This is a genomic window from Altererythrobacter sp. B11 (assembly GCF_003569745.1).
Taxonomy (GTDB): Bacteria; Pseudomonadota; Alphaproteobacteria; order Sphingomonadales; family Sphingomonadaceae; genus Croceibacterium_C.
Map to the genome: position 1 here is coordinate 2,172,252 of NZ_AP018498.1, position 57,671 is coordinate 2,229,922.

General features: G+C 68.4%; 48 protein-coding genes (2 of these 48 cut by a window edge). 30 read left to right on the plus strand and 18 right to left on the minus strand.

Features of this window, described 5'->3' with window-relative positions:
• Window positions 1-60, minus strand: partial view of a transcription-repair coupling factor gene (gene mfd, locus AEB_RS10410; protein WP_119083133.1) — the beginning only. The gene continues 3,423 nt to the left of window position 1, outside the view; the window shows 60 of its 3,483 coding nt (coding positions 1-60); the start codon lies at window positions 58-60; its stop codon lies beyond the left edge, outside the window.
• 125 nt (window positions 61-185) lie between these two features.
• Window positions 186-455 carry an FAD assembly factor SdhE gene (locus tag AEB_RS10415; RefSeq protein WP_119083134.1) on the minus strand — a complete coding sequence of 90 codons (270 nt, stop codon included), beginning with the start codon at window positions 453-455 and terminating at the stop codon, window positions 186-188.
• A 538-nt stretch (window positions 456-993) separates the two neighbouring features.
• Between AEB_RS10415 and recG the strand changes: the two genes are divergently transcribed.
• A complete protein-coding gene (gene recG / locus AEB_RS10420) occupies window positions 994-3,054 on the plus strand; it encodes an ATP-dependent DNA helicase RecG (protein ID WP_119083135.1) in 2,061 nt (686 codons plus the stop codon).
• 15 nt (window positions 3,055-3,069) lie between these two features.
• On the opposite strand, the gene AEB_RS10425 is transcribed toward recG, so the two are convergent.
• Window positions 3,070-4,932 carry an ABC-F family ATP-binding cassette domain-containing protein gene (locus tag AEB_RS10425; protein WP_119083136.1) on the minus strand — a complete coding sequence of 621 codons (1,863 nt, stop codon included), beginning with the start codon at window positions 4,930-4,932 and terminating at the stop codon, window positions 3,070-3,072.
• Window positions 4,933-5,081: 149 nt separating this feature from the next.
• Here AEB_RS10425 and AEB_RS10430 point away from each other — a divergent pair, with 149 nt between their 5' ends.
• From AEB_RS10430 to dnaE, 4 genes are all read left to right on the plus strand, one after another.
• Window positions 5,082-6,323 (plus strand): lipoprotein-releasing ABC transporter permease subunit, encoded by a 1,242-nt coding sequence (locus AEB_RS10430; RefSeq protein ID WP_119083137.1) that lies wholly within the window; start codon window positions 5,082-5,084, stop codon window positions 6,321-6,323.
• The gene (locus AEB_RS10435; protein WP_119083138.1) at window positions 6,316-6,990 is read left to right on the plus strand and encodes an ABC transporter ATP-binding protein; all 675 of its coding nucleotides are present in this window, start codon (window positions 6,316-6,318) and stop codon (window positions 6,988-6,990) included. The genes AEB_RS10430 and AEB_RS10435 overlap by 8 nt, the downstream gene beginning before the upstream one ends.
• Before the next feature lie 56 nt (window positions 6,991-7,046).
• Window positions 7,047-7,322, plus strand: a complete 276-nt coding sequence (locus tag AEB_RS10440; RefSeq protein WP_119083139.1) for a hypothetical protein — start codon at window positions 7,047-7,049, stop codon at window positions 7,320-7,322.
• A gap of 78 nt (window positions 7,323-7,400) precedes the next feature.
• Complete coding sequence (gene dnaE, locus AEB_RS10445) at window positions 7,401-10,871, plus strand: DNA polymerase III subunit alpha (RefSeq protein ID WP_119083140.1); 3,471 nt, start codon at window positions 7,401-7,403, stop codon at window positions 10,869-10,871.
• A gap of 162 nt (window positions 10,872-11,033) precedes the next feature.
• On the opposite strand, the gene AEB_RS10450 is transcribed toward dnaE, so the two are convergent.
• The 5 genes from AEB_RS10450 to AEB_RS10470 form a co-directional block, all read right to left on the minus strand.
• Window positions 11,034-12,155 (minus strand): OmpA family protein, encoded by a 1,122-nt coding sequence (locus AEB_RS10450; protein ID WP_119083141.1) that lies wholly within the window; start codon window positions 12,153-12,155, stop codon window positions 11,034-11,036.
• A gap of 138 nt (window positions 12,156-12,293) precedes the next feature.
• Window positions 12,294-13,379 carry a PA0069 family radical SAM protein gene (locus tag AEB_RS10455; protein WP_231958672.1) on the minus strand — a complete coding sequence of 362 codons (1,086 nt, stop codon included), beginning with the start codon at window positions 13,377-13,379 and terminating at the stop codon, window positions 12,294-12,296.
• Between the two features lie 48 nt (window positions 13,380-13,427).
• Window positions 13,428-13,955, minus strand: a complete 528-nt coding sequence (moaB, locus tag AEB_RS10460; RefSeq protein ID WP_119083143.1) for a molybdenum cofactor biosynthesis protein B — start codon at window positions 13,953-13,955, stop codon at window positions 13,428-13,430.
• The gene (locus AEB_RS10465; protein WP_231958673.1) at window positions 13,955-15,718 is read right to left on the minus strand and encodes a lytic transglycosylase domain-containing protein; all 1,764 of its coding nucleotides are present in this window, start codon (window positions 15,716-15,718) and stop codon (window positions 13,955-13,957) included. The genes moaB and AEB_RS10465 overlap by 1 nt, the downstream gene beginning before the upstream one ends.
• A complete protein-coding gene (locus tag AEB_RS10470) occupies window positions 15,715-16,473 on the minus strand; it encodes a hypothetical protein (RefSeq protein WP_119083145.1) in 759 nt (252 codons plus the stop codon). Before AEB_RS10470 ends, AEB_RS10465 begins: the two co-directional genes overlap by 4 nt.
• Window positions 16,474-16,559: 86 nt before the next feature.
• Here AEB_RS10470 and AEB_RS10475 point away from each other — a divergent pair, with 86 nt between their 5' ends.
• The 7 genes from AEB_RS10475 (at window position 16,560) to AEB_RS10505 (ending at window position 24,623) form a co-directional block, all read left to right on the plus strand.
• A complete protein-coding gene (locus AEB_RS10475) occupies window positions 16,560-18,203 on the plus strand; it encodes an electron transfer flavoprotein-ubiquinone oxidoreductase (RefSeq protein WP_119083146.1) in 1,644 nt (547 codons plus the stop codon).
• A gap of 7 nt (window positions 18,204-18,210) precedes the next feature.
• On the plus strand, window positions 18,211-19,023 hold the full coding sequence (locus AEB_RS10480; protein ID WP_119083147.1) for a 4-(cytidine 5'-diphospho)-2-C-methyl-D-erythritol kinase: 813 nt from the start codon (window positions 18,211-18,213) through the stop codon (window positions 19,021-19,023).
• Window positions 19,020-19,739 (plus strand): N-formylglutamate amidohydrolase, encoded by a 720-nt coding sequence (locus AEB_RS10485; RefSeq protein WP_231958674.1) that lies wholly within the window; start codon window positions 19,020-19,022, stop codon window positions 19,737-19,739. Before AEB_RS10480 ends, AEB_RS10485 begins: the two co-directional genes overlap by 4 nt.
• A gap of 88 nt (window positions 19,740-19,827) precedes the next feature.
• Window positions 19,828-21,687: a dihydroxy-acid dehydratase gene (gene ilvD, locus AEB_RS10490; protein WP_119083148.1), complete on the plus strand. Its 1,860-nt coding sequence runs from the start codon at window positions 19,828-19,830 to the stop codon at window positions 21,685-21,687.
• On the plus strand, window positions 21,687-22,055 hold the full coding sequence (locus AEB_RS10495; protein ID WP_119083149.1) for a hypothetical protein: 369 nt from the start codon (window positions 21,687-21,689) through the stop codon (window positions 22,053-22,055). Before ilvD ends, AEB_RS10495 begins: the two co-directional genes overlap by 1 nt.
• Complete coding sequence (locus tag AEB_RS10500; RefSeq protein WP_331851738.1) at window positions 22,039-23,430, plus strand: NAD(P)H-hydrate dehydratase; 1,392 nt, start codon at window positions 22,039-22,041, stop codon at window positions 23,428-23,430. The genes AEB_RS10495 and AEB_RS10500 overlap by 17 nt, the downstream gene beginning before the upstream one ends.
• Window positions 23,427-24,623 carry a class I SAM-dependent RNA methyltransferase gene (locus tag AEB_RS10505; RefSeq protein WP_119083150.1) on the plus strand — a complete coding sequence of 399 codons (1,197 nt, stop codon included), beginning with the start codon at window positions 23,427-23,429 and terminating at the stop codon, window positions 24,621-24,623. Before AEB_RS10500 ends, AEB_RS10505 begins: the two co-directional genes overlap by 4 nt.
• Here the strand turns inward: AEB_RS10505 and AEB_RS10510 are convergent.
• The 4 genes from AEB_RS10510 to AEB_RS10525 are packed head-to-tail and all read right to left on the minus strand — an operon-like array spanning window position 24,585 to window position 27,369.
• The gene (locus tag AEB_RS10510; RefSeq protein ID WP_119083151.1) at window positions 24,585-25,388 is read right to left on the minus strand and encodes a hydrolase 1, exosortase A system-associated; all 804 of its coding nucleotides are present in this window, start codon (window positions 25,386-25,388) and stop codon (window positions 24,585-24,587) included. The genes AEB_RS10505 and AEB_RS10510 overlap by 39 nt on opposite strands.
• Window positions 25,385-26,041 (minus strand): hypothetical protein, encoded by a 657-nt coding sequence (locus tag AEB_RS10515; RefSeq protein ID WP_119083152.1) that lies wholly within the window; start codon window positions 26,039-26,041, stop codon window positions 25,385-25,387. The genes AEB_RS10510 and AEB_RS10515 overlap by 4 nt, the downstream gene beginning before the upstream one ends.
• A gap of 9 nt (window positions 26,042-26,050) precedes the next feature.
• The gene (locus tag AEB_RS10520; RefSeq protein ID WP_119083153.1) at window positions 26,051-26,332 is read right to left on the minus strand and encodes an acyl carrier protein; all 282 of its coding nucleotides are present in this window, start codon (window positions 26,330-26,332) and stop codon (window positions 26,051-26,053) included.
• A gap of 47 nt (window positions 26,333-26,379) precedes the next feature.
• Window positions 26,380-27,369 (minus strand): GNAT family N-acetyltransferase, encoded by a 990-nt coding sequence (locus AEB_RS10525; RefSeq protein WP_231958675.1) that lies wholly within the window; start codon window positions 27,367-27,369, stop codon window positions 26,380-26,382.
• A 24-nt stretch (window positions 27,370-27,393) separates the two neighbouring features.
• Between AEB_RS10525 and AEB_RS10530 the strand changes: the two genes are divergently transcribed.
• The 12 genes from AEB_RS10530 (at window position 27,394) to AEB_RS10585 (ending at window position 43,058) form a co-directional block, all read left to right on the plus strand.
• Window positions 27,394-28,926, plus strand: coding sequence for an acyl-CoA ligase (AMP-forming), exosortase A system-associated (locus AEB_RS10530; RefSeq protein ID WP_119083155.1), 1,533 nt, complete (start codon window positions 27,394-27,396; stop codon window positions 28,924-28,926).
• Complete coding sequence (locus tag AEB_RS10535) at window positions 28,923-30,149, plus strand: pyridoxal-dependent decarboxylase, exosortase A system-associated (RefSeq protein WP_119083156.1); 1,227 nt, start codon at window positions 28,923-28,925, stop codon at window positions 30,147-30,149. The genes AEB_RS10530 and AEB_RS10535 overlap by 4 nt, the downstream gene beginning before the upstream one ends.
• Before the next feature lie 170 nt (window positions 30,150-30,319).
• Window positions 30,320-30,964, plus strand: coding sequence for an XrtA/PEP-CTERM system exopolysaccharide export protein (locus AEB_RS10540; protein ID WP_119083157.1), 645 nt, complete (start codon window positions 30,320-30,322; stop codon window positions 30,962-30,964).
• A gap of 13 nt (window positions 30,965-30,977) precedes the next feature.
• The gene (locus AEB_RS10545) at window positions 30,978-32,495 is read left to right on the plus strand and encodes an XrtA system polysaccharide chain length determinant (RefSeq protein ID WP_119083158.1); all 1,518 of its coding nucleotides are present in this window, start codon (window positions 30,978-30,980) and stop codon (window positions 32,493-32,495) included.
• Window positions 32,496-32,507: 12 nt separating this feature from the next.
• Window positions 32,508-33,557: an AAA family ATPase gene (locus AEB_RS10550; RefSeq protein WP_119083159.1), complete on the plus strand. Its 1,050-nt coding sequence runs from the start codon at window positions 32,508-32,510 to the stop codon at window positions 33,555-33,557.
• 4 nt (window positions 33,558-33,561) lie between these two features.
• Window positions 33,562-35,229, plus strand: coding sequence for a preprotein translocase subunit YajC (locus AEB_RS10555; protein ID WP_231958676.1), 1,668 nt, complete (start codon window positions 33,562-33,564; stop codon window positions 35,227-35,229).
• Window positions 35,230-35,251: 22 nt separating this feature from the next.
• Entirely contained in the window at window positions 35,252-36,421 is a 1,170-nt protein-coding gene (locus tag AEB_RS10560; protein ID WP_119083161.1) for an XrtA/PEP-CTERM system-associated ATPase, read from the plus strand.
• Window positions 36,422-36,437: 16 nt separating this feature from the next.
• Window positions 36,438-37,319: an XrtA system polysaccharide deacetylase gene (locus AEB_RS10565; RefSeq protein WP_119083162.1), complete on the plus strand. Its 882-nt coding sequence runs from the start codon at window positions 36,438-36,440 to the stop codon at window positions 37,317-37,319.
• A complete protein-coding gene (locus AEB_RS10570; RefSeq protein WP_119083163.1) occupies window positions 37,316-38,374 on the plus strand; it encodes a FemAB family XrtA/PEP-CTERM system-associated protein in 1,059 nt (352 codons plus the stop codon). The genes AEB_RS10565 and AEB_RS10570 overlap by 4 nt, the downstream gene beginning before the upstream one ends.
• The gene (locus AEB_RS10575; protein ID WP_119083164.1) at window positions 38,371-39,603 is read left to right on the plus strand and encodes a TIGR03087 family PEP-CTERM/XrtA system glycosyltransferase; all 1,233 of its coding nucleotides are present in this window, start codon (window positions 38,371-38,373) and stop codon (window positions 39,601-39,603) included. Before AEB_RS10570 ends, AEB_RS10575 begins: the two co-directional genes overlap by 4 nt.
• Window positions 39,593-41,149, plus strand: coding sequence for an exosortase A (xrtA, locus tag AEB_RS18545; protein ID WP_119084587.1), 1,557 nt, complete (start codon window positions 39,593-39,595; stop codon window positions 41,147-41,149). The genes AEB_RS10575 and xrtA overlap by 11 nt, the downstream gene beginning before the upstream one ends.
• Window positions 41,150-41,159: 10 nt before the next feature.
• Entirely contained in the window at window positions 41,160-43,058 is a 1,899-nt protein-coding gene (locus AEB_RS10585) for an XrtA/PEP-CTERM system amidotransferase (protein WP_119083165.1), read from the plus strand.
• Between the two features lie 23 nt (window positions 43,059-43,081).
• Here AEB_RS10585 and zapE read toward each other — a convergent pair whose 3' ends face one another.
• The 3 genes from zapE to AEB_RS10600 are packed head-to-tail and all read right to left on the minus strand — an operon-like array spanning window position 43,082 to window position 45,433.
• On the minus strand, window positions 43,082-44,191 hold the full coding sequence (gene zapE, locus AEB_RS10590) for a cell division protein ZapE (protein WP_119083166.1): 1,110 nt from the start codon (window positions 44,189-44,191) through the stop codon (window positions 43,082-43,084).
• Complete coding sequence (locus AEB_RS10595; protein ID WP_172593061.1) at window positions 44,191-44,622, minus strand: GFA family protein; 432 nt, start codon at window positions 44,620-44,622, stop codon at window positions 44,191-44,193. The genes zapE and AEB_RS10595 overlap by 1 nt, the downstream gene beginning before the upstream one ends.
• A gap of 28 nt (window positions 44,623-44,650) precedes the next feature.
• Window positions 44,651-45,433 (minus strand): succinate dehydrogenase iron-sulfur subunit, encoded by a 783-nt coding sequence (locus AEB_RS10600; protein WP_119083168.1) that lies wholly within the window; start codon window positions 45,431-45,433, stop codon window positions 44,651-44,653.
• A gap of 128 nt (window positions 45,434-45,561) precedes the next feature.
• Between AEB_RS10600 and AEB_RS10605 the strand changes: the two genes are divergently transcribed.
• Complete coding sequence (locus AEB_RS10605; RefSeq protein WP_119083169.1) at window positions 45,562-46,239, plus strand: HAD family hydrolase; 678 nt, start codon at window positions 45,562-45,564, stop codon at window positions 46,237-46,239.
• Here AEB_RS10605 and AEB_RS10610 read toward each other — a convergent pair.
• Both AEB_RS10610 and AEB_RS10615 read right to left on the minus strand, forming a co-directional pair.
• On the minus strand, window positions 46,227-47,366 hold the full coding sequence (locus AEB_RS10610) for a glycosyltransferase family 4 protein (protein ID WP_119083170.1): 1,140 nt from the start codon (window positions 47,364-47,366) through the stop codon (window positions 46,227-46,229). The genes AEB_RS10605 and AEB_RS10610 overlap by 13 nt on opposite strands.
• A gap of 8 nt (window positions 47,367-47,374) precedes the next feature.
• Window positions 47,375-48,526: a hypothetical protein gene (locus AEB_RS10615; protein WP_172593062.1), complete on the minus strand. Its 1,152-nt coding sequence runs from the start codon at window positions 48,524-48,526 to the stop codon at window positions 47,375-47,377.
• Between the two features lie 130 nt (window positions 48,527-48,656).
• Between AEB_RS10615 and AEB_RS10620 the strand changes: the two genes are divergently transcribed.
• Together AEB_RS10620 and AEB_RS10625 are read left to right on the plus strand one after the other, a co-directional pair.
• Entirely contained in the window at window positions 48,657-49,976 is a 1,320-nt protein-coding gene (locus tag AEB_RS10620) for a lipopolysaccharide biosynthesis protein (protein ID WP_119083172.1), read from the plus strand.
• Window positions 49,976-50,725, plus strand: a complete 750-nt coding sequence (locus tag AEB_RS10625; RefSeq protein ID WP_119083173.1) for a nucleotidyltransferase family protein — start codon at window positions 49,976-49,978, stop codon at window positions 50,723-50,725. Before AEB_RS10620 ends, AEB_RS10625 begins: the two co-directional genes overlap by 1 nt.
• Window positions 50,726-50,797: 72 nt before the next feature.
• On the opposite strand, the gene AEB_RS10630 is transcribed toward AEB_RS10625, so the two are convergent.
• Window positions 50,798-53,569, minus strand: a complete 2,772-nt coding sequence (locus tag AEB_RS10630) for an Rne/Rng family ribonuclease (RefSeq protein WP_119083174.1) — start codon at window positions 53,567-53,569, stop codon at window positions 50,798-50,800.
• Window positions 53,570-54,013: 444 nt separating this feature from the next.
• On the opposite strand from AEB_RS10630, the gene AEB_RS10635 reads away from it, so the two are divergent.
• The 3 genes from AEB_RS10635 to AEB_RS10645 form a co-directional block, all read left to right on the plus strand.
• The gene (locus AEB_RS10635; RefSeq protein WP_119083175.1) at window positions 54,014-54,883 is read left to right on the plus strand and encodes an N-acetylmuramoyl-L-alanine amidase family protein; all 870 of its coding nucleotides are present in this window, start codon (window positions 54,014-54,016) and stop codon (window positions 54,881-54,883) included.
• 102 nt (window positions 54,884-54,985) lie between these two features.
• Window positions 54,986-57,502: a penicillin-binding protein 1A gene (locus AEB_RS10640; protein ID WP_119083176.1), complete on the plus strand. Its 2,517-nt coding sequence runs from the start codon at window positions 54,986-54,988 to the stop codon at window positions 57,500-57,502.
• A gap of 73 nt (window positions 57,503-57,575) precedes the next feature.
• Window positions 57,576-57,671 carry the beginning of a peroxiredoxin gene (locus AEB_RS10645; protein WP_119084588.1) on the plus strand. 450 nt of this gene lie beyond the right edge of the window, so only the first 96 of its 546 coding nucleotides appear in the window; it begins with the start codon at window positions 57,576-57,578; the stop codon falls past the right edge of the window.

Consider the following 57,671-nt stretch of genomic DNA (forward strand, 5'->3'; position numbering starts at 1 on the left):
CGCCACCGATGAGAGAGTGAGCGGACGCTCGGCGGTCAGGATACGGGAGAGATCGGGCATGGTCCTCGAGCGTTTTCGCGGAAGCAACGCACGAAAAACCCGCCGGCGCGGATTTGAGGGGGTGCGCCGGCGAGCCTTTGTGCTTTCGCGGCACGCCCTAGGGGGGAGGGCGCGCGAAGCAAACCCTATATGGTAACGTAATCCAGCTTTTGGAGGGCTTCGAGCAGCGGCCCGTGATAGCGCTCGGGCGCAGGCGCGGCGCGCAGCGCCCAGGCCATCACGTCCACGTCATCCTCGTCCAGCAGGGCTTCGAACCAGGCGAGCGATTCTTCATCCCAAGCGGCGCGCGTGTCGAAGAAGCCGCCGATCATGTAATCCGCCTCGCGCGTGCCGCGGTGCCAGGCGCGGAACTTCGCCCGGGCAAGGCGTGTGGAAAGGGGCTGAGGGTCGGACATCGCCGCCCTTTAGCGCGGCCGCGCCGCCGCGTCATCCCGGCAGTTGGGCGGCGGGCGCTCACTCGGTTCGTCGCAGCTGGAGAACGCTTGGAACGCCGTGGAACAGGGTTCAAAGGAAAGAAACCTTCCCCCGCGCGAGCGGGTGCGCGTGCCGGAGAAATGGCGGTTTTCCGGGGGTTTTACGGTGCAAAGAGCGGGTGACGGGGTAGGGGTTTGGCGGGGTGTAGGAAATGGACGGGGTGTGGGGGATGGGTGTGGAGCGCGTCCTTCGACAGGCTCAGGACGAGCGGATCTTCCCTCATTCGTCATTCCCGCGAAGGCGGGAATCCAGCGGGAACTGTCGGAGCGGTGGTGCGCGTGGCCGGCGCCGCGCACTGGATTCCCGCCTACGCGGGAATGACGATGGGGTAGGGTTGCGTGTAAAACCCGCTCGTCCTGAGCCTGTCGAAGGACGCGCTCCCCGCTCCCAGCCCGAACCTTCCCCCATTCCGCTCGCGCGCTTTCGCCCGCCGTCCCGCTGGGTTAGAGCGGGCGCATAATGCGTCCCGAGCTTCTCAATCCGCTGTTCGCCGAAACCGAAACGCTCGATGGCGTCGGCCCCAAGCTGAAGAAGCCGCTCGAAAAGCTCGGGCTCACGCGGGTGCGCGACCTCGCCTATCACTTGCCCGACCGTTTCGTGCAGCGCCGCGTGGTGGCCAATCTGGACGAGGCGGGGGTGGGCGAGCAGATCGTGATCGCGCTCACCGTGATCGAGCATCGCGGCGGCGGCGCCTCCCGCGCGCCCTATCGCGTGCTGGCGCAGGATGCGGCGGGCAATGTGCTGGCGCTGACCTATTTCGGCCGCGCCTCCTACACCGCGAAGAAGCAGCTGCCGGTGGGGGAGACGCGCTGGGTGGCGGGGCGGCTCGATCGCTATGGCGACATGCTGCAGATCGTCCACCCCGATTCCGTGGAGGAGGAAAGCGCCGCCGCCATGGGCCGGCTGATCGAGCCGGTCTATCCGCTGGCCGAAGGGCTCACCCAGCCGCGCGTGGCGGCGCTGGTGCATCAGGCGCTCGATCGCTGCCCCGAACTTCCCGAGTGGATCGAGCCCGGCGTGCTGGAGCGGCACCAGTGGCCGGACTGGCGCGATGCGCTGCGGCTGGCGCATCGCGGCGAGCATCCGGCGGCGCGCGACCGGCTGGCCTATGACGAATTGCTGGCCAACGCGCTGGCGCTGATGCTGGTGCGGGCAGACAACCGCCGCAAGCGCGGGCAGAGCCTGGCGGGCGACGGCAGCCTGCGCGGGCGGCTGGCGCTGCCGTTCCCGCTCACCGGCGCGCAGCAGCGGTCCATCCGCGAGATCGAGGCGGACATGGCGCAGGAGGCGCCGATGCTGCGGCTGTTGCAGGGCGATGTGGGCGCGGGCAAGACGGTGGTGGCGCTGGAAGCGATGCTGCTGGCGGTGGAGGCGGGCGCGCAGGCGGCCATGCTGGCGCCGACCGAAATCCTCGCCCGCCAGCATTACGAAACGCTGCGCAAGCTGGCCGCGCCCACCGGCGTGAGCATCGCCCTGCTGACGGGGCGGGACAAGGGCCGCGCGCGCGAAAGCATCCTGATGGGCCTGCTGGATGGCAGCATCCAGATCGTCGTCGGCACGCACGCCATTTTCCAGGATGCGGTGGCCTATCGCAATCTCGGCCTCGTGGTGATCGACGAGCAGCACCGCTTCGGCGTGTCGCAGCGGCTGCTGCTGACGCAAAAGGGCAAGCGCACCCCGCACACGCTGGCGATGACGGCAACCCCGATCCCGCGCACACTAACCCTGGCGCAATATGGCGAGATGGACGTCAGCCGGCTGGACGAGATGCCGCCCGGCCGTCAGCCGATCGACACGCGGGTGATCGCCGCCGATCGCACCGCCGATGTCGCGTCCGCGATCGAGCGGCATCTGGCGACCGGCCAGCAGGCCTATTGGGTGTGCCCCATGGTGCGTGAGAACGAGGGCGAGGACCTGGCCGCCGCCGAAGCCCGCCATGCCGCGCTAAAGGAACGCTTCGGCGATGCCGTGGTGCTGGTGCATGGGCAGCTGAAGCCGGAGCTGAAGGACGCGGCGATGGAACGCTTCGCCAGCGGCGCGGCGAAGCTGCTGGTGGCGACGACGGTGATCGAAGTGGGCGTGGACGTGCCCAATGCCACGCTGATGGTGATCGAGCAGGCGGAACGCTTCGGCCTCGCCCAGCTGCACCAGCTGCGCGGGCGGGTGGGGCGCGGCTCCGAAAAGAGCACCTGCCTGCTGCTGCGCGGCGAAATGGTGAGCGAAACCGGCCGTCAGCGGCTGGCGCTGATGCGCGAGACGCAGGACGGCTTCCGTCTGGCGGAAGAGGATCTGGAGCTGCGCGGCGGCGGCGAATTGCTGGGCACGCGGCAATCGGGCGATACGCCCTTCCGCATCGCCGATCTCGAACAGATCCAGCGCCTGCTGCCGGTGGCGCATGATGATGCCCGTCTGCTGGTGGAGCGCGACGGCGGCCTCGCCAGCCCGCGCGGGGAAGCGGCGCGGGTGCTGCTCTATCTGTTCGAGCGGGACTGGGGCGTGCAGCTGCTGCGCGGCGGCTGAGGCCCCGGAGAGGCCTCAGTTCAGCGCGTCGAGGCTTTCCGAATGCTCGAGCCAGGCGGCTTCCGCGGCATCGAGCCTGTCCCCCAGCGCGGCGCGGCGGCGCGCCAGTTCGCCCATGTTGAGCCCGGCGAGATCGGGCGCAGCGCTGGCGGGATCGGCCATGGCACCATCCAGCGCGGCGCATTGCGCCTGCAGCCGGGCGATTTCCTTTTCCGCCTCGGTCACCTTGCTCTTCAGCAATCGCGCTTCCTCCCGCGCCTTGGCGGAGGATTTGCCCTTCTTCGTCGTTGCCGGTTTCCCCTCCGCCTTGGGCTGGTTCCGGCCGAGCACGAAGTCGATGTAATCCTCCATGCTGCCGGGGAAATCGCGCGCGGTGCCATCGTCCACCAGCACCAGCCGGTCCGCCGTCAGCTCCACCATGTGGCGATCGTGGCTGATGAGGATCACGGCCCCGCGGTATTCGTTCAGCGCCTGCACCAGCGCCTCGCGCACATCGACGTCGAGGTGGTTGGTCGGCTCGTCCAGGATCAATATATGCGGCGCGTCATAGGTGATCAGCGCCAGCGCCAGCCGCGCGCGTTCCCCGCCCGACAGCTTGCCGACATCGGTGACGGCCTTGTTGCCGGCAAAGCCGAAGCGGCCCAGATGCGCGCGCACGGCGGCGGGCGTCTTGCCCTCCATCGTGCGGGTCATGTGTTCCAGCGGCGTGTCGCCTTCGGCCAGTTCCTCCACCTGATACTGGGTGAAATAGCCGACCTTCATCTTGCCGGAGGAGAACATCTCCCCTTCCGAAGGGGTGAGCTGTGCCGCCAGCAGGCGGGCGAGCGTCGTCTTGCCGTTGCCGTTGCGGCCGAGCAGGGCGATCCGGTCATCCGGGTCGACCCGCAGGTTGAGCCGGCGCAGCACCGGCTTTTCCGGCGTATAGCCGACCGAGGCGAGATCCAGCGTGATCAGCGGCGGCCGCAACTCCGTGGGATCGGGGAAATCGAAGCTCATGCTCGGATCCTCGATCAGCGCGGTGATCGGCTGCATCTTCTCCAGCATCTTGGCGCGGGACTGGGCCTGCCGCGCGGTGGAGGCGCGGGCGCTGTTGCGCGCGACGTAATCCTGCAGCCGCGCGCGCTGCGCATCCTGCGCGGCCTTGGCGGCGGCGAGCTGGGTCGCCCGTTCCGCCCGCTGCCGCTCGAAACTGTCATAGCCGCCGGGATAGAGCGTCAGCTGCCCGCCCTGCAGATGCAGGATATGGTCCACCACATTGTTCAGCAGGTCGCGTTCGTGGCTGATGATGATGAGGGTGGCGGGATAGGATTTGAGGAAGTTCTCCAGCCACAGCGTCGCTTCCAGATCGAGGTGGTTGGAGGGTTCGTCCAGCAGCAGCACGTCGGGTTCGGAAAACAGCAGCGCGCCGAGGGCCACGCGCATCTTCCACCCGCCGGAGAAGCTGTCGAGCGGGCGCTGCTGCATCTCCTCGTCGAAGCCGAGCCCCACCAGGATGCGCGCGGCGCGGGCGGGGGCGCTCCAGGCGTCGATCGCCAGCAGCCGTTCGTGGACATCGCCCAGCCGGTCCATATCCTCGCAATTCTCGGCCTCCGCCATCAGCGCCATCCGTTCGGTATCGGCGGCGAGGACGGTATCGAGCGGGGTGGCAACCCCGCTGGGCGCTTCCTGCGCGATATAGCCGAGGCGCGCGCGGCGCGGCATGTCGATCTCGCCCTGATCGGGTTCGATCTCGCCGATGATCGTCTTCACCAGCGTGGACTTGCCCGATCCGTTGCGGCCGACGAGGCCCACACGCCCATTGGGCGGGATCGCCGCGCTCGCGCGATCGAGTATGGTGCGCCCGCCAAGCCGCACGGTGATTCCGTTGATCGTCAGCATGGCGCCCGCCTAGCAGCACGGAGCGCGGATTCCCAACCCCGGTAATGGCGCCGCGTGGCCGCGCGGGCCGGGCGCGCCGTTTTTCATTGCAGGGCAAGGTGCGCCTACCTACACCCGCGCCACTTCAACCAGAGCAAAGCACCCCCCCTTTGATCCTATCCCCCTTCGAATGGACGATCGCCAAGCGATACATGCTGCCCGGGCGCGGGGAGGCGGTGATCGCTCTCGTCGCCTCGATCAGCATCGGCGTGGTCATGCTTTCGGTCGCCATGCTGGTCATCGTGATGAGCGTGATGAACGGCTTCCGCGCCGAATTGCTGGACCGGATCGTGGGGCTGAACGGCCACGCGATCATCCAGGCCTATGGCGGCCGACTGGATGACTGGCAGCAGGTGCTGGAAGATGCCCGCAAGACGCCGGGCGTGGTGCGCGCATCGCCGCTGATCGAACAGCCGCTGCTCGCCACCTTCAACGGCCGGGCGGAAGCCGTGGTGCTGCGCGGCAATACGCCGGAGGATATCCAGCGGCTGGCCCCCGATGTGATGGTGGGCGATCTCTCCACGCTGCAGCCCGATTCCAACAATGTCGCCGTCGGTTCGCGCCTTGCCGCCAATCTGGGCGCACGGGTGGGCGACGTGATCACCATCATCAACCCGCAGGGGCGGGCGACCCCCTTCGGCACGGTGCCGCGGCAGGTGGGCTACACCATCTCCGCCATCTTCGAGATCGGGGTCTATGATTACGACAACAGCTTCGTGGTCATGCCCATTCCCGATGCGCAGACCCTGCTGCTGACCGGCGACACGATCGGGATGATCGAAGTGACCACCGACGATGCGGACAAGGTGGGCGAAATCCTCCGTCCCCTTACCGACCGGCTGGAAGGCCGCGCGGTGGTGACGGATTGGAAGACCATCAACCAGTCGCTGTTCGAAGCGCTGGAGGTGGAACGGGTGGCGATGTTCTTCGCCCTGTCCATCATCGTGCTGGTGGCGGCCTTCAACATCCTCTCCTCGCTCGTGATGCTGGTCCGCTCCAAGACGCGGGACATCGCGATCCTGCGCACCATGGGCGCGACGCGGAAGAGCCTGCTCAAGATCTTCGTCACCACCGGATCGGTGGTGGGGGCGATCGGCACGCTGGCGGGCCTCGCGCTCGGCTTCATCGTGCTGTTCTTCCGCCAGGGAATCATTCGCGGGCTGGAACTGGTGACCGGGCAGAACCTGTGGGATCCGCAGATCCGCTTCCTGACCGAACTCCCTTCGCGCACCGATCCCGTGGAGGTGCTGGCTATCTGCGGCGTCGCCATGGGCCTCAGTTTCCTCGCTACGCTCTATCCCGCCTATCGCGCGGCGAGCACGGACCCGGTTCAGGTGCTGCGTTATGAATGATCCCGTCGTCCGCCTTACCGGCCTGACTCGCAGCTTCGAACAGGGCGGCGTGCGCATCGATGTGCTGCGCGGCGTCGATCTCACCATCATGCCCGGCGAGATCGTGGCCCTGCTCGGCCCCTCGGGCTCGGGCAAGTCCACCATGCTCCAGGCCGTGGGCTTGCTGGAAGGCGGCTTCGGCGGCCGGATCGAGATCGCCGGCACCGATGCCAGCCATCTGCCCTCGGCCGATCGCACGCGGCTGCGGCGCGACCATCTGGGCTTCGTCTATCAGTTCCACCATCTGCTGCCCGATTTCTCCGCCGAGGAGAATGTGATCCTGCCGCAGCTGGTTTCCGGCAAGGAACGCCCGGCGGCCACCGAACGGGCGCGTGAGCTGCTCGACGCGCTCGGCCTGGCGCAACGGCGCGAACACCGCCCCAGCGCGCTGTCCGGTGGCGAGCAGCAGCGCGTGGCCGTGGCCCGTGCGCTCGCCAACCGGCCGCAGCTAGTGCTGGCCGACGAGCCCACCGGCAATCTGGATGAGGCGACGAGCGACAAGGTGTTGCTGCAGTTCCTCGATCTGGTGCGCGGGCAGGGCAGCGCCGCGCTGGTGGCGACCCATAACGAGCGGCTGGCCGCGCGGATGGATCGCGTGGTGCGCCTGCACGAGGGGGTGCTGGGCTGAGGGCACTTGCCCCCGCTTCATGCGTTGATCTTCCAGACCATTGCGGGAGATCATGAATGTCCGACCATCCATCCACCTTCAACGCCACCGACACGGTGCCCGACGCCGTGGAGTGGGACGATCACGCCACCATCCACCTCAAGGATGACGGGCAGGGCATCCTCGACGGGATGAAGGCGATCCACCGGGGCACGCTGGCGGAAATGGTGGCCATGGCGAGCCGGATGTCGCCGGAGGAGCGCGGGCGGCTGGTAATCCAGAAGGGCGGGGACCGGATGTTCGGCCCCGACGAGATCATGGCGCTGGCCGACCGGCGGGATTTTCCCGGCTGATCCATTTTTGCCCCGGCTTATCCGGGGAAATGTTGCAGCAGCACTTTTGAAATCGGCCATCGTGACTAATCTGTCGCGATGGCCTTCGCACCTTTCGTTCCGCTTCGCGTCCTCTCCAGCTATTCCATGCTCGAAGGGGCGATCGATCCGAAGGCGCTGGCGAAGCTCGCCAAGGCACGCGAATTTCCGGCCATCGCCATCTGCGATCGCAACGGGCTGTATGGCACCGTGGCTTTCGCCGCCGCCTGCCGCGCGGAAGGCGTGCAACCGATCACCGGCACCCTGCTGGGTGTCTGCCGCCGCGATGGCGGGGAGGTGATCGATTACCTGCCGCTCTATGCGCAGGACGAGACGGGGTGGGAAAACCTCTGTCATCTCGTCAGCAAGGCGCATCTGGGGCGGCCGCTGGAGCTGGAGCCGCATGTGACCTGGGCGGATTTCGCCGGCCACACGGATGGGCTGATCGCGCTGACCGGCGCGGGCGAGGGCGCGCTGGCCCGCCTGCTGGCGGATCGCAAGCGCGACGAAGCGGAAGAGATTGCGGAGCGGCTGCAGGCGCTGTTCCCCGGCCGCCTTTATATCGAGCTGGCCCGCCGGGGTGACCCGGTCGAGGAAGCGGCGGAAGATGCGCTGGTGGAACTCGCCTATGCGATGGACCTGCCGCTGGTCGCCACCAACCCGGCCAATTATGCCGAGCCGCACATGCATGCCGCGCATGACGCCATGCTGTGCATCGCCAACAGCACCCATATCGACAGCGCCGAGCGGCCCCGCTCCAGCCCGGAAAGCTTCGTCCGCTCCGCCGCGATGATGGAGGAATTGTTCGAGGACCTGCCCGAGGCGACCGCGAATACGCTGGTTGTCGCCCAGCGCTGCGCCTGCGCGCCGCCCAAGCGCAAGCCGATCCTGCCCAGCCTGGCCGGCGATCTGGAAGGCGAAGCGCGGATGCTGGCGGAAGACGCCCGGCGCGGGCTGGACGCGCGGCTGGAGCAGTATGAGGAGCTGAGCGAGGAAGAGCGCCAGACCTATTACCAGCGGCTGGATTACGAGGTGGAGATCATCACCGGGATGGGCTTTCCCGGCTACTTCCTGATCGTCGCCGACTTCATCAAATGGGCCAAGTTGCAGGGCATTCCGGTGGGGCCGGGGCGCGGATCGGGCGCCGGTTCGCTGGTCGCCTGGGCGCTCACCATCACCAATCTCGATCCGATCCGGCTGGGCTTGCTGTTCGAACGCTTCCTCAACCCGGAACGCGTTTCCATGCCGGACTTCGATATCGACTTCTGCGAAACGCGGCGGGGCGAGGTGATCCGTTACGTCCAGCGCAAATACGGCAGCGATCACGTGGCGCAGATCATCACCTTCGGTAAGCTGAAGGCGCGCGCCGTGCTGCGCGACTGCGGCCGCATCCTGCAGATGCCCTATGGTCAGGTGGACCGGCTGACCAAGATGGTGCCCAACCATCCGACCGACCCCTGGACGCTGATGCGCACGCTGAACGGCGCGGCCGATTTCAAGCGCGAGTATGACAACGACAATGAGGTGAAGCGGCTGGTCGATCTGGCGATGCAGCTGGAAGGCTTCCCGCGCAACTCCTCCACCCATGCCGCGGGCGTGGTGATCGGCGACCGGCCGCTGGCGGAGCTGGTGCCGCTCTATCGCGATCCCCGGTCGGACATGCCGGTGACCCAGTTCGACATGAAGCATGTCGAGGATTCGGGGCTGGTGAAGTTCGACTTCCTCGGCCTCAAGACGCTCTCCGTGCTGCAGAAGGCGGTGGACCTGCTGGAGCGGCGGGGGATCAGCGTCGATCTCGACACGCTGCCGTGGGACGATGCCAAGGTGTTCGACCTCCTGAAACGGGGCGACACTGTGGGCGTGTTCCAGCTGGAATCGGAAGGCATGCGCCGCACGCTGAGCGCGGTGAAGCCGACGGTGTTCGAAGACATCATCGCCCTCGTTTCGCTCTACCGGCCGGGTCCGATGGACAACATCCCGCTGTTCGGCAAGCGCAAGAACGGGGAGGCGGAGATCGAATATCCGCACCCGAAGCTGGAAGGCATCCTGGCCGAAACCTACGGCATCTTCGTCTATCAGGAACAGGTGATGCAGGCCGCGCAGATCCTGGCCGGCTATTCATTGGGCGATGCCGACCTGCTGCGGCGCGCCATGGGCAAGAAGATCCAGGCGGAAATGGACCAGCAGCGCCAGCGCTTCATCGATGGCTGCCGCGAGAATTCCGGGATCGAGAAGGCGAAGGCGAACGAGCTGTTCGACTTGATCGACAAATTCGCCGGCTATGGCTTCAACAAGTCGCACGCCGCCGCCTACGCCCTGCTGTCCTACCAGACGGCGTGGCTGAAGACGCATTATCCGGAGGAATTCTACGCCGCCTCCATGTGTTTCGACATGCACCAGTCGGAAAAGCTGGCGGTGTTCGTGGACGATCTGCGGCGCAATGGCATTGCCCTGCTGGGCCCGGACATGAACCGCTCCGAAGCGGAATTCACGGTGGAGCAGACCGACCATGGCCACGCCGTGCGCTACGCGCTCGCCGGCATCCGCAATGTCGGCGAACGGGCGATGGAGCAGGTGGTGGCGGAGCGTGAGGCGCACGGGCCCTTCGAAAGCCTGGAGGATCTGTTCCGCCGAATGCCGCAGGGGGCGATGAACCGGCGGCAGATGGAAGGGCTCGCGGGTGCCGGCGCCTTCGACAGCCTTGAGCCGAACCGCGCCAAGGTGCTGGCCAATGCCGACATGCTGATCGCCGTGGCCGATGCCGCCGTGCGCGAGCGGCAGAGCGGGCAGGTGGGCCTGTTCGGGGGCGAGGACCATGCCGAACCGACGCTGCGGCTGGTGGAAGCGCCGGCCTGGAACCGGGCGGACCAGATGGCGGCGGAGCGGGAGAATTTCGGTTTCTTCTTCGCCGCCCATCCGGTGGAACAGTTCCGCGCGATCGCCTCCGCCAATGGCGCACGGCCCTATGCCAGCCTCATCAGCGAGGGCGTCGCGGGCGGCCGCAAGCCGGCGGTGATCGCAGCCATGGTGGAAGCGGTGAACAAGGGCCGCACGCGCAAGGGCGCGGAATTCGTCCGCGCCGATTTCTCCGATTCCACCGGCCAGTTCAGCGCCGCCTGTTTCGAGGAATCGCTGGTTCCCAATTTCCAGCGCTGGGCGGAGGAGGGCACTTGCGTGCTGCTGCAGGTGGAACTCGATTCCCCCAGTCCCGAGGAGCCGCCGCGGGTGACGGTGCGCGGCGCGCGGCCGCTATCGGAAGTGACCGACAGCGCCCGCATGATGCTGCAGCTCGACATCGCGACGGCAGAGGCTCTGCAGGAACTTCGCATGATGCTGGTGGAAGGCGCCCCGGGCCGGGGCGAAGTGCTGGCCAGCCTGAAGCTGGGCGAAGAACACGATCCGCTGATGCGGCTGGGGCGTGATTTCGTGCTGGACGGCGATCTGGTGGAACGGCTGGCACAGATCCGCGGGCTGCGCGTGGTGGCGTTCAAGCCGCAGGGCGGCCGATCGCAACTGCGCCTCGTCGCCTGACGCCCCTTAGCTGACCCCGACTGTCCAGGTTCAACGGTGGCGGCGCCGATCCGCCCGGCGGCGCGGTGCGCCCCCTTGCCAAGCCTCGCCGGATCGTTGGCCACGAAAAAGGGCCGGAGGATTGCTCCTCCGGCCCCTTTTGTTGGCTGACGCCGTGATCGCTTAGTTGCCGGAGCCCGGCCCGTAAGTGATTTCGACGCGGCGGTTCTGCAGCTCGCGCACACCGTCGGCGGTGGGAACGCGCGGGTTGGCTTCGCCGAAGGCCTCGCTGGTGATCGAACCAGCCGGGATGCCCTTGCCGGTCAGATAGCTCTGCACGCTGCTGTTACGGCGAGCGGCCAGGCCGAGGTTGTACTGCACGGTGCCCGAACGGTCGGTGTAACCGGCCAGCATGATCGGCACGTTGCTGCAGTTGCCATAGGCCGTCACGGCGCTGTCGAGGATGGTCGCAGCCTCGGGCGTGATGTCCGACTTATCCCAGTCGAAGAACACGATGTAGGGGCCCTTGTTGCAGACCACCTGCGGCGGCGGAGGCGGCGGAGGCGGAGGCGGCGGGGGAGGCGGCGGCGGGGGCGGCGGCGGCGGCGGGGGAGGCGGCGGCGGAGCCGACGCACCGCCGAAGTTCACCATCAGCGACGCGAGCACGGAGTGCGTTGCGAGGCTGGCGTCGATGTCGCGGCCCACGGAGTCGATGTAGTGCAGATTGTCCGCGCGGAAGTAGCGATACTTCACGCCGAAATCGACGCTGTCGCTCACCGGCACATAGAGCTTGGCGATGCCCTGATAAGCAAAGCCGACGTCCTTGTCGTCGATGAACGCCGGAGCGCCGGGGACGGCCAGCTGCTGGTCGACGCTGGCAAGGCCGACGCCGCCACCGAACTGCAGGCCGACGCCGTCGTTGCCGCCGACATCGAACAGGCCGTTCAGCATGGCGCTCCACACCTTGGTGTCGCTGTCCACGGAATCATAGCTGCCGGTGAGGAAGTCGCCGTCGCCATCGGGAATACCCGCGAGGCCGGCAGTCACCGTCTCAGCGTCAAACGTCTTGTAGCCACCTTCAGCTTCGAGGCGGAACTTGCCGAAGTCGTAGCCGGCGATCAGGCCAGCTTCCCAGCCATTGTCGTTTTCGACATTGACCTCGGCGCCGGTCGGCACTTCGAATTCGCTGTTCTCAGGGAAAACCACGCCCCCTTCGATGCCAGCATACCAGCTGTCATCCCGGGCGACGGCGGGTGTAGCCACAACCGCAGTAGCCGTGGCCAGTCCAACGACCAATTTCCTCATGTTACCTCCTTGAATCGGTGAGGGCGACAAAACGCCGCCTATCGCCGTAGTGAACACCCCCATGACGCGGCAGGTGGCAAAAGGTTCCTGCGCTGCCAAGATGACGCGCGCATTTCGTATACTTTCGCACAGTGTGTGTCACAAAAGCCGCAGTTGCGCCCCGGCCGCCGGTGGTTCGAACCCCGAGCAGTCCAGTTCGAACACACCCTTTCCCAGTCCCGCGCGCTTGCAGGCGAGGCGGAAGCGGGTGCGAAACAGGTCCGCCCACACACCTTCCGGGCGCATCCGGCTGAAGAAATCGGGATCGTTGTCGCGCCCGCCGCGGATCGAGCGAACGATGTTCATCACCTTGTCCCCGCGCTCGGGAAAATGCACGCTCAGCCATTCGCGGAACAGCGGCGCCACTTCATGCGGCAGGCGCAGCGGGATCCATCCGGCCGATCGCACCCCCGCGGCGGCCGCGCGCGCGACGATATCCTCCATGAATTCATCGGTAATTGCCGGGATCACGGGAGCGACCGAGCAATGCGCGGGAACCCCCGCCTCGGCCAGGCGTGCGAGCGCGGCGATCCGCTTGGCGGGGGAGGGCGCGCGCGGTTCCAGCAGGCCCGACAGCCGCGCATCGTAAGTGGTCACCGAAATCGCCACCGCCACCAGCCGTTGCTGTGCCATCTCTGCCAGCAGGTCGAGATCCTGCAGCACCCGGTCGGACTTGGTGGTGATCGTTACCGGATGGCGCGTTTCCAGGCACAGTTCCAGCACCGAGCGGGTAATGCGATAGCGCCCCTCGATCGGCTGATAGGGATCGGTGTTGGTGCCCATGGCGATTGGGGCAGGGCGATAGCGCGGCCGCGCCAGCGTTTCGCGCAGCAGGCGCGCGGCATCCGGCTTTGCGAACAGCTTCGTCTCGAAATCCAGCCCCGGCGAGAGGTCGTGATAGGCATGGCTCGGCCGCGCGAAGCAATAGATGCAGCCGTGCTCGCAGCCGCGATAGGCGTTGACGGAACGATCGAAGGCGATGTCGGGCGACTGGTTGAAGCTGAGGATCGTGCGCGGATGCTCCTCCGTCACCGTAGTGCGCAGCTTTACCGGAGGCCCGTCGAGCGCCTCCATCGCGTCGCGCCAGTCGCCATCGGCCTCGCGCGTCGCCAGGCCGAAGCGCCGGGGCACGGCGGCGGACTGCGCCCCGCGCCCGTGAATCGCCGGATCCTTCCGCTTCTCCATGATGTAGAACATAGAGAGAACGGAGGGCGACCGCAATCCGCCCTTGCGCTATTTCTCGCGCAGGCGGGGCATCAGTTCCACGAAATTGCAGGGGCGGTTGCGGCTGTCGAGTTGCTCGGCCAGGATATTGTCCCACCCGTCCTTCACCGCGCCGTTGGAGCCGGGGAGGGCGAAGAGATAGGTTCCCCGCGCGACAACCGCCATGGCGCGGGACTGCACCGTGCTGGTGCCGATCGTGCGATAGCTGATCCAGCGGAACAGTTCCCCGAAGCCGGGGATCTCCTTCTCCTTCACCCGGTCAAGCGCCTCGGGCGTCACGTCGCGCCCGGTGAGCCCGGTGCCGCCGGTGGAAACTACGGCATCGACCTGCGGATCGTCGATCCAGGCTTCGAACTGCGCGGCGATGGCATCGGCATCATCCTTCAGGATCGCCCGCGCCGCCAGCGTGTGGCCCGCCCCCTCGATCCGCGCCGCGAGGATATCCCCGGAGGTATCCTCATCCGGTCCGCGCGTGTCGGATACGGTCAACAGGGCGATGCGAATGGGCGTGAAGGTGCGGCTTTCGTCAATCGCCATCAATCGTCCTTGGCCGAAGCGGAAAGATAGACCCGGCCGTTGCGCTCCGCCCCGTCACCCGGGAACATCGGCCAGGCATTCTGCGCCAGCGCAATGCGGCTCTCCGAAGGCGCATCGGCCTGCCGCTGGTACATCCAGTAATTGCGCATCACGATGGCCACATAGCTGCGCGTTTCCCAATAGGGGATCGATTCCATGTAGAGCAGTGGATCGCCGCCGTCGTTCACTTCGCTGTTCCAGCGCGTGACCGGGGTGAGGCCGGCGTTATAGGCGGCCATGATCTTGGGCAGCTGCCCCCGCGTGGCCGCCTGATCACGCAACATCTCGAGGTTCTGCTGCCCGAAGGCGAGATTGTAGCTGGGATCGAAGATATCCACCTGCTGCGCGTTGAGGCCCAGCCGCCCGGCATGTTCGCGCACGGTGATCGGGGTGATCTGCATCAGCCCCTGCGCCTGCGCCGGGCTGACGGCGGTGGTGCGGAAGGCCGATTCCTGCAGCGCATGGGCATAGGCCAGCGCGGGGTCGATCTGCCAGCCGTTCACCGGGGCCCATTTCGGCGCGGGATAGAGCGAGGCGGGATCGGCCTCGCCACCGTTGGGCGCATTATACGCCATGTAGAGCTGGGTGGAGGGAAGGCCGAGATCGCGCGCCAGCCGCGACAGCGGGCCGTAATTGCGCGGGTCGCAGATATGCGCCTCGTGCAGCAGCACTTCGCTGGAGAGGCGGTCACGGCCGATCTCTGCCAGCGCCACGGCAATGCGCACATTCTCGCTGTCGCCCAGGCGCTTCCAGTCCTCATCGGTGAAATCGGCGGTGTTGACGCGCGGCGGCAGGGCCTCGCCCAATTGCTCGGCGGCCAGCATGCCATAGAGAGTTTCGTCCGCGCGGGCGGCGGCACGCAGCATTTCGGTGCCGCGGCCGGGCTGCCGGCAGCGCAGCGCCGCGCGGCTGGCCCAGTAGAACGCGGCCGACCGAAGCTCGGGATTTGCCGCCCCATGAGCGGACCGCTCGAACGCGCCCTGCGCCGTCTGGCAATCGCCGAGCCGCCATGCGGCGAGGCCGGCAACCCATTCGCCTTCCGCCACCCAGGGGCCGCTGCCGGCGGAAACGGTCTGCGCCATGGCCAGCGCGGCCTGGTCCTGGTTCTCTATGTAATAGCTCCAGGCCACGCGCTGGCGCCATTCGGCGCGCGCCTGTGGACTGAGCGCCGCGTCGATCCCGTCGAGCAGCTGGCGCGCGCCATCGGGATCGTCCTGCGTGATCCGTTCGAGGATCTGGCTGCGCACGGTGGCGGGGATCGTGCCATCGTCGATCGTGCGCGGCCGGGTGCGCCGGGGGTTGGGGCTGCGCTGCTGGAATTGCGCTTCCACCGGCAGGTCCGGCAGGGTGACGGCGCCGCGCGTCAGCGCCAGCCGGCCGAGCTGCGCCGCCTGCGGCAAATTGCGGCCCCGCTCCAGCCAGCGTTCGATCTGCGGCAGCTCCACGCGCGGCGAATTGCGCGCGAGATAGAACTCGGCTTCCGCGACGCGCTGCAGCAGCCCGTCGTCCCGCTGCGCCAGCAGCTCCTGCACCCGGCTCCAGTTCTCGGCGTCGATGGCGGCGAAGACTTCGCCGTAATATTCCCGGTCCCGCTGGCTGAGCTGCTTCGGCACCGCGTCCTGGTTTGCCCGGGCCACGAAATATTCGCGGCTGCTGCGTGCCTGCGCGGGCATGGCCCCGGCGACAGCCGCCAGCGCCGCCAGGGCGGAGATGATGTGTTTCATGTGACCCCGTCGTCCGTCCATTCGAGCCAGTTCCGCCACAATCGGGCGCGCCTCTTCGGATGTTCCAGCAGCCGGCCGGGCGCAAATCCCACCAGAGCCGGCAACGGCCGGGAATCAATATCGATTTGGAATCGCTGCGTAGCGTCTTGCGTCGGATTGTGCCCCAACAGCGGCAGGATGCTCCTTCCCAGCACGATCAGCCGCTTCGGCCGCGCCAGCGCGCAATGATGCCGCAGCACCGCGCCCAGTCCGGCTTCGGTCAGGCCGGACCAGTCCGGCACGGCCGACCATGCGGGAAGGGCCGAGGCGAGATAGACCTGCTCCATGTCGAAGCCCATTGCCCGCGCCATGTTCGTCACCAGTCGGCCTTCCGCGCCGGAGAGCAGCAATTCCTCGTCCTCCGCCTCGGGCATGGGCACCAGCACCATCAGTGGCGCTCCGGCCGGGCCGCGCGGCGGAACGCGCCGTGCGCTGCTGCCGGCGGCAAGGCTCGGTTCGGCCAGCCACCACTCGCGAAAGGCTGAAAGGTCCCGCGGCCACTGCTCCGGCATGCCGCCGATCGGGGGCGGAGGGGGCTCCTCCTCTGCGGCGCGCGGAGCGGCGGTCGCGGCGGGGGAAGCAGGCTGGACCGGTGCCTCTTCCGCCAGCCAGCCTTGCGGCTCGTCCGCAAAGCTGCAATCCACGCCGGCCTCCCGCCACCAGTCGATCGCAGAAGCAAGGCTTTCGGAAAGCGAGGGCGTGGCTGTATGGTCCATGGGAGTATGTTCCCGGTCTTGACCTGTGGGCCGGCCGCGATCAAGTCCGGGGTTGTTATGCGCCATAACAAAATGAGAGGGCGAGTGTGAGCGAACGCGAATCCATGCCGGTCGATGTGGTGATTGTCGGCGCGGGCCCCGCCGGGCTGGCCGCCGCGATCCGCCTGAAGCAGATCGACGAAGCGCTCGAAGTGGTGGTGCTGGAAAAGGGCTCCGAAGTCGGGGCGCATATCCTTTCCGGCGCGGTTGTCGATCCGCGTGCGCTGGACGAATTGCTGCCCGAGTGGCGCGAAACCTGCCCCCTTGCCGAAGTGCCCGTGACGGAAAATCACCATTGGGTGCTGAGCCGCAGCGGCAAATGGGCCATGCCGCATTTGCTGATGCCCCCGCTGATGTCCAATTCCGGCAATTACACCGGATCGCTGGGCAATCTGTGCCGCTGGCTGGCCGAGCGCGCAGAGGAACTGGGCGTGCAGGCGTTCCCCGGCTTTCCGGCGGCAGAGGTGCTGTTCGATGAAGCCGGCGCGGTGATGGGCGTTGCCACGCAGGACATGGGCGTGGCGGCCGACGGGTCGCACAAGGCGGATTACCAGCCGGGCATGGAGCTGCATGCCCGCTACACGCTGTTCGCGGAGGGCGCGCGGGGGCACCTCACCAAGCGGATGAAGGCGCATTTTGGGCTTGAACAGGATTGCCAGCCGCAGATTTATGGCCTTGGCATCAAGGAATTGTGGGACATTCCTGCCGAACGCCATCAGCCCGGAAGGGTGATCCACACGCAGGGCTGGCCGCTGTCGGAAACCGAGTGCTGGGGCGGCGGCTTCCTCTACCATCAGGCCAATGGCCAGGTGGCGCTGGGGTTCGTGACCGCGCTGGATTACGCGAATCCCTATGTCTCGCCCTATGAGGAATTCCAGCGCTGGAAGCACCATCCCGCTATCCGTGCGGTGATCGAGGGCGGCAAGCGCGTGGCCTATGGCGCGCGGGCGATCAACGAAGGCGGCTGGCAGAGCGTGCCGAAGCTCGCCTTCCCCGGCGGGGCGCTGATCGGCTGCTCGGCCGGCTTCGTGAACGTGCCGCGGATCAAGGGCACCCATACCGCGATGAAGAGCGGGATGCTGGCGGCGGAAGCTGCCGCGGCGGCTATCGCGGCGGGCCGCGAGAAGGACGAGCTGGCCGAGTACGAGCCATCTCTGCGCGCCAGCTGGATCGCTGCCGAACTGGAGACGGTGAAGAACGCACAGCCGCTGGTCGCGCGCTTCGGCGGCGCGCTGGGCACGCTGCTGGCCGGTGCGGATATGTGGCTGCGCACGCTGAAGATCCGCCTGCCGTTCACCCTCGGCCATCATACGGATGCCGGCGCCACGCAGCGCGCCGATCTCTATCGGCCGATCGCCTATCCCCGGCCGGACGGGCAGCTGAGCTTCGACCGACTCTCCTCCGTCTTCCTCTCGGGCACCAATCACGAGGAAGACCAGCCGTGCCATCTGCGGCTGAAGGATCCCACCGTGCCGGAGCGGATCAACTGGCCGGTCTATGCCGGGCCGGAGGCGCGCTATTGCCCCGCCGGCGTGTATGAATACACCGGCGTGGAAGAAGGCGCGCCGCGGCTGGTGATCAATGCGCAGAACTGCGTCCACTGCAAGAGCTGCGACATCAAGGATCCGCCGCAGAATATCGACTGGGTTACGCCCGAAGGCGGCGGCGGCCCCAATTATCCGAACATGTGAGCGGCCGGTGCAGCTGAGCGAAACCGCCTACGCCAAGATCAATCTCGCGCTGCATGTCCGGCGGCGGCGGGAGGACGGCTATCACGAGCTCGAAAGCCTGTTCGCCTTCGTCGATGGCGGTGACCGGCTGACGGCCCGTTCCGCCGCGCAGGATGAATTGCGCGTGTTTGGCGAATTCGCTCCGCAACTCACTGATCCTTTTGGGAATATCATCTTGCGCGCGCTCGGGGTATTGCCGCATGCGGACGGGCTGGCGATCCAGCTGGAAAAGAACCTCCCGGTGGCGGCGGGCCTCGGCGGGGGTTCGGCGGATGCAGGCGCCGTGTTCCGCATGGTGCGCGAGGCCTATGGCCTGCCGGACGACTGGCGCGAGCGAGCGGCCCGGCTGGGCGCCGACGTGCCCGCTTGCGTGGACAGCGTCACCTGCATCGGCCGGGGCACCGGCACGGAGCTGGAAGTGGTGGAGAGCGACCTCGCCGGGCGCTCCGTCCTGCTGGTCAATCCGCGCCTGCCGCTCACGACGGGGCCGGTCTTCGCTGCGTGGGACGGCACGGACCGCGGCGGACTCCCCGAGGGGCCCTGCTCGCGGATTGCCCAAGAGGGGCGTAACGATCTGGAAGCAGCCGCCATCGGCCTCTGCCCTCCGATAGCGGACGTGCTCGCCGCCCTGCGCGCGACGGAGGCCGATCTGGTGCGGATGAGCGGCTCGGGCGCCACCTGTTTCGCGCTCTATCGCAGCCATGACGTCATGCAGGCAGCCGCGCAGCGCCTGGCGGCGGAGCAGCCGGGTTGGTGGCGGATGGAAGGGCGCCTGCGGTGAAGGAACAGGTCTTTCGTCAGATCGGCACAGCCAAGCCCGGCGGCATCGTCGCAGTATGCGACCACGCTTCCAACCGCGTTCCGGAGGGGGTTGTGCTCGGCATCGCGCCGGAGCTGCTGCAGAAGCATATCGCCTGGGACATCGGCGCTGCGGGCGTGACCGAGGAACTGGCGCGTGCGCACGGCATCCCGGCCCATCTGGCCGAGGTCAGCCGGCTCGTGATCGATCTTCACCGCGAGGAGGATTCGACCGGGCTCATCCCCGAAGCCAGCGACGGGCATGTGATCCCCGGCAATCTGGACGCGGACCGGGGGGCGCGCATCGCGCAGTTTCACCAGCCCTATCACGCCGCCCTGGCGGAATGGCTGGCGGCGGCGAAGCCCGCGCTCATTCTCTCGATCCACAGCTTCACCCCCACGCTGGAGAGCGCGCCGCACCCCCGGCCGTGGGAACTCGGCATTCTCTACAATCAGGACGACCGCGCGGCGCGGCTCGCCATTGCGGGGCTTGCCGCGCGCGGCTTCACCGTGGGGGACAACGAGCCCTATTCGGGGCGCCTGCTCAACGCGACCATGAACCGCCATGCGGAAGCCTGCGGCCGGCCCTATCTGGCGATCGAGATCCGCAACGATCTGATTGGCGATGCGACGGGGCAGGCACGCTGGGCGGCGATCCTGGCGGAACTCGCCAGGGAGGCGACGGCCGAACTGGGCTGAGGGGCAATTAATGCTTCGGTCGGGCGGCCACGTGTTATAGGGGGCGGCGAAACTTTCAGCCTCTTTTCACTGCCAAACGGAAACAATCATGCCCGCTTATCGCTCCCGCACAACCACCCACGGCCGCAACATGGCCGGCGCGCGCGGCCTGTGGCGCGCGACGGGCATGAAGGACAGCGATTTCGGCAAGCCGATCATTGCCGTGGTGAACAGCTTCACCCAGTTCGTGCCGGGCCATGTGCATCTGAAGGATCTCGGCCAGCTCGTCGCGCGCGAGATCGAGGCCGCGGGCGGCGTGGCCAAGGAATTCAACACCATCGCCGTGGATGATGGCATTGCCATGGGGCATGACGGCATGCTCTACAGCCTGCCCAGCCGCGACCTGATCGCCGACAGCGTGGAATATATGGTCAACGCCCATTGCGCCGACGCGATGGTGTGCATTTCCAATTGCGACAAGATCACCCCCGGCATGCTGATGGCCGCGTTGCGGATCAACATCCCGGTGGTATTCGTGTCCGGCGGGCCGATGGAAGCGGGCAAGGTCGTGCTGCGCGGCAAGGAAGTGGCGCTCGATCTGGTCGATGCCATGGTCGCCGCCGCGGACGAGCGGATGACCGATGAAGAGGTGGAGACGATCGAGCGGTCCGCTTGCCCCACCTGCGGTTCCTGCTCGGGCATGTTCACTGCCAATTCGATGAATTGCCTCACCGAAGCGCTGGGCCTGTCGCTGCCCGGTAACGGGTCGCAACTCGCCACCCATTCGGACCGGCAGCAATTGTTCGAACGCGCGGGCCGGCTGGTGGTGACGCTCGCCCGCCGCTATTACGAGGAAGATGACGAAAGCGTGCTGCCGCGCACCATCGCCGGCTTCCACGCCTTCGAAAACGCCATGTCGCTGGACATCGCCATGGGCGGATCGACCAACACCGTGCTCCACCTCCTCGCGGCTGCGGAGGAAGCGGGGGTGGACTTCACCATGAAGGATATCGACCGGCTCTCTCGCCAGGTGCCGGTGCTGTGCAAGGTCGCGCCGGCCAAGGCCGATGTGCATATGGAGGATGTCCACCGCGCGGGCGGCATCATGGCGATTCTCGGCCAGCTGGACCGGGCGGGGCTGCTGAACACGGCGCTGCCCACGGTCCACAGCCCCACGCTGGCCGATGCGCTGGACGATTGGGATGTCAGCCGCACCAAGAACAACAAGGTGCATGAATTCTTCGCCGCCGCGCCGGGCGGCGTGCCGACGCAGACGGCCTTCAGCCAGTCTCGCCGGTGGGAAGCGCTTGATCTCGACCGGGAGGCGGGCGTGATCCGCTCGGCCGAGCATGCCTTCAGCCAGGATGGCGGGCTGGCCGTGCTGTCGGGCAATATCGCGCTGGATGGCTGCATCGTGAAGACGGCGGGGGTGGACGATTCCATCCTCAGCTTCGCCGGACCGGCCAAGGTCTATGAAAGCCAGGATGCGGCGGTGACGGCGATCCTCACCGGGCAGGTGGTAGCGGGCGATGTGGTGGTGATCCGCTATGAAGGGCCGCGCGGCGGGCCGGGGATGCAGGAAATGCTCTACCCCACCAGCTATCTGAAATCGAAGGGGCTGGGCGCCGCTTGCGCGCTGATCACCGACGGGCGCTTCTCCGGCGGCACCTCGGGCCTGTCGATCGGCCATGTCTCCCCCGAAGCTGCCGAGGGCGGAGCAATCGGGCTGATCGAGGATGGCGATCGGATCGAGATCGACATTCCCGGCCGCACCATCCACGTGGTCATTTCCGAAGAGGAGATGGCCCGCCGCCGCGCCTTGATGGAAGCGAAGGGGGTGGATGCCTGGAAGCCCGCGAGCGAGCGCCCCCGGCGCGTCTCCGCTGCACTGCAGGCCTATGCCGCGATGACCACCAGCGCGGCACGCGGTGCGGTGCGCGACGTGAGCCAGTTGCAGGCCCGCCGTTGATGCGGAGGCTGGCCCCGGCGCTGCTCTTCCTCCTCGCCGCATGTTCGAACGAGGTGGCGGGCGCGCCCGAGGCCTATGCCGAAAACGCGGTGGAATGCGCGCTGGATGGCGGCAAGGCGTTCGAGCGGACGTGCCCCGTTGAACGCAGCGTGGAGGATGGCCGGCTGTTCCTGACCATCCGCCACCCCGATGGCGGATTCCGCCGCTTCGAAGTGCTGGATGACGGGTCCGGTCTCGCCGCGGCCGACGGGGCCGATCCGGCGCATGTCACTTTGCGCGATCCGGCCGCCGGCGGCGGGATCGAAGTGGCGATCGGCGGCGATCGTTATCGCCTGCCAGCGACCCTGTCCGATGATGCGAAACCCTGACCAGATCCTCTCGGTCGCGCAGATGCGCGCGGCCGAGGATGCGCTGATCGCTGCCGGCGAGACGGTCGACAGCCTGATGGAGCGCGCAGGCCGTGGCGCCGCGCAATGGGTCTGGCGCATGGCCGGGGGGCGCCCGGTCACCATCCTGTGCGGCCCTGGCAACAATGGCGGCGATGGCTATGTAATCGCACGGGAATTGCACCAGAGAGGTGCGCAGGTGGCGGTTATCGCCCCGTTGCCGCCGGCGACCGAAGCCGCGACCCGCGCGTGCGCGAGTTTTAGCGGTGCCGTAAGCGAAGAGGGCGCCGGCGGCGTATTGGTCGATTGCCTGTTCGGCAGCGGCCTCACTCGCCCGCTGTCCGCCGAGTTGTTCGGCCTTCTCCGGCGGCTGGCCGCCGCGCATCATTTCCGCATCGCGGTCGATCTGCCGAGCGGGATCGAGAGCGACACGGGCCGGCCGCTCAATGCGGGCCTGCCCGATTATCATCTCACGCTCGCCCTGGGGGCGTGGAAATTCGCCCATTGGCTGATACCCGCCATGCAGGCGATGGGCGCCCGCCGGGTGGTCGACATCGGCGTGACGCCGGTGGCGGAGGCGGCGGAGTGCATTGCGCGCCCGGCGCTTTTCGCACCCCCGCGTGACGCGCATAAATATACGCGCGGCCTGCTGGCGGTGGTGGGCGGCGCGATGCCCGGTGCGGCCATGCTCGCCGCGCGGGCGGCAATGCATGGCGGGGCTGGCTATGTGAAGCTGCTCGCCCCCTCTCGTCCCCTGGCGGCGCCGGACGAGCTGGTGGTGGAGGAGGCGCCGCTGGACCGGGCGCTGGCGGATTCGCGCCTTGCAGCGCTGCTGGTCGGGCCGGGGCTGGGGCGCGATGCCGCTGCGCGAGGACGGCTTGCCGCGGCGCTTTCGGCCAATCGCCCGACCGTGGTGGATGCCGATGGGCTGGTGCTGCTCGAGCCTTCCCTGCTGGACGGTTGCAGCGCGCCCCTGCTGCTGACGCCGCACGAGGGCGAACTCGCCCGGCTGTGCGATGCCTTCTCCGTTTCCGGTGACGGGCGCGTCGCCCGGGCGCAGGCGCTCGCGCGCGCCAGCGGCGGGGTGGTGGTGGCGAAGGGGCCGGACACGCTGGTCGCGGCGCCCGATGGCACGCTGCGCATTGCGCCGCCTGCGTCAAGCTGGCTGTCCACGGCAGGCACGGGCGATGTGCTTGCCGGCCTCATGGCCAGCCGTCTCGCGAGCGGTGCGGAACCTCTCCATGCGGCGACGGAGGCTGTCTGGCTCCATGGCGAGGCGGCGCACCTCGCCGGGCCGGTGTTCAGCGCGGCAGGGCTGGTGCAAATGCTGCCGGGGGCCTACGCGGCCTGCCTGTGAGCGAAGTTGAAGAGATTGTCCGCGTCGCCGCCAAGGGCGATGGCATCACCGCATCCGGCCGGCATGTGCCGCTGGCGGCGCCCGGAGACCTGCTGTTGCCCGATGGCACGCTGGAGCCGGGGCCGCATCGGGCTGCGCCACCCTGCCGCCATTTCGGCACTTGCGGCGGCTGCGAGCTGCAGCATTGCGACGAAGCGGCACTGGCGGATTTCGTGCGCGACCGGGTGCTGCATGCCGCCGCCGGGCAGGGGTTGGAGCCGGAGGTGGTGGCCCCCGCGCATCTCTCCCCCCCACGCAGCCGCCGCCGCGCCACGCTGCATGCGGTGAATGGCGGCGGCCGGCCGCTGATCGGCTTTCACCAGGCCGGGTCGCATCGCGTGGTGGATATGCGCGAATGCCATGTGCTGGCGCCGGAACTGTTTGCGCTGGTGGAGCCGCTGCGCCGGATGCTCTCCACGCGGCGCGGGCGCTATGCTTTGCAGATCGAGCTGACGCTGGTGGATCAGGGCGTGGATTGCGCGATCAAGGGGCTGGTGCTGGACGGGCTGGAAGCGACCGAAAGCCTCCTCGACTTCTGCCGCGAACACGGGCTCGCCCGGCTGGTGCTCGATCAGGGCTACGGCCCGGAAGCCTTCTGGGAGCCTGCGCTGGCCACGGTGACGCTGTCCGGCACGCCGGTGGACTTCCCCTCCGGCGCCTTCCTGCAGGCCACAGCGGACGGGGAGGCGGCGCTGGTTGGCGCCGCGCAGGAATGGCTCGAGGGGGGCAGCCGCGTGGCGGATATGTTCTCCGGCCTCGGCACCTTCGCCTTCGCGCTGGCGGGCCCCGCGCGCGTGCTGGCGGCGGAGGCGGCGCGCGATGCGGCGCTGGCCTGTCGCACCGCCGCGGGGCGATCACGCTTGCCGGTTGAGGCGCTGCATCGCGACCTGTTCCGCAATCCCATCCGAGCCGAGGAATTGCGCGGCTTTGACGGGGTGGTGATCGATCCGCCGCGCGCCGGTGCCCGGTCGCAGGTGGAACAGCTCGCCGCCAGCGGGGTGGGGCGGATCGTCTATATCAGCTGCAATCCTTCCAGCTGGTCGCGCGATGGGCGGCTGCTTGCGGATGCCGGCTATAGGCTGGCGGCGCTGCGCCCGGTGGGGCAGTTCCGCTGGTCAACCCATGTGGAGCTTGCCAGCCTCTTCGTCCTGTAGCGCCGCCAGCAGCTGTGCCAGCAGGAACTGGCGAGCCTCTTCGCCCGAGAAGGCGTGATCGGCGCCCGGGCAGCGCATGATTCGCTGATCCTCGGCGTCCCACGCGGCTTCGAAGGCCTGCGCCGTGCGGTCGCGCCCGGCGAGGAGAATGCGCACTTCGCCGGAAAAGCCCCCGAGACCGGCCTGCATCCGCTGTGCAAGGCCGGAGGGCGCAGGCTTGCGCAGCGCGTATGTGAGGCCGCGTGCGAGCTTGGCGAGCGAAACCTTGCCGGAGAGCAGCCGCGCCAGCTCGCGCGGGTTCTTGAGCTTTTCCGCGTAGCGGGCGCGGATCGCGGCGGGGGGCGGGGCGTCGTGCCCGTCTTCGATGGTCCAGGGATTGGCCAGCACCAGCGCGTCACAGCCGGCGCCGGCGTTCAGCATCAGCGCGCTGGCGGCGTCGCAATTGCCTAATGCGACCATGCGGGTGAGGCCGGGGCACTCTGCGCGGAAGGCGACGAGGGCGGCGGCAATGTCCGGCCCGCTGTGGAGGAAACCGGTGTTCTCGCCCGTGCTGTCGCCGGTGCCGCGCCGGTCGAAGCGGAACACGGGGAAGCCCGCGGCGGCGATCTCCGCGGCAATGTGCGCCTGCCCGGCGAAGGCCCCGGCGCGCGTTTCGTTGCCGCCCGTCACCAGCAGGAGGCCGGCGGCGTGTGCGCCGGGTGCCTCGTCAAGCGTGCCGACCAGCGTTTCCCCGCCGCAGGGGAAGGTGAGGTGCCGGCGGCTCACCCGGCCAGATCCCGCAGCAGCCGCTCGGCGAGCGCGTCCGCCAGCGTGTCGCTATGGCTCGGCTCGGCCCGCAGCCACAGGCCGGGGCCGCCCAGATCGGCCGGGGAGATATCGGTAAGCTCGCCCGGTTCGGCCGTCTCGAGCTGCGCGATCATCGCCGCGCCGAGGGGGTATCCGCCCAGTTCGAGCCCGGCGCTGCGCCCCTGTTCCAGCAGCTGCTCCGTGCGTTCCTCCCGCCCCGCCTCGCGGCTGGCGAGTATGCGGGCGCGCAGCAGGGCGCGCAGCAGGCTCTTCCCCGCCACCGCGCCATAGCGCCAGCCGGGCAGCCTCTCCGGCACCAGCAGCGCGCCGCCACGGATCGCCAGCACATGGGTGGCACGGAAATGCGCAGCCGCCGCCGCGGCGCCCTGCCGCCATCCGGCGATGGTCTGCTCCTGCAGGGGGGCGAGGCTTTCGTTGAAGCCGGGCAGATCGGGCAGGAAGCCGTCCACCCCCGCGCGGTCGAGCCGGCGGAGCAGTTCCACGGTGAAATGCCGCAGCTTGTTGCTCTCGTCGAACAGCGCGGGCAGTACCAGCAGCCGCCGGGCGCGGCCCCGGTCAAAGGCCAGCGCATATTCACCGGCCCCGGCGGGAGAAGGCCAGGCGCCGATCACCGCTGCGCGTCAGCCCGCGGCGCGCTTGGCTTCGACGAAGGTGAGCAGGGCGCCGTAGCTTTCCAGCATGTCGCCATCCACCTCGTCATCCTCGATGGTGATGCCGATGCGGTCCTCGATCTCGGTCAGCAGCCCGGCCACGGCCATGGAATCGAGTTCCGGCAAATGGCCGAAGAGGCCGGTATCCTGATCGAACGCAGCCACCCGTTGGGGCGCGAGGCCGAGCACTTCGCCCAGCACGGCCCGCAGCGTGGCGTCAGTTTCGGAAGGCGCGGAAGTGCCGGTGGTCATTGCGATTTCAACCTGCTGCTAAGCCGAGAGGTGTTGCTGCCGTCGCCCTAGCCAGCACGAAAGCGCGAAACAAGCGTGCGCAGTGCGGCGCGGGCGAGGGCGGGCCAGTTGGCGGGCCGCTCCGCCCGCCAGCAATCGAGGCGATAGCGGGGGCGGATCTCTTCCATCCATTCGGCTTTGTAGGGATCGTTGCCGGTGCCGAAATCGACCAGTTCCACCCGATCGATGTCGATCACCCGCTCGAACAGGGCGGCGCTGAGCACGGTGCCGGCTGACAGCGGGCGGGCGCTTTCGAGATGGGCCAGCTTGTGGATATAGGCGGTGCCATCCTCCACCGTCCAGAACTGCGCCGCGACCACCGCGCCCTCATGCCGCGCGAGGGCGAGGCGGAGGCGACCGGCGGCACCTTCCTGTTCGGCAAAACGGCGCAGCAGGGCGGGATCGCCTTCTTCCGGCTTCCAGCTTTGGGCGTAGACATGTTCGTAGATTTGCCAGGCATCAGGCTGGAAATCGGAGAAAATCTCGATCTCCACCTTCTTCGCCTTGCGCTTCAGCGTGGTGCGCAGCTTGCCCGGGCGGTCGGCCAGATATTCGGCATAGCTGCGCCCGTGCAGGGGGAGGACATGGTTGCTGTCGCACCGGCTGCGGCGCACCAGCCAGCCCGCTTCGCGGAAGGCGCGGTGCAGGCGATCGGCGGTGCCGTCCTCCTCCGCCAGCTTGGTGAGGGTGATCCGGTCCGCCCGTTTCGCCAGATCGCGGGCGATGCGGCGCAGCGCGGTGGGGCGATCGGAGCCCGGAGTGGCGAGATCGGACCAGGTAAAGGCATACCAGTTGGTGCAATTTGCAAGCGCCCTGCCGTCTCCCTGCAAGGGCAGTGCAACTGTTTCTCCATGCTTTTCGCGATGCACCGCGATCAGCGGCCGGGTTCCCGCCGCTTCGATCAGCCCGAACCATTCGAGGCGCGCGAAGGGACCATGGCCGGCAAAGCTCAGCCCTTGCAGATCGTTAACGGTGTCGTGATAGCTGATCGCCGTCACTGTTCTTGCCACTCCAGGGAAACCATGTCGCTCCCGCCTGATCCCGTGCCGCATCCGCTCGATCACCTCGCTCTTCGCGGGCGGGATGGCGATCCGGCGCTGATCCTGCGCGGCAGGACGCTTAGCTGGCAGGACTTAAGAAGCCGTGTCGCCCTGCTGGCAGGATGGCTGGCGCGGCAGGTGCCGGAGCGCGGGGCGCGGGTGGCGAGCTGGGCGGCCAAGGGCGAGCTGACTTGCCTTCTGCCGCTGGCTGCGGCGCGGGCCGGGTTGGTGCATGTGCCGATCAATCCGCTTCTGAAGCATGGGCAGGTGGCACATATCCTGGCGGATAGCGGGGCGGCGCTGCTGCTGGGCACGCCGGCGCGGCTCGGCACGTTGGAGATGGGCGACATTCCGCACGGCTGCCGCGCCATGGCGGAGGACGAGGCCTGGCAGGCGGCGGAGGAAGCGGGCGACGCCCTGCCACCATCCGAGGCCGATCCCGCGGAGCTCGCCGCCATCCTCTACACCAGCGGATCGACCGGGCTGCCCAAGGGGGTGATGCTGAGCCATGCCAATCTGTGGCTGGGGGCGGTCAGCGTGGCAAGCTATCTCGGCCTCGCCCGCGATGACGTCACTCTCGCGGTGCTGCCGCTGAGCTTCGATTACGGGCAGAACCAGCTGCTTTCCACCTGGTATGCCGGCGGCGCGGCCGTGCCGCTGGACTATCTGACCCCGCGTGACGTCATCAAATCCTGCGCGCGCCATGGCGTCACCACGCTGGCCGCCGTGCCCCCGCTGTGGCTGCAACTGGCCGAGCAGGACTGGCCGCCCGAGGCCGTGGCGCCGCTGCGCCGGCTGACCAACAGCGGCGGCGCGCTGACCGAGGCGCTGGTCCGCCGGCTGCGCAGCCAGTTCCCGCAGGCACGTCTGTTCGCCATGTATGGGCTTACCGAAGCCTTCCGCTCCACCTATCTCGATCCGGCGATGATCGACAGCCACCCGACCTCCATGGGCCGCGCCATTCCCTTTGCCGAGATCCTTGTGATGCGCGACGCCGGGCAGGTGGCGGAGGCCGGGGAGGAGGGCGAACTGGTCCATTGCGGCCCGCTGGTGGCGCAAGGATACTGGCGCGATCCGGCGCGGACGGAGGAGCGCTTCCGCCCCGCGCCGCCCGCTTCCACCTATGGCGGCATGGCGGTGTGGTCGGGCGACCGCGTGGTGCGCGAGGCGGACGGCCTGCTCTATTTCGTCGGCCGCCGCGATGCGATGATCAAGAGCGCGGGCAACCGCATCAGCCCGCAGGAGATCGAGGACGCCGCCATCGCCACCGGCCTGGTGGCGGAAGCGGCGGCGCTGGGCGTGCCCGACGAGCGGCTGGGGCAGGCGATCCTGCTGGTGGTGCGCGGCGAAGGGGACGAGGAGGGGCTGCGGGCTGCGCTGCGCCGCGACCTGCCCAATTTCATGCAGCCGCAGGCGATCCGCTGGGTTTCGGCCATGCCGCTCAACCCCAATGGCAAGATCGACCGCACGGCGCTGGCTGCGCTGGCGTCGGAGACCGGGGAAGCGGGAGCATGAAGCCCCTCGGCCCCATTCCCGCGGGCTTCGGCGCCGTTGACGGAGAACTGGCCGTGGGCGGCTTCACCGCCAGCCAGCTGGTGAAGCGGGCGGGCGGAACGCCGCTGTTCGTCTATTCGGCGGAGATGATGCGCCAGCGCATGGCCCGGCTGCGTGCCGCCATGCCGCCACGCCTTCATGTGCATTATGCCATGAAAGCAAACCCTTACCGGCCTGTCCTTGAATTGATGGCAGGTCTGGCCGACGGGCTGGACATTGCCTCCGGCGGGGAGCTGTCGCTGGCGCTGGAGGCGGGTGTCGACCCCGCAAGGATCAGCTTCGCCGGCCCCGGCAAGCGCGACGAGGAACTGCAGGCCGCCATCACCCATGGCGTCACGCTCAACATCGAATCCGCCGGGGAGGCGCGCCGCGCGCTGCGCATCGCCGATGCGCTGTCGCTGACGCCCCGGTTCGCCATTCGGGTGAACCCGGAATTCGAACTGCGCGGATCGGGCATGAAGATGGGCGGGGGCGCCAAGCCCTTCGGCGTGGATGCGGATCGCGTCCCCGCGCTCGCCCGCGAGGCGATCGCGGCAGGGGCGGAATGGCGCGGGCTGCACATCTTCAGCGGCAGCCAGGCGCTCGATGCCGAGGCGATCATCGAAACGCAGGCCAATGTCCTCACCCTGGCACAGCGGCTGGCAGAGGAAATCGGCGCGCCGCTGCCGCTGCTCAACATGGGCGGCGGCTTCGGCATTCCCTATTTCCATGGCGACCAGCCGCTCGACATCGAGCGGATCGGCGCGGCGTTAAACGAGCGATTTGAAACGCTTGCGGGCGCCTTCTCCCAAACGGACTTCGCTATCGAGCTGGGCCGCTATCTGGTGGGCGAGGCGGGCGTCTATCTCGCGCGGATCGTCGATCGCAAGGACAGCCACGGCACCACCTATCTCGTCACCGATGGCGGCCTGCATCACCAGCTTGCCGCCTCGGGCAATTTCGGCACGGTAGTGCGCCGCAATTACCCCGCGGCCATCGCCACGCGCTTCGATGCGGAGCCGGTGGAGGAAGCGAATATCGTCGGCTGCCTGTGCACCCCGCTGGACCGGCTGGCCGATCAGGCGCTGGTGCCTGCTGCCGGGGAGGGCGATCTGGTCGCCATCTTCTGCGCCGGGGCCTATGGCGCCAGCGCCAGCCCGTCGGCCTTCCTGGGCCAAGGGCCGGCGCGCGAAATGCTCGTTTAGAGTTCGGCCCGCGCCTGTCCCCGATTGGGACGCGTCCAAATGTCCGCGATTGGCCCGGCTTTTCGGCGCTTACAGCTAACGCAATGTTCACCCTTTCGGGCCAGAAAGTGGCCGGATTCTCCGGCGATCCGCCACGCTTGCCCAGTCAGTTACCCCAAGGAACGCATCCGATGCGAAGCACCCTTCCTGCCCGCTTTCTCGCTGTCATGGCCACGGCGGGCCTTGCCCTGTCCGGCTGCGCCAGCACCAGCGGCGATCCCCAGCTGGCGCCGGCCAGTTTCGTCGCCATGCAGGAAGGGCCGGGCGAGGAATATGTGATCGGCCCGCTGGACGAGCTGACGATCCATGTGTGGCGGAATGACGAGCTGGGGGCGAAGCTGCAGGTGCGCCCCGATGGCCGCATCACCACGCCGCTGGTGCCCGACATGCCCGCCGTGGGCAAGACGCCGACCATGCTGCAGGAAGACATCCGGCTCGCCCTGTCGCAATATATCGAAGATCCGATCGTCACCGTGATCGTGAACAGCTTTGCCGGCACCTTCAGCCAGCAGGTGCGGATCGTGGGCGCGACGGAAAAGCCCGCTTCGCTGCCCTATCGCGCCAATATGACGCTGCTCGATGCGATGATCGCGGTGGGCGGCCTCAGCGAATTCGCCAGCGGCAACCGCGCCAAGCTGATCCGCTTCGACAAGACCAGCGGCAAGCAGCGGGAATATGCCCTGCGCCTGAACGATCTGCTCAAGAAGGGCGAAAGCAAGGCCAATGTGATGCTGGCACCCGGGGATGTGATCATCATCCCCGAAAGCATGTTCTGACGGGAGCCGCCGCTTGAACGAGATCCTCGAAGAGGCGCGGGCGGCACTGTGGACGGTGTGGAACCGCCGCTGGCTGGCGCTGGCCGTGGCCTGGGGCGTGTGCCTGCTGGGGTGGCTGGCCGTGGCGCTGATCCCCAATTCCTATGAATCGAACGCCCGCCTGTTCGTGCAGTTCGACGATGTGCTGGCCGACCAGATCGGCATCGGCACGGGCAGCCGGCAGAAGGATATCGAGCGTGTCCGCCAGACGCTGACCAGCGCGGTCAATCTGGAGAAGGTGATCCGCTCCACCCGGCTGGGCGAAACCATTTCCTCCCCCGCCGACATGGAACGCGCGGTGCAGGATCTCGCCAAGGAGATCCTGATCAAGGGCGACGAGGACAATCTGTTCCAGATCACCGCCACCAGCGGCCGGCGCGACCTGAGCGATGCCGAGAATGCCCAGCTGGCGCAGGATGTGGCGCAGCACATGATCGACATTTTCCGCGAGGAAAACCTCGGCGGATCGCGCGGGGAAATGCGCGAGACCATCGACTTCCTCGACCAGCAGCTGGCCGATCGCGAGAAGCAGCTGGAGGATGCCGAGCAGAAGCGGCTGGCCTTCGAGGCCGAGCATCCGGACCTTGCCGGCGGGCCGCAATCCATCGCCACGCAGCTGGCCTCCTCCCGCGCGGAACTGCGCAGCGTGGAAGCCGATCTCGCGGCCGCGCAAAGCGCGCTGGCCGCATTGCAGGGGCAGCTGGCCAGCACGCCGCGCACTCTGGTGACCGCCGGATCGGGCGGGCCGCGCGCCGCACTGGCGCAGGCGCAGGCCAATCTCGCCAGCCTGAAGGCGCGCGGGCTGACCGACAGCCACCCCGATGTGGAAGCGGCGAAGAAGCAGATCGCGGCGCTGAGCGATCAGGCCGCCACCGCCGGTGACGTGGGCGGCACGCCGAACCCCGCCTATGGCTCGCTGCAGAGCATGCTGGTGGAGCGCCGCTCCACCGTGCAGGCGCTGCAGTCCCGCGCTGCGGCACTGGGTTCCGAAATCGCCTCCATCAGCGCCAGCCAGGCGCAGGAGCCGGGCGTTTCGGCCGAAGCCCAGCGGATCAGCCGCGATTACGACGTGCTGCGCAAGCAATATGACAAGCTGCTGCAGGACCGCGAGGAGCTGCGCCTGCGCGGGCAGGTGGAAACCGAACACAACGCCGTGAAGTTCGAAGTGGTCGATCCGCCCAGCACACCGCGCGTGCCGGCATCGCCCAACCGGCCGCTGCTGCTGCTCGCCGTGCTGGTGCTGGGGCTGGGTGCGGGCGCGGGCAGTGCCTTCGCGCTCGGCCAGCTCAATTCCACCTTCGCCACCGCCAACAAGCTGGAGCGGGTGATGGACCTGCCCGTGGTGGGCACGATCTCGCTGACGCTCACGGATGCGGCGCGCGCGCTGCGCCGCCGGCGGCTGCGGATGTTCCTGGCCGGGGCGGGCGGGCTGGGCCTGCTGTTCGTGGTGCTGCTGGGGGCCGAATTCGTCCAGCGCGGCATGGTGGCCTGAGGGGGAAGCGCGATGACCGACCACAGCAAGATACCCCTGCCGGAAGACGAACGGCCCCGCACGCTGATCGAGCGGGCGGAGGGTCTGTTCGGCCTCGGCGGCTTCAAGCCCGCGCCGGTGCCGCGCACGCTGGCCCCGGCGACCAATCGGCCCGTGCCCAGGCGGCCGGCGGCGGAACGGCCCGTGCCAGCCGATCCGGCGACACCCTCCATGCCGGAGAGCAAGCCCGCATCGGCAGCGGCCCCGGCAACCGCGCCGGCAGCGGCCCCGGCAACCGCACCGGTTGCGGCCCCGGCTCCCGCTCCGGCGCCGCTGGCCTTTCCTGCGCAGGTCGTGCCGATCGACCGGGCGCAATTGCGCGCTGCCGGGCTGATCGAACCCAACGGCCCCGTGACCGCGCTGCGCGAGGAATTCCGCATCGTGAAGCGGCAGGTGCTGCTCGCCATGCGCGATGCGCAGGCGCGCAGCGGCGGTGCGGCCCGGGCCCAGCGCGTGCTCGTCTGCTCGCCCCTGCCGGGCGAGGGCAAGACCTTCTGCGCCGCCAATCTCGCCCTTGCCATGGCGTCGGAGAAGGACAGCGAAGTGGTGCTGGTGGATGCCGATTTCGCCAAGCCCTCGATCCTTTCCACCCTCGGCCTTCCCGGCGGGAATGGGCTGATGGACGCGCTGGCCAATCCCGCGATCCGCGTGGAAGACTGCGTGATCCGCACCGATGTGCCGGGCCTGTTCGTGCTGCCTGCGGGACACCAGACCGCATCCGACAGCGAACATCTCACGGCCGCCCATGCGGCGGAGGTGCTCGAACGGCTGACGCGCGGCGCGCCCAATCGCATCGTGATCTTCGATTCCCCGCCCGCGCTGGCCGCCTCCCCGGCGGCGGAGCTGGCCAAGCATGTGGCGCAGGCGCTGGTGATCGTGCGGGCGGACCGCACGGGGCAGAGCGCGCTGGAGGATGCGCTGTCGCTGCTCTCTGCCTGCCCGGACATCAAGCTGCTGCTCAACGCCGCGGATTTCAGCCCCAGCGGGCGGCGCTTCGGCGCCTATTACGGCCATGGGGGGTAGGGGCATGGGCTTCGCCAGCTTCCTCCCGCGCCTGTCGGCGGCCTGCGCGCTCGCGCTGATCGGCCTGCCCGCCGCCTCGCAGGCGCAGGGCCAGGATGCGCCCGCGTCGCGTGAACAGGGCCGTGGCCTGCGCGTCGGCGCGGTGGAGGTCACGCCCTATATCGAAGCCGGGCAGGTGCTCACGGCCGAGCTGCAGCCGGGCGACGATGTGGTGACCTATTCGACGCTGGCTGCCGGCGTCGACGCGGGCTTCACCGGCCGCAACAGCGCCGCCTCGCTCTCGCTGCGCTACGAACGGCGCTTCGGCTGGGATGACGATGCCGTGGATGGCGACACGCTGAGCGGCGTCGCGCGCGCCTCGCTGGCGGTGGTGCCCCATGCCGTCACGCTGGAAGCCGGCGGCCTTGCCGCGCGCACCCGGCTGGACGGCAATGGCGGCGCCTCGCTCGGCGGGTTCGGCGGCAATACGGACCAGACCAGCCAGATCTACGCCGTCTATGCCGGGCCTTCGCTGCAGACGCGCGCGGGCGATGTGGATGTGGAGGCGCATTATCGCATCGGCTACACCCGCGTGGAAGCGCCCGATGCGGTGCTGGTGGGCTCGGCGCCCGCGAACGGCGATGTGTTCGACGAAAGCACCACCCATTCGGCGCAGGCGCATCTCGGCCTCGCCCCGCGCACCCTGTTGCCGATCGGCGTAGGGATCGGCGGCGGCTGGAACGAGCAGAATATCTCCAATCTGGACCAGCGCATCCGCGACCGCCACGTGCGGGCGGATGTGCTGGTGCCTGTCAGCCGCACCGTCGCGCTGGTGGGCGGGGTCGGCTATGAGGATGTCGAGATTTCCAGCCGCGACGTGCTGCGCGATGGCAACGGCGATCCGGTGATCGGCAATGACGGGCGCTATGTCACCGACAAGGCCAGCCCGCGGCTGATCGCCTATGAAACCGACGGGCTGATCTGGGACGCCGGCGTGATGTGGCGCCCGAGCCGCCGCACCTCGCTGGAGGCGCATGTCGGGCGGCGCTATGGCTCCACCACCTATTACGGCTCCCTGTCCTACCAGCCTTCGTCGCGCAGCAGCCTGAATGTCGCGGTCTATGATAATGTCACTGGCTTCGGCGGTGCGCTGGTGGACCGCGTCGCCGGCCTGCCCGCGCAGTTCGAGGCGTTCCGCAATCCGATCACGGGCGATCTGGGCGGCTGCGTCGCCAGCCTCGAGGGCGACGGCTGCTTCGGCAGCGCGCTGGGATCGCTGCAGGCCACCGCCTTCCGGAACCGCGGCATCGCCGGTTCCTACGCGCTCGATCTCGGCCGCACCGAGCTGGGACTGGGCGCGGGCTACAACCGGCGCAAGCTGATCGCGGCGGAGGATTCGATCCTCGCCCCGCTGAACGGCGTCACCGACGAGAATGTCTGGCTGGCGGCCTATGCCAACACGCGGCTGGATGCGTCGTCCAGCATCGGCGCCAACGCCTATGTGAACTGGTTCGACAGTGGATCGAGTTTCGCTGGCGAAGCAATCAGTTACAGCGCAACGCTGGCATATTATCGCAATTTCCTGCGCGGGCTCACCGGCACGGCGGCGGTGGGGCTGGACGGCATCACGCGCGACGATCTGCCGGATTTCGTGTCCGCATCCGCGCTGCTCGGCCTGCGCTATTCCTTCTGACCGGCCCCGAGGAGACCTGATCATGTTCGACGATTTCTACGGCCTCACCGGCAAGCCCTTCCAGCTGACGCCCGATCCGGCCTTCTATTTCCGCAGCATCACCCATCGCAAGGCGCTGTCCTATCTCGGATATGGCCTGGCGCAGGGCGAAGGCTTCATCGTCATCACCGGCGAGGTGGGCGCGGGCAAATCCACGCTGGTGGCGCATCTGGTGGACACCATCGACCCGCGCCAGCTGACCGTGGGGCAGATCGTCACCAGCAAGCTGGACGAAGAAGAAATCGTGCATGTGGTGGCGCAGGCCTTCGGGCTGGACATCGCCGGGCATGACAAGGCCACCGCCCTGGGCGCGATCGAGGCCTTCCTGCATGAGGAAGCGCGCGAGGGCCGCCGCTGCCTGCTGATCGTGGACGAATCACAGAACCTGGCCGTGGCCGCGCTGGAAGAGCTGCGCATGCTGTCCAACTTCCAGCTGGGCAACCATCCGCTGCTGCAGACGCTGCTGCTGGGCCAGCCCGAGTTCCGCACCGTGCTGCAGGGCCATGAATCGCTGGAGCAGCTGCGCCAGCGCGTGATCGCCGCCCACCACCTGACGCCGATGGAGCCGGCCGAGATCGAGCCTTACGTGATCCACCGGCTGGAGAAGGTGGGCTGGAACGGCACGCCGGCATTCGATCCGCAGGTCTTTGCCGATCTCCACGCGGCGAGCGGCGGCGTGCCCCGGCGGGTGAACCAGATCGCCAACCGCCTGCTGCTGCTGGGCGCGGTGGAACAGCGCAACCGGATCGACGGCGCCATGCTGGCCATGGTGCTGAAGGAGATGGAAGGGGAGCGCGGATCGCGCGAGGCGCTCCGCGCGGCACCCCGTCCCGCGCAGGCGGGGATGCGCCCGGCGCACCCCGCGGAGGGCGCCCCGGTACAGGATCGGCCGCGCTTCGGGCGCAAGGACGTGGAAGCCATGCTGGCCGCGCGCGACGCGCAAATTGCCGAGCTGCAACAAGCGATTATCGAGCTTTCCTCCCAGCGGGACGAGGCGCTGGTAAACGCGCTGCGCCCCGAAATCACTGCGATGCAGGAACAGGTCGCCCGCATCGATGCCCGCGTGTTCGAGCAGGAACGCACGATCCGCCAGACGCTGACCATGCTCATCGAGTGGATCGAGAGCGAGATGGAGCAGAGCAAGGCGGCCTAGGCCGCGGGAGGCTGGCATGCGCGCCGTGGTCAACGGCCTTTCGGTGGATGTGGAAGCCTGGTTTCAGGTCGGCGCCTTCGAGCGGGTGATCGCGCGCGAGGACTGGCCGGGCCTTGAGGACCGGGTGGAGCGCAACATGCGCGAAATCCTCGACCTGTTCGACGAAGCGCAGGCCAAGGCGACATTCTTCACCCTCGGCTGGGTGGCATGCCGCCATGGCCCGCTGATGCGCGAGATCGCCGCGCGGGGGCATGAGCTGGCCAGCCACGGCTGGGACCATCGCCGCGTGTTCACCATGGACCGCAAGGCCTTTGGCGAAGACATCGCCCGGGCGCGCAAGGCGATCGAGGATGCCGCGGGGCAGCAGGTCTCCGGCTATCGCGCGCCGAGCTTCTCGATCGACCAGCGCACCCCCTGGGCCTTCGCGGAACTGGCGGAGCAGGGCTATGCCTATTCCTCCAGCGTCGCCCCAGTGGCGCATGACCATTATGGCTGGCCCGAGGCACCGCGCTTCGCCTTCCACCCCTTGGCGGATGCCGATCTGGTGGAGATACCCGTCACCACCGCGGTGCTGGCGGGCCGGCGGCTGGCGCCGGGGGGCGGCGGCTTCTTTCGCGTGCTGCCCTATGGCTTCAGCCGCTGGGCGATCCGGCAGGTGAACCGGGAGTATGGCCGGCCGGGCGTGTTCTATTTTCATCCGTGGGAGATCGACCCCGGCCAGCCGCGCGTGGCGCGCGCGCCGCTCCGTTCCCGCCTGCGGCATTACACCAATCTTCGCGGCATGGCCCCCAAGCTGCGCCGGCTGCTGGGCGATTTCGCCTGGGGCCGCATGGATGCGCTGGCGCAGCGGGAAGCCGCGGCGCTCGCTCCGGCCGCAGGAAGGGCGGCGGCGGCGTGAACGCGCCCATGGCCCTGCTGCGCGAGACGATCCGCGAGGCGGACCTGCGCGACGGGCAGGAAGCCGCGCGCATCGAAGGTTTCGTGGCGGAGCAGCAGGGCACGATCTTCCACCGTCCGGCGTGGCTGCGCGCGGTGGAGCGCGGCACCGGCCAGCGCGCGCGGGGCCTGCTGGCCGAGCGCGGCGGCGCGATCACTGGCTGGTTGCCGCTGACGGAGGTCCATTCCCCGATTTTCGGCCGGGTGCTTGCCTCCAGCGGCTTTGCCGTGGGCGGCGGCGTACTGGCTGCTTCACCCTCTGCCGTCATGGCGCTGTGCCGGGCGGTGCAGGAACTGGCGCTGCGGCTCTGCTGCGCCGCCGTGGAACTGCGGGGCGGTGCCGCTCCGCCGGACTGGAGCCTGCGCGAGGACAGTCATGCCGGCTTCGCGGGGCCATTGCAGGCCGATGCCGAAGCGCAATTGCTCGCCATCCCGCGCAAGCAGCGGGCGGAGGTGCGCAAGAGCCTGCAGACGGATTTCACCGTCACCATCGGCAGCGCGGCGGAGGACCGGCGCGCCCATTACGCGGTCTATGCGGAAAGCGTGCGCAATCTCGGCACGCCGGTGTTTCCCCGCAGCCTGTTCGCCGCCGCGCTGGATGAGCTGGACGGCGATATTCTCACCATCCGCCATCAGGGGCGGCCGGTGGCCAGCGTGCTCTCGCTCTATCACGGCGGCGCGGTGCTGCCCTATTGGGGTGGCGGAACCTGGGCGGCGCGCCATCTGCGCGCGAATGAGCGGATGTATTTCGAACTGATGCGTCATGCCGCCGGCCGCGGCTGCCACCTGTTCGATTTCGGCCGCAGCAAGCAGGGCAGCGGCGCGTTCAGCTACAAGAAGAACTGGGGCTTCGCACCGCAGCCGCTTGCCTACGCCAGCTGGACCGTGCCCGGCAACGAAGCGCGCGACGCGGATCCCACCAGCGCCCGCCATGCGGCGCGGATCGCGGCGTGGAAGAAGCTGCCGCTGCCGATCGCCAATCGCATCGGCCCGGCCATCGCGCGGGGGCTGGGATGAGCGGCATCCTGTTCCTGGCGCACCGCCTGCCCTATCCGCCCGACCGGGGCGACCGCATACGCTCCTGCAATATCCTGCGCGCGCTGGCCGATCTCGGCCCGGTGCATGTCGGCTGCTTTGCGGAAAGCCGCGCCGATCTGCGGCATGAGGCATGGCTGCGGGAGGTTGCGGCGAGCCATTGCATGCCGCTGCGCAGCAAGCCCCTGCCGCTCGCCGGAGTGGAGGCACTGCTGCGCGGCGAAGCGATCAGCCTTGCCGCCTTCCGCCATCGCGGGCTGATGCGGTGGGTGCGGGAGACGCTGGCACGCGAGGCGGTGGATACGATCTACGTCTTTTCCGGGCAGATGGGGCAATATGTCCCCGCCGATTGGCAGGGGCGGCTGGTGGTCGATCTGGTGGATGTCGATTCCGCCAAGTTCGAAGCCTATGCCGCCACCGCGCGCCCGCCGATGGCGCAGATCCATGCGCGGGAGGGGCGGCTGTTGCGCTCGGAAGAGGCGCGGCTTGCGGCGCGCGCCGATCACACGCTGCTGGTGAGCGAGGCGGAAGCCGCGCTGTGCCGCGCGCGCGTGGGCGCTGCGGGGCGGGATATTCGCGCGCTGGCCATGGGCATCGATGCCGCGCGCTTCGATCCGGCTCAGGTGGCGCCGCATCCAGAGCTGGCGAGCGCGCCGGGGCCGCACATCCTGTTTACCGGGCAGATGGATTATCCGCCCAATGTCGCTGCCGCCCGGCGCGTGATCGAGCGCCTACTGCCCGCGATCCGCCAGCATATCCCGACGGCGCAGTTCCATGTCGTGGGGCGGTGCCCCGGCGCACGGCTACGCGGCGCCGACGGGCAGGGCGGAGTGCGCGTGTGGGGCGAAGTGCCCGATGTGCGACCCTTCCTTGCCGCTGCCGATCTGGTGATCGCCCCGATGGAGATCGCGCGCGGGGTGCAGAACAAGGTGCTGGAAGCCATGGCGATGGAGCGCGCAGTGCTGCTGACGCCCGATGCGGCGACCGGCATCGGCGCCATGGATGGGCAGGATTTCGCGGTGGAATCGAGCGACGGGGCGCTCGTCGCCCGGGCGCTCGCCCTGCTGGCGGCCCCGGCACGGGCGGCGGCGATGGGGCAGGCGGCGCGCCGCTTCGTGGTGGAACGGATGAGCTGGCCCGCCGCACTCGCCGCCCTGCCGGCGCTGCTGGGCCGCGATGGTCAGCAGCCGGGGCGGCGCGATGCAGCCTGATCTGGCCCTGCCGCGACCCGGCGCATGGCTCGCGCGCGTGCCGGCGGCATGGCGCGGGCCGCTGCTGCGGCTCGGCCTCGCCTGCGCCGGCGCGGTGCTGCTGTTCCTGCGCGACTGGCGCGACATGGCGCATCAATGGTGGGACGTTTCCACCTACAACCACATTCTGCTGATTCCCTTGATCCTGCTGTGGCTGGTGCGCCTGCGCGCGCCGCAGCTGGCCCATTTGCAGCCGGCGGCGTGGTGGCCGGGGCTGATCCCCGTGGCGGGCGCGCTGCTGCTGTGGCTGCTCGGCAGTATCAGCGGCCTCAACCTCGCCAGCCAACTGGGCGCGGTGGCACTGGTGCCGGGCCTCGTGCTGGCGCTGCTGGGGCCGCGCGTGGCGGCGGGGCTGCTGTTCCCGCTTTGCTACGTGCTGTTCCTGGTGCCCTTCGGCGATTTCCTGGTGCCGGCGCTGCAGATGGTGACGGCGAAGCTCACCATCGCGCTCACCCATGCCAGCGGAGTGCCCGCGCAGATCGAGGGCGTGTTCATCGATACGCCGGCCGGCCTGTTCGAGGTGGCGGAGGCCTGTTCCGGCGTGAAGTTCCTGATCGCCATGATCGCGCTGGGCGCGCTGGTGAGCCATGTGTGCTTCCGCAGCTGGTGGCGCCGCGCCGCCTTCATGGCGGTGGCGGTGGTGCTGCCGATCCTTGCCAATGGCGTGCGCGCCTGGGGGACGATCTATATCGCCCAGTCGCAGGGGGTGGAGTTCGCCGCCGGCTTCGATCACATCTTCTACGGCTGGATCTTCTTCGCGCTGGCGATGGCGGCGCTGCTCGCCGCCGGCTGGCCCTTCTTCGATCGCGATCCGGAAGAGCCCTTCCTCGATCCCGCAGCGCTGGCGGCGGCGCCGCTGTTCGGCTGGACCGACCGCTTCACGGGGCGCGGCTGGCCGGTGCTGGCGGTGCTGGCCGCCATGCTGCTGGGGGTGACGGGGTGGAGCGCGGCGGCGCACCGGATCGAAGCGCCGCTGCCGCAGGACATTCGCCTGCCGGCGGTGCCCGGATGGCAGCGCGTCGCCTATCGCCCGGAGATCGCCTGGCAGCCGCGTGCGGGCGGGGCGGATCAGCGCCTGATCGGCCGCTATCGCGATGCGCAGGGGCGAACGGTCGATGTGGTCTACGCGCTCTATTCCGCGCAGGACGAGGTGCGCGATGCGGGTGGTTTCGGGGAAGGGGCGCTGACGCCCGATACGCCCTGGCGCTGGCTGGAAGACGCGGCGCCCCTGGCCGGAGGCAAGGCGGAGTGGTTGCAGGCCGAAGGGCGGCTGAAGCGCTATGCGCTCACCCTCTACCGGACGGGCGACCTGCTCACCGGCAGCAATGCCCGGCTGAAGCTCGCCAATATGCGCGACCGGATCGCCCTGCGCGCCCGCCCCACTGCCATGCTGATCCTTTCGGCTGAGGACCGGCCGGGCCAGCCGGCGCGGGACAGTGTCGAAGCGTTTATCCGCTCCGCCGGCCCACCCGCGCAATGGATGGACCGGCTGGCGCAACTGCCCTAACGCCGCGGCCATGTGCGGAATTGCCGGCATTTTCCATTGCGGCACGGCGAAGCCCGTCGATCCGCTGCGGGTCGAGCGGATGTGCGATGTGCTGGCGCATCGCGGGCCGGACGGATCGGGCGTATGGACCGCGCCGGGCGTGGGGCTGGGCCATCGGCGCCTGTCGATCATCGACCTCGCCGGTTCGCCCCAGCCGATGCATGCCGCCGATGGCGGGGCGGTGATCGTCTTCAACGGCGAGATCTACAATTACCGCGAGCTCCGGCGGGAGCTGGAGCGGGACGGGGCGCAGTTCCGCACGGACGGCGATACGGAAGTGATCCTCGCCGCCTGGCAGCGGTGGGGCGTGGACTGCCTCGAACGGCTGAACGGCATGTTCGCCTTCGCCCTCTATGATTGCCGCACGCGCAGCCTGTTCCTGGCGCGCGACCGCTTCGGCGTGAAGCCGCTGTTCATGGCGCATCTCAGCGATGGCAGCCTGGCTTTCGCGTCCGAGCTCAAGGGCCTGCTCGCGCACCCGCTGCTGCGGCGGGAGGCGGATCCGCTGGCGATCGAGGATTATCTCGCCTGGGGCTATGTCCCCGATCATCGCAGCATCCTGAAGGGGGTGGAGAAGCTCCCCGCCGGCCATTTCCGCCTGCTGCGCCACGATGCGCCGCCCGCCGCGCCGCAACGATGGTGGCAGCTGTCCTTCGCCGAGCGCCACCGGGGCAAGCCGCGCGATCTGGAGGCAGAACTGCTGCACCACATGCGCGAGGCGGTGACCAGCCGCATGGTCGCGGATGTGCCGCTCGGCGCCTTTCTTTCGGGCGGAGTTGATTCTTCCAGCGTGGTGGCGCTGATGGCGGAGGCGAGCCGGGAGCCCGTGCGCACCTGCTCGATCGGCTTCGACGTCGCTTCCGCCGACGAAACATCCCACGCCGCGCGCGTGGCCGAGCTGTTCGGCACCAGCCATGAGGCGCGGCGAGTCAGCGCCGACCAGTTCGGCCAGATCGACACGCTGGCGGCCCTGTTCGACGAACCCTTCGCCGATGCCTCCGCCCTGCCGACTTGGCGGGTGTGCCAGCTGGCCCGGGAGAAGGTGACGGTGGCGCTGTCGGGCGACGGCGCGGACGAGGCGATGGCGGGCTATCGCCGGCAGGTGTTCTTCGCGCATGAGGAGCGGGTGCGCGCACTGCTGCCCGCGCCGCTACGCCGGCACGTACTGGGGCCGCTTGGCCAGCTCTACCCGAAGGCGGACTGGGCGCCGCGCCCGCTGCGCGCCAAGGCGACCCTGCTCGCGCTCGCCGAGGATGCGGAGCATGCCTATGCCCGCAGCCTCGCCGTGGCCGGGCCGGAGCGGCGCGCGGCGCTCTATTCGCGCGATTTCGCGCGGCGGATCGGCGGCTATCGCGCGGAGCAGCCCTTCATGGAGACGATGCGCAGCGCCCCAGCCCGATCAGGGCTGGACCGGGCGCAATATGCCGATCTCACCTTCTGGCTGCCCGGCGACATCCTGACCAAGGTGGACCGCACCAGCATGGCGGTGGGCCTGGAAGCGCGCGAACCACTGCTCGACCACCGCCTCGTCAGCTTCGCCGCCGCTTTGCCCGAGCGGATGCGCGTGCAGGGCGGGCAGGGCAAATATCTGCTGAAGCAGGCCATGCGCCGCTATCTGCCCGACGACATACTGTTCCGCCCTAAGCAGGGCTTCGTCACGCCGATTGCGGACTGGCTGCGCGGCCCGCTGGCCGGGCAGGCGCGCGGCATTGCCGCCAGTGCGGCGCTGGCGCGCACCGGATGGTTCGATACGATCGCGGTCAGCCGTCTGGCGGAGCAGCACATCTCCGGCCGGTTCGACAATTCCCGTATCCTCTGGCAGCTGCTGATGCTCGATCGCTCGCTCGTCCGCCTCGGCATCACCGGCTGAGCAGCGCCGCCGGCGGAGCGGGCTTAGCTGCTGCAGTGGCCCTGCGCCATGTAGTCGGCGCTGCGCATCTCCATCAGCCGGCTCACCGTCCGTTCGAACTCGAACGAACCATCGCCCGCGCGATAGAGCGCATCCGGCTGCGCATCGGCGGCGGCGAACAGCTTGACCTTGCATTCATAGAGCGCGTCCACCAGCGTCACGAAGCGGGCGGCTTCGTTGCGCATATCCGGCCCCATCACCGGAATGCCGACGATGATTACCGTGTGATAGGCGCGCGCCAGCGCCAGATAGTCCGGCGTGCCGCGCGGCTCCCCGCAGAGCCGCTTGAAGCTGAACACCGCCACGCCCTTCAGGCTCTTGGGCACATGCAGCATGCGCCCCCCGCCCAGGTCGAGATCGGCGGCAGGAACATGCGCGGCATCCTCCACCGGATAGTCGGTCAGGCGGAAGAACACCTCGCGCAGCGCCTCGGTGGCGGCGGCGCCATTGGGCACATGCCAGGTTTCCAGCCCCGCGATCCGGTCCAGCCGGTAATCGGTCGGGCCGTTCAGCGGCACCACGTCGAGCTGCCGCTCGATCAGGCTGATGAACGGCAGGAAATGCTCGCGATTGAGCCCGTCCTTGTAGAGATCTGCCGGCGGGCGGTTGCTGGTGGTGACGAGCGTCACGCCTTCATCGCAGATCAGCGCGCGGAACAGCCGGCTCATGATCATGGCGTCGGCGGAATTGTTCACCACCATCTCGTCAAAAGCGAGGCAGCGCAGGTCCTGCGCGATGGCGGCGGCAACGGGGGGGATCGGATCGCCGCTTTCGGACTTGCGCGCCTCGCGCAGCCGCGCGTGGACCTCCTGCATGAAGGCATGGAAATGCACGCGGCGCTTCCCCGTGATGGCCAGCGTTTCGTGGAACAGGTCCATCAGCATGGACTTGCCGCGCCCCACGCCGCCCCACATATAGACGCCGCGCACGGGCGCAGGGCGGGCGAACAGCCGCGCCAGCAAGCCTCCGCCGCGCTGCTTCTCAAGTTCGGATTGCAGCCGGTCCAGCCGCTCGGCCGCGCGCCGCTGATCCGCGTCGGGCTGCAATTCCCCCGCGGCGACCAGCTCTTCGAAACGCGAAAGCAGCCCTGCCATCAATTGCGCGGCTGCATCGCCTCATATTGCGGCAGGGCAGGGTCGAAGCGGTCCCAAGTGACCGCATCCTTGGTGTAGATCACGCTTTCCGGCGCGATCAGATCGGGATCATCCAGCGATCCGGCCTGGATCATGATAAACTCGCCCGGCAGATCGCCCGAGGTATAGAGGCGGCCACCACAAGTGCCGCAGAAATGCCGCGTCACGCTGCCGCCCGTGTCACCGCTGTTGGTGTAGGTGGCGGGCGTCCCTTCCATCGTCAGCTGGCTGCGATGCACGCCGATGATAGTGGTATGGCCGGTGCCCGTCGCCTTCTGGCAATCCTTGCAGCAGCATTGGGAAACGAAGAGGCTCGGGCCGGCCAGTTGATAACGCAGGGCCCCGCACAGGCAGCCACCCGCCGCCGTCTGCCCTTCAACCAGTCCGCCCATCCGCTGTTCTCCGTTCAAATCCGGCCGTTCAAATCTGGCGTTCCGCCTGCATCTTCTTGATCTCCGCGATTGCCTTGGCCGGGCTGAGGCCCTTGGGGCACACATTCGCGCAGTTCATGATGGTGTGGCAGCGATAGAGGCGGAAGGGATCTTCCAGCGCATCCAGCCGCTCGCCAGTCATCTCGTCGCGGCTGTCCGCCAGCCAGCGATAAGCCTGCAGCAGGATCGCCGGGCCGAGGAACTTGTCGGAATTCCACCAATAGCTGGGGCAGGCGGTGGAGCAGCAGGCGCACAGGATGCACTCATACAGTCCGTCCAGCTGTTCGCGCTGTTCGGGGCTCTGCAGCCGTTCCTTGCCGCTGGGCGTGGTGGAGACGGTCTGCAGCCACGGACGAATGGAGGCATATTGCGCATAGAAATGCGTGAAGTCGGGCACCAGATCCTTCACCACTTCCATATGCGGCAGCGGGGTGACGCGGATTTCGCCCTTCAGGTCCTGCATCGCCGTGGTGCAGGCGAGGCCGTTCTTCCCGTTCATGTTCATCGCGCAGGATCCGCAGATCCCTTCGCGGCAGGACCGGCGGAAGGTCAGTGTCGGGTCGACCTCGTTCTTGATCTTGATGAGCGCGTCGAGGACCATCGGGCCGCAATCGTCCAGATCGATCTCGAACGTATCGTAGCGCGGGTTCTGCCCGCTGTCCGGATCCCAGCGATAGATCTTGAACTTCTGCACCCGGGCGGCGCCTTCGGCCTTGTGGTGCTTGCCCGGCGCATTGATCTTGCTGTTCTTCGGAAGGGTGAAGGTGGCCATGGTGCGCGCATTCCTCGCTTTGTTGCGGCCTATCTACTCATTCGGACGCGGAGGGCAAGGGAAGCTGCGGTGATGCGCGGCGATTGCCGTTGGCGGGCCGCCTGCCTTTGGTGCAAGGGGGCGGGGAGATGACCGCCTTCGCCCTCTATGATCTCGACAAGACGGTGCTGCGCCGTGCCAGCTTCACCCCGTTCCTGATCTTCGCCGCCCGCCGCGCCGCGCCTTGGCGGGTGTTGCTGCTGGCGGTGTGGCTGCTGGCGATGGCGGCGTACAAGGTGGGGCTGTGTTCGCGCGGGGCGCTGAAAGGCTTCGGGCTGCGGCTGTTCCTTGGCGGGCGCGTGACGGAGGCCCGGCTGCGGGCGCTGGGGGAGGCATTTGCCGACCATGTCGTGCCCGGCTGGATCGCCCCGGGCGCCGCGCGCGCGATGGAGCAGGACCGGGCCGAAGGCCGCGAACTGGTGCTGGTGACCGCTGCCATGCATTTCTATGCCGAGCCGATCGCCCGCCGGCTGGGATTCGCCGACATTCTCGCCACCCGGCATCATGCGCTCGATCCCCATGGCGCCTGCCGGATCGACGGGGAAAACTGCTATGGCCCCGAAAAGCCGCTCCGTGTCGCCGCCTTCCTCGCGGCGCGGGGGCTGGCGCGGGAGGCCTGCACGCTGCGCTTCTATTCCGACAGCGCCAGCGATGCGCCGCTGTTCGATTGGGTGGACGAAGCGGTGCTGGTGGACCCCGGCCCCGGCGCGGCGCGCATGGCCGCTGCGCGGGGGTGGCGGGTCGCCCGCTTCGCTCAGGAAGGCTGAGCCGGCGCCGCTTGCGGAGCTTCGAGCGCCCGCAGGATCGTGGCGATGTGGCGGTCCCAGGTAAACAGGTCGGCGGCCCGCGCCGTTGCCGCTTCCGCCATGCGGTGGCGGCGGGCGGGCTCATCAAGCAGCCCGCGGAGCACCTCGGCCAAGGCATCCGGGTCGTGCCCGTCCACCGCGTGGCCGGAAATCCCTTCCTCGATCAGCTCGATCGCGCCGCCCTCGCGGCCCACCACCGGCACGGCGCCGGCCAGCATGGCATCCGCGATGGCAATGCCGAAGCCTTCGAAATCGCGCCCGCCGTCGGCTTCGACCTGCGGGTGGAGGAAGATGTCGGCGCGGGCATAGAGCTGCGCGGCATGTTCCTCGGTCACGAAGCCGAGGATTTCCACCTGTTCGCCCAGCTCCAGCTCGGCCGCGAGCGCGCGCAGGGCGGCAAGCTCGGGCCCGCGCCCGGCGATGGCATAGCGGAAGCGGCGGCCTTCCCGGCGCATGGCCGCGCAGGCCCGGAGGCAGGCGGCGATGTTCTTGCGCGGTTCCAGCCGGCACAGGGAGAGCAGGAATGGCTCGGTTCCAGCCGGATGGGGGGACGCGGGGGAACTGGTGCCCGACGTGCCGTTCCACGCCACAATCGGCTCTGGCATGCCCGGTCCCAGTCGCGCCGCCAGCCGGCCGGCGCTGTGATGGCTTACCGCCACGATCCGGCGGGCGCGGCGGGCGACATGCCGCATCAGGCGCAGGGAAATGCCACCCGCATACATGAACTCGCGACCATGGAAGGTGGTGAAATAGGGCAGGCCCAGCAGCAGCGGCATCACCGATGTGCGCCAGGTGGTGCCATGCACCAGCAGCGGGGGGCCTGCGCGGCGCAGCTCCTGACGCATGGCCGTGCGGAATCGCAGCGGCACCGACACTCCCTTGCCCGCGCCGATATCCACCACCAGCACCGGGCCGACCCGCTCGCGCCGGGGGCCGGCGCTCGTCTGGGTGAACACGGTCACCTCCGCTCCCGCCTGGGCATAGGCATGCGCCACGCCGCGCGCATAGGTCTGCATCCCGCCTTCGTCGGGGGTGTAGCCCTTGGCCATCACCCACAGGCGGCGGCCCGCAAGATTACCTGTATCCATTACCGGTCCTATGCCACGAATTCGTCGATCGCCTGCGCCGCGCGGCGCGAGGCAGGCTGATCGGTCACCGAAAAGCTGTCGGCGAACAGCGCGCGCTGGGTGGGGAGATAGTCGCCATGGGTGGCGATTGCCCGGTCAACCTCCGCCAGAATATCGGCCTCCGGCCCGGCAACCGGGCCGGCGTGCCAATGCGCGAAGGAGGGATCGTCGCGCCAGTCGAAGCCATGCGCGTCGAGGTGGAGCACCGGGCGCGGGTGCAGCAGGAATTCATAGACCTGGCTGCTCACATCGCCGCAATAGACATCCGCCAGATTGGTATAGCTCATGTCGGTCGCGGCCGGGCTGCCCCGGTCCACCAGAATATGCGGGCATTGCGCCACCCACGGATCGACGGGGGCAACGCGGCTGAGGGCCGGCGGGCTGATGGTGACGGTGTAGCGCCGCTGGAACAGCATCACATGCGGCGCGAAGATGAGATTGTAGCGATCCGACTGCGCGAAGGCGCGCAGCAGCGCCGGCCCCATGCGGTAATAGCTCGAAAGCCGCGGCGAGGGGTGGGGGGCATAGAGCACTGTCGGCCGCGTGGGATCGGGGAAGGGGCTGGCAATCCGATGCTCCCCATAGAGATCGAACTTGGGATAGCCGGTGACGCGGATGCGTGCCGGGTCCACCCCCGCCTCCGCCGTCAGCCGCCGCGCGATCTTGGGGCCGGATACCAGCACCAGATCGAAGCGCGCGCTTTCTGGCCCGAAGCCGATCGCCCGATCCCCCGCGCCGTGGCGGGTGTGGATGATGCGCGGGCTATCGAGGCCATAGCGGGTCTTGAGCAGGAGCGAGGTCTTCTCCGTCACCACCAGTGCCTGGAAGCCGCGGAAGAAATCCAGATTGTCGCGATAGAGCAGGATCTTGCGCGCGGGGATCAGGCCTTGCAGCGATGCCGCGGCGAAGCGGGAAAGCGGGCGGGTGAGCCCCAGTTCGACGATCCGCGCGCGCCCGCCCGCGGCGCCCGCCATCTGCCGCAGCCGCTCTGCCAGCGGGGCGCTGCCTGCGGCCAGCACCACCTCATGCGTGCCGCGCGCCGCCAGCTCCAGCGCGATCGGCAGGCTATGCGCGATCTGGTGCGACTGGTCATGATTGAAGAGGAAGCAGACGCGCGCCATCCCCGGTGGCGCTAGCGCAATGGCCCGTCAAAGCAAGCCCCCGAAGCGGGCCTGCCGGAGCGGCCCGGTGGTGGATGTTCGTGGCTGCAGGCATTGAACCTTCGCCCGCTCTCGTCCAAAGGGCCAAGCCATGTCATCCACGCCGGCCAGCGGCAAGCGCAAGGGCTTGCCCAATATTCTTGGCAATATCGCCTGGCTGGTAGGCGGCAAGGGCTTCGGCGCGATCTGCAGCCTCGTCTATCTTGCGCTGCTCTCGCAATCGCTGGGCATCCGCGATTTCGGCCACTTCTCGCTGATCTTCGGCACCGGGCAGGCGCTGGTGGCCATCGCCGGCTTCCAGACCTGGCAGACCATGGTCCGCTTCGGCGCGCAGGCCATCCACCAGCAGGACTGGGGCCGCTTCGGCCGGCTGGCCTGGCTGTGCGGTGGGCTTGAGGCGGCGGGGGCGATCTTCGGCTGCCTGGCCGCCTATGTGATCTATTTCGGCTTTGCCGACCGGCTCGGCCTCAATCCCGCCTATGTGCACATGGCCTTTGCCTTCAACTGCGCGCTGGTGTGGGCGCGGGTGACCACGCCCAATGGCATCGTGCGCGTGCTCGACCGGTTCGATGTGTCGATCTATGTCGAAGCCGTCGTGCCGGCCGGGCGTGTGTTGGCGGCGATTGCGATCGTGGTGATGGGCGCAAGCGTGGGGCGGTTCCTCTTCGCCTGGGCGGCGATCGATTTGCTCGCCGCCGCGTTGTACTGGATCGCCGCCTGGCGCCTTGCGCCGCATGCGCTGGCGCGCCGCCATATTGGCGGCATCCGCACCGCGCTGCGGGAAAATCCCGGCGCAGCCCGTTTCTTCGGCATCACCTATCTCAGCTCCACGCTCGATGCGCTGTTCAAACAGGGCCCGCTGCTGGCAGTGGGCTACTTCCTCGGCACCAGCACGGCGGGCATCTATCGCCTGGCGGACCAGCTGGCGCAGGGCTTCGGCAAGCTCTCTGCGCTGCTCGGCCGGGCGATCTATCCCGAAATCACCCTGGCGCGCATCTCCAATGACGCGGGCGATTTCCGCCGCCTGGTGCTGCAGATCACCGGCATCGCCGGGATCGGCGGCCTGATCGTGACGCTGGTGGCGCTGTTCTTCGGGGGGGACGTGCTCGGGCTGATCGGTGGCGAGGCCTATGCGCGGGGAGGGGTGATCCTGCTGCCGCTGGTGATCGGCGCGGCGTTCGAACTCGCCAGCGTCTCTTACGAGCCGGTGCTGCATTCCACTGGCCATGCGGCCTATCCGCTGATCGCGCGGGTTATTGCCGTGCTGACGCTGGGGGTCGGCATCTTCGCCTTCGTGTCTGCCGGGCCGGTGGGCATCGGTTGGGCCGTGGCGCTGGGCATGGCGGCGGGCTATCTCGCCATGAGCGTAATCGTCTGGATCGTGCTCCACTGGGATCGAAAGCGGGCCTGATGGTGGCGGCGCTGGTCCTTGCCGGCACGCGGCCCGGTGGCGATCCCTTCGCACAGGCCGTGGGTGCCGCGCATAAGGCGCTGATCGTCATCGAGGGGCAGACCATGCTGGCGCGCGTGGTCGAGGCGTTGCGCGCGGCCGAGTGCGCGCCGGTGATCGTATGCTGCGACGAAGGGCCGGTGGCGGATCTTGCCCGCGCGCTGGGGGCGGAGATCGTGCCGCCTCGCAGCGGGCCGAGCGGCAGCGTTCTGGCGGCTTTCGACCAATCCGGCGCGCCGCTGCTCGTCACCACCGCCGATCACGCCCTGCTGCGGCCCGAATGGGTACGTGAGCTGATCGACAAGGCGCCCGGAGAGGCTGACCTTGCCGTGATGCTGGCGGAGCGCGCACGGATCGAAGCCGCCATGCCGGGCAGCCGGCGCACCTATCTGCGCTTTGCCGATGGACACTGGTCCGGCTGCAATCTCTTCCTGCTCCGCACGCCGCGCGCCCGCAAGGCGATCGAAACCTGGGCCGTGGTGGAGGCGGATCGCAAGCGCCCGTGGAAGATCGTCGCCCGTCTCGGTCTCGGCAACCTGCTGACCTATCTCCTCGGCCGCCTGTCGCTGGCGGACGGGCTCGCCCGGCTGGGCCGCCGCTTCGGCGCGGAGATTGCGCTGGTTCCGGCCAGCGACGGGCTGGCGGCGGTGGACGTGGATAGCGAGCGCGATCTGGCCGACGTCACCGCCCTGCTGGCGCGGCGCGGATAGCTGCGGCGCAAAGAAAAAGGGCCGGCCCTTTCGGTGCCGACCCCTTTCTGACTTCAAGCAATTGCGGCGCGATCAGGCGCCGAAGGTGCGCTGCCACCAGCCACGCCGCGGCGAACCGCCTTCGGCATCACCATTGGCATCGTTCGCAGCTTCCGGGTCACTCGCGTCCTGCGGCTGCGCTTCCACTGTCGGAGCGGCGGGAGCGGGTTCCTCCGCAGCCGCTTCTGGCTCGGGCTGCGCTTCGGCTTCGACGTCCGCCTTCTTGCGACGCGTGCGCTTGGGCTTGGCCGGTTTTGCTTCCTCGGCCGCTTCCGGAGCGGCGCTGGCTTCGCCGGCGTCCTCGGTTACGACTGGTTCCGCCTTCTTGGCGCGGGAGCGACGCTTCGGCTTCTCGGCGACTGCCTCTTCCACCACGGGCGCTTCTTCAGCGGGCGCAGCGGCTTCCGCTTCAGCTTCGGGTTCAGCCTTTTTGCGGCGCGAGCGGGGCTTGCGCTTGGGCTGCTCTTCCTCGGCAGGGGCGTCCGCGGCTTCGGCGACTGCGGGTTCCGCGGGCGCTTCCGCCTCCGGCTCCGCTTGCTCGCTCACCGCATCGGGCTCGCCCACATCGGCATCGCCCTCGGCCTGTGCGTCGGATTGTGCTTCACCGGCCTCACCGGAGTCGTCCTGCCGACGCCTGCGGCGGCCACCACGGCGGCGGCGCTTGCGCGGGGTATCGCCCTCGTCAGCGCCGGTCGCTTCGGCCGGAGCGCCACCTTCGTCCTCAGCTTCGTCGTCACCGTCTTCGGCGGAGGACTCATCGTCCTCGCCATCGCGCTCCTCGCCATCGCGGCGGTTGCGGCCGCGGCCGCCCCGGCGACGACGGCGGCGCTTCTTGCGCGGCTCGTCATCCTCTGCGGACTCGGATTCCTCGGCGGCTTCCGCTGCCTCGTCCTCTTCCTCCTCATAGTCGCTGTCATCATCCTCATCGATGATCGGAGCGAATTTCGGAGCTTCGGCCGGGCGGGGGCCGGAACTGGTGACGCGCATCTTCGCGCCTTCGTCCTCGCCTTCGGGCACCACTTCCACGGAGACGCCATAGCGCTGCTCGATCTCGGACAGATCGGCGCGCTTGGCGTTGAGCAGATAGATCGCCGCCTCGGTGGAGGCATAGAGGCTGATCGTCGTGCCCTTGCCCTTGGCCGCTTCGTCCTCGATCAGGCGCAGAGCCGAAAGGCCGGCGCTGGAGGCGGTGCGGACAAGGCCCGTGCCGTCGCAATGCGGGCAGGCGCGGGTGGTCGCTTCCAGCACACCGGTGCGCAGGCGCTGGCGGCTCATTTCCATCAGGCCGAAGCCGGAGATGCGACCCACCTGAATGCGCGCGCGGTCGTTCTTCAGCGCGTCCTTCATCGCGCGCTCGACCTTCCGCACGTTGGAGCCATGCTCCATGTCGATGAAGTCGATCACCACCAGCCCGGCCATGTCGCGCAGGCGCAGTTGGCGCGCGATCTCGCGCGCGGCTTCCAGATTGGTGTTGAGCGCGGTCTGCTCGATCCCGTGCTCCTTGGTGGAGCGGCCCGAGTTGATGTCGATGGACACCAGCGCCTCGGTGGGATTGATGACCAGATAGCCACCCGATTTGAGCTGCACCACGGGGTCGTACATGGCCGAGAGCTGGTCTTCCGCGCCGAAGCGCTGGAACAGCGGCACCGGATCGGAATAGGCCTTCACCCGCCGCACATGGCTGGGCATCAGCAGCTTCATGAAGGAGCGGGCGGACTTGTAGCCTTCCTCGCCCTCAACGATCACTTCTTCGATGTCGCGATTGTAGATGTCGCGGATCGCGCGCTTCACCAGGTCGGAATCCGAATGGATCATCGTCGGCGCGCTGGAGGCCAGCGTCTGCTCGCGGATCTCGTCCCACAGGCGGGCGAGATAGTCGAAGTCGCGCTTGATCTCGGTCTTGGTGCGCTGCAGGCCGGCGGTCCGGACGATCAGGCCCATGGAGCGCGGCAGGCTGAGCTCGCCCACGATCTGCTTCAGGCGCTTGCGGTCCCCGGCGGAGCTGATCTTGCGGCTGATGCCGCCGCCATGGCTGGAATTGGGCATCAGCACGCAATAGCGGCCGGCGAGGCTGAGATAGGTCGTCAGCGCGGCGCCCTTGTTGCCGCGCTCTTCCTTCACGACCTGGACCAGCAGCACCTGGCGCCGCTGGATCACATCCTGGATCTTGTAGCGGCGGCGCAGCGCCTGGCGCTTGGCGCGCAGCTCGTCCATTTCCTTGGCGCGGTTGCGGCTTCCGCCACGGCCCTGGCGGCGGCCGCGGCCGCGGCGGCCTCGGACCCGGCCGTTCTCGCCCTCATCACCGTCATCGGAGGATTCGTCGCCGTCTTCACCGGCTTCGTCATCCTCGACATGGCCATCCTCGATCGTGGCCACATCATCCTTCTCGCTGGTGTCGATTTCCTCGACGCCGCCGGAATGCTCGCGCTCTCCGTCGTAATCGTCGCCGTCGGAATCCAGCGTGTCGCCGTCGTCCTCGTCATCCTCGGCAGCGCGCAGCGCGGCTTCCTCGTCCGCATGGGCCTGCTCCTCAGCAAGCAGCGCCTCGCGGTCGGACTGCGGGATCTGGTAATAATCGGGATGGATTTCGCTGAAGGCGAGGAAGCCGTGCCGGTTCCCGCCGAAATCGACGAAGGCCGCCTGCAGCGAAGGTTCTACGCGGGTAACCTTGGCGAGGTAGATGTTACCCTTGATCTGCTTGTGATCGGCGGATTCGAAATCAAACTCTTCGATCCGGTTGCCCTTGAGCACCGCCACCCGCGTTTCTTCCGGGTGGCGCGCATCGATTAACATGCGCGTTGCCATTTAATATTCTCCGGGCGCGCGCGGTCCGCATGGCAGTGCCATGGTCCGTTGCGCGCCGATCTGTGTGAAAAATCCTGCCGCGGATCCGGCCGGTGCCGGAAGCGCGATCGAATGATGTGCGGTCGCCCGGCGCAAATGGCCCGGCGACGCGGCGAAATGTGTCTGCCGTAACGAAAAGGCGCAGCCTTGACGTATGTGCGCGAGCACTTGCCGCCCAAGCGCCGCCATACGGCTGCGTTTCGGCGGAATGGCTCTTGCTTCTCATTATGGCATCAACCTGTAGGCATGTCCGGGGCCGGCGGTGCGCCCGCCCGGGAATGTCGGGCCATGTAAGGGCCGGACGCGGATTTGCTAGCATCCGGGGAAAGCGTCGGCAACCATATTGCGCGCCGGCGTAAATTTCCCTTGGTTCGATGGCGGGGCAATCGCTAACCGGATCGCGGCATGTTCTACCGCCTGCAGATAGTGCTGGTGTTCCTTGCGCCCTTCCTGCTGCTGGGCGTGCTGGCGGCGTTCGGCCTTTCGCTGCCGGTGCCGCACCTGGGGCGCGGCTATGTCATCCGGATCGACTTGCCGGAGCCGGGGGCGCCCGTGGCGCTGCCGCAGATCTTCGGGCCGCGGGATCCCTCCCGCCCGCTGGTGGTGATCGACGCGGGCCATGGCGGGCACGATCCGGGCGCCAGCGGGGGCGGCTTCGTGGAAAAGGCGATCGTCCTCGGCCTCGCGCGCGCCTTGCGCGATGAACTGGTGCGCGAAGGCGGCATCCGCGTGGCGATGACCCGCGATGACGATCGCTTCCTGGTGCTGGACGAGCGGGCGGAGATCGCGCGGCAGCTGGGGGCGGACCTGTTCCTGTCGATCCACGCCGATTCCGCGGGGGATCGCGATACGGTGAGCGGCGCCAGCGTCTACACGCTGTCCGCCCGCGCATCGAGCGAGGCGGCGGCCCGCTATGCCGCGCGGGAGAACAGCGCCGACATGGTGAACGGCCAATCCCTGGCCGACCAGCCGGAGGATGTGAGCGCGATCTTGATCGAACTTTCCCAGCGGCGCACGCAACAAGAATCGAGCGAGTTCGCCTCGCTGATCCTGCGGGAAGGGGAAGGCACGCTGGTGTTCAATCCGCAGCCGCGGCGATCGGCGGCGCTGGTCGTGCTGCGGGCACCGGACGTGCCCTCGGTGCTGTTCGAATCCGGCTTCGTCACCAATCCCGATGATGCGGCGCGGATCGCATCGCCGCAGGGGCAGGCGCGCTTTGCCCGGGTGATGGCGCGCGCGATCCGCATCTATTTCGCCCGGAAGGCGGGCGCCTGACGGGGGCGGGCGGCGCCGCGGCCAGCCATTTCCGGCGCCGTGGGAAGCTGCGCCGTTGGTTCTGGCGCGAGTCAGAAATCGCATGCTAAGGGCAGCCGCGACATGGCCGATACCGATCAGACCGCCGGCGAGAGCTTCCGCTACCGCATTCGCCGCGATGCCTCCGGCGCCTTCACCTGGCTGCGGCAGAACTGGCGCGAGAAGCGGTGGTTCCGCTGGCTTGCGAGCGCCGTGCTGGTGGGTCTGCTCGCCTTCCTGGCGGGCTGGATCGTGCTGGCGCGCAACCTGCCCGATGCCGAGACGCTGCTGGATTACGAACCGCCGCTGCCCACCATGGTGCGCGGTATCGATGGCGAGATCGTGCATTCCTATGCGCGTGAACGCCGCGTGCAGTTGCAGTTCAAGGATCTGCCGACCCAGCTGATCAACGCCTATACCTCGGCCGAGGATAAGACCTTCTGGACCCATGGCGGCATCGACCTGGGCGGGTTTGCCGGCGCGGTGATCGACTATGTCAGCAAGATCGGCTCGGGCGAACGCGCCGTGGGCGGTTCCACCATTACCCAGCAGGTGGCGAAGAACATCCTGGTGGGCAATGAATATTCGGTCACCCGCAAGCTCAAGGAGATGATCCTGGCCCGCCGCATAGAAGGCGTGCTGAGCAAGCGGGAAATCATCACCCTCTATCTCAACCAGATACCCCTCGGGCGCCGCAGCTTCGGCGTGCAGGCCGCCGCGCGCGCCTATTTCGACAAGGATGTGGGTGATCTCACCCTGCCGGAAATGGCCTATCTGGCGATCCTGCCCAAGGCGCCGGAAACCTACAGCCGCCCGCAGCACTATGATGCGGCACTGGCGCGGCGGAACTTCGTGCTCGATCAGATGGCGGAGAACGGCCACATCACCCGGGCCGAGGCGGAAGCGGCCAAGGCAGCGCCGCTGGGCATCGTCCGCCAGCGCGAAGAACGCTCGGTGGATGCGGGCTATTTCCTCGAGGAAGTGCGCCGCGAGCTGATCTCGCGCTATGGCGAGAATGCCGAGGACGGGCCTGACAGCGTCTATGCCGGCGGCCTGTGGGTGCGCACCTCGCTCGACCCGGAGATGCAGACGGCGGCGCAGAATTCGCTGCGGGCAGGGCTGCTGCGCTATCAGGGCAATCGCGCGTGGAGCGGGCCGGTGGCGACGATCGACCCCGGCAAGGGCGACCTCATGAAGCAGCTCGCCAGCTCCTATCTCTCCATCAATTATCAGAACTGGCGCATCGGCGTGGTGACGCAGGTGTCAGGCGGCGGCGCGCGGATCGGCTTTGCAGACGGCAAGGAGGCGCCGCTTTCCAACGTGCCTGATGCGCTCAAGGTGGGCGATGTGATCGCCGCTTCGCCCAGCGGCAATGGCTGGCGCGTGCGCACCGTGCCCGAAGTGTCCGGCGGTTTCGTGGCCGAAGATCCGAACACCGGCCGCATCCTTGCCATGCAGGGCGGCTTCGATCCGCGGATCGACAGCTTCAACCGGGCGACGCAGGCGCTCCGCCAGCCGGGTTCGACGATCAAGCCCTTCGTCTATGCCACCGGCCTCGACCACGGGATGACTCCCGCCACCATGGTGCCGGACCAGACCTATTGCTATTACCAGGGCGCCAATCTGGGCGAAAAGTGTTTCCGCAATTTCAGCGGCGGCGGCGGCGGTGTTCACACCATGCGCTGGGGGCTCGAGCAGTCCCGTAACCTCATGACCGTGCACATCGCCATGGATGCCGGCATGAACAATGTGGTCAAGACGATCGACCGGGTGGGGATCGGCACATACGATCCCTATCCCGCCTTTGCGCTGGGCGCGGGCGAAACCACGGTGGAGCGGATGGTCGGCGCCTATTCCGCGCTGTTCAACCACGGGCTCAAGCACGAGCCGACCGTGATCGACTATGTGCAGGACCGGAACGGCAAGGTGATCTGGCGCGCCGACAAGCGTGAATGCACCGGCTGCAACATGGACAATTGGGACGGCAAGCCGATGCCGCGCCTCGCCCAGCGGGGCAAGCAGGTGCTCGATCCGCGGACCGCCTATCAGGTGGTGCACATGATGGAAGGCGTCGTCCAGCGGGGCACGGCCGTGGTGCTCAACGACCTCGGCCTGCCGCTGGCGGGGAAGACGGGCACCACCAACGGGCCGACGAATGTGTGGTTCGTGGGCGGATCGCCCGATCTGGTGGCCGGCGTCTACATGGGCTTCGACCGGCCGCGGAACATGGGCGGCTATGCCCAGGGCGGCACGCTCGCGGCGCCGATCGTGAAGCAGTTCATCAAGGAAACGCGTGACAAGTGGACGGGGCGGCCGTTCCTCGCACCCGAGGGCGTGCGGATGGTGCGGATCGATCGCCGCACCGGCCGCCGGGTGTTCGATGCCTGGCCGAGCGGAGAGGCGCGCGCGCCGGTTATCTGGGAGGCCTTCAAGCCCGATACGGAGCCCCGCCGCCTGCGCCGCCGCGATCAGGTGGACGAGTTGCGCGAGCTGATCCTGGCGCAACTGCGCCGGCGCGAAGCGCGTGCCGCCAACGCCGCCGCCAACCGGAACCAGGGCGAGCAGTCGGACTTCGTGGAGGAGCAGGGCGGGCTCTACTGATTTGGGGAAGGGCGCCTTGCGCACCCTTCCCTTGCCGGTGGACTTTGCCCGCGGCGCGGTTCATTATCCGCGCATGACCACGCGCCCGTTCCTCATCGCCGCGGCCGCCGCCGCCCTGCTGGCCCCAGTCCCCGGCTCCGCCGCGCTGAAGCAAGGCGCGAAGGCGCCG

Coding starts and splice junctions, on each gene's coding strand:
- AEB_RS10530 (WP_119083155.1), top strand. CDS start 27,394: ATGTCGCTCCCGCCTGATCCCGTGCCGCATCCGCTCGATCACCTCGCT.
- AEB_RS10565 (WP_119083162.1), top strand. CDS start 36,438: ATGCGCGCCGTGGTCAACGGCCTTTCGGTGGATGTGGAAGCCTGGTTT.
- AEB_RS10640 (WP_119083176.1), top strand. CDS start 54,986: ATGGCCGATACCGATCAGACCGCCGGCGAGAGCTTCCGCTACCGCATT.
- moaB (WP_119083143.1), bottom strand. CDS start 13,955: ATGGCGATTGACGAAAGCCGCACCTTCACGCCCATTCGCATCGCCCTG.
- AEB_RS10520 (WP_119083153.1), bottom strand. CDS start 26,332: ATGACCACCGGCACTTCCGCGCCTTCCGAAACTGACGCCACGCTGCGG.
- AEB_RS10455 (WP_231958672.1), bottom strand. CDS start 13,379: ATGGAGAAGCGGAAGGATCCGGCGATTCACGGGCGCGGGGCGCAGTCC.
- AEB_RS10600 (WP_119083168.1), bottom strand. CDS start 45,433: ATGGCCACCTTCACCCTTCCGAAGAACAGCAAGATCAATGCGCCGGGC.
- AEB_RS10610 (WP_119083170.1), bottom strand. CDS start 47,366: ATGGATACAGGTAATCTTGCGGGCCGCCGCCTGTGGGTGATGGCCAAG.
- recG (WP_119083135.1), top strand. CDS start 994: ATGCGTCCCGAGCTTCTCAATCCGCTGTTCGCCGAAACCGAAACGCTC.
- AEB_RS10620 (WP_119083172.1), top strand. CDS start 48,657: ATGTCATCCACGCCGGCCAGCGGCAAGCGCAAGGGCTTGCCCAATATT.
- xrtA (WP_119084587.1), top strand. CDS start 39,593: ATGCAGCCTGATCTGGCCCTGCCGCGACCCGGCGCATGGCTCGCGCGC.
- AEB_RS10540 (WP_119083157.1), top strand. CDS start 30,320: ATGCGAAGCACCCTTCCTGCCCGCTTTCTCGCTGTCATGGCCACGGCG.
- AEB_RS10440 (WP_119083139.1), top strand. CDS start 7,047: ATGTCCGACCATCCATCCACCTTCAACGCCACCGACACGGTGCCCGAC.
- AEB_RS10585 (WP_119083165.1), top strand. CDS start 41,160: ATGTGCGGAATTGCCGGCATTTTCCATTGCGGCACGGCGAAGCCCGTC.
- AEB_RS10425 (WP_119083136.1), bottom strand. CDS start 4,932: ATGCTGACGATCAACGGAATCACCGTGCGGCTTGGCGGGCGCACCATA.
- AEB_RS10500 (WP_331851738.1), top strand. CDS start 22,039: ATGATGCGAAACCCTGACCAGATCCTCTCGGTCGCGCAGATGCGCGCG.
- AEB_RS10630 (WP_119083174.1), bottom strand. CDS start 53,569: ATGGCAACGCGCATGTTAATCGATGCGCGCCACCCGGAAGAAACGCGG.
- AEB_RS10550 (WP_119083159.1), top strand. CDS start 32,508: ATGACCGACCACAGCAAGATACCCCTGCCGGAAGACGAACGGCCCCGC.
- AEB_RS10575 (WP_119083164.1), top strand. CDS start 38,371: ATGAGCGGCATCCTGTTCCTGGCGCACCGCCTGCCCTATCCGCCCGAC.
- AEB_RS10595 (WP_172593061.1), bottom strand. CDS start 44,622: ATGGGCGGACTGGTTGAAGGGCAGACGGCGGCGGGTGGCTGCCTGTGC.
- AEB_RS10555 (WP_231958676.1), top strand. CDS start 33,562: ATGGGCTTCGCCAGCTTCCTCCCGCGCCTGTCGGCGGCCTGCGCGCTC.
- ilvD (WP_119083148.1), top strand. CDS start 19,828: ATGCCCGCTTATCGCTCCCGCACAACCACCCACGGCCGCAACATGGCC.
- AEB_RS10435 (WP_119083138.1), top strand. CDS start 6,316: ATGAATGATCCCGTCGTCCGCCTTACCGGCCTGACTCGCAGCTTCGAA.
- AEB_RS10535 (WP_119083156.1), top strand. CDS start 28,923: ATGAAGCCCCTCGGCCCCATTCCCGCGGGCTTCGGCGCCGTTGACGGA.
- AEB_RS10635 (WP_119083175.1), top strand. CDS start 54,014: ATGTTCTACCGCCTGCAGATAGTGCTGGTGTTCCTTGCGCCCTTCCTG.
- AEB_RS10470 (WP_119083145.1), bottom strand. CDS start 16,473: ATGGACCATACAGCCACGCCCTCGCTTTCCGAAAGCCTTGCTTCTGCG.
- AEB_RS10605 (WP_119083169.1), top strand. CDS start 45,562: ATGACCGCCTTCGCCCTCTATGATCTCGACAAGACGGTGCTGCGCCGT.
- AEB_RS10615 (WP_172593062.1), bottom strand. CDS start 48,526: ATGGCGCGCGTCTGCTTCCTCTTCAATCATGACCAGTCGCACCAGATC.
- dnaE (WP_119083140.1), top strand. CDS start 7,401: ATGGCCTTCGCACCTTTCGTTCCGCTTCGCGTCCTCTCCAGCTATTCC.
- AEB_RS10560 (WP_119083161.1), top strand. CDS start 35,252: ATGTTCGACGATTTCTACGGCCTCACCGGCAAGCCCTTCCAGCTGACG.
- AEB_RS10465 (WP_231958673.1), bottom strand. CDS start 15,718: ATGAAACACATCATCTCCGCCCTGGCGGCGCTGGCGGCTGTCGCCGGG.
- AEB_RS10450 (WP_119083141.1), bottom strand. CDS start 12,155: ATGAGGAAATTGGTCGTTGGACTGGCCACGGCTACTGCGGTTGTGGCT.
- AEB_RS10495 (WP_119083149.1), top strand. CDS start 21,687: ATGCGGAGGCTGGCCCCGGCGCTGCTCTTCCTCCTCGCCGCATGTTCG.
- zapE (WP_119083166.1), bottom strand. CDS start 44,191: ATGGCAGGGCTGCTTTCGCGTTTCGAAGAGCTGGTCGCCGCGGGGGAA.
- AEB_RS10415 (WP_119083134.1), bottom strand. CDS start 455: ATGTCCGACCCTCAGCCCCTTTCCACACGCCTTGCCCGGGCGAAGTTC.
- AEB_RS10625 (WP_119083173.1), top strand. CDS start 49,976: ATGGTGGCGGCGCTGGTCCTTGCCGGCACGCGGCCCGGTGGCGATCCC.